General features: G+C 69.5%; 51 protein-coding genes (1 of these 51 running past the window's edge). 17 read left to right on the top strand and 34 right to left on the bottom strand.

What is annotated here, in order from left to right:
* A protein-coding gene (locus IFT82_RS06665; RefSeq protein ID WP_192125567.1) for a TonB-dependent siderophore receptor crosses the window boundary here: on the top strand, nt 1-23 show its final stretch. Its footprint begins 2,140 nt before the window's first position; 23 of the gene's 2,163 nt are visible here — the last part of the coding sequence; its start codon lies beyond the left edge, outside the window; the stop codon is at nt 21-23.
* Nucleotides 24-70: 47 nt separating this feature from the next.
* On the opposite strand, the gene IFT82_RS06660 is transcribed toward IFT82_RS06665, so the two are convergent.
* From IFT82_RS06660 to IFT82_RS06650, 3 genes are all read right to left on the bottom strand, one after another.
* Nucleotides 71-3,064 carry a TonB-dependent receptor gene (locus IFT82_RS06660; RefSeq protein WP_244646559.1) on the bottom strand — a complete coding sequence of 998 codons (2,994 nt, stop codon included), beginning with the start codon at nt 3,062-3,064 and terminating at the stop codon, nt 71-73.
* Between the two features lie 255 nt (nt 3,065-3,319).
* Complete coding sequence (locus tag IFT82_RS06655) at nt 3,320-4,924, bottom strand: carboxylesterase/lipase family protein (RefSeq protein WP_192125566.1); 1,605 nt, start codon at nt 4,922-4,924, stop codon at nt 3,320-3,322.
* A 78-nt stretch (nt 4,925-5,002) separates the two neighbouring features.
* Nucleotides 5,003-6,022, bottom strand: a complete 1,020-nt coding sequence (locus IFT82_RS06650; protein ID WP_192125565.1) for a LacI family DNA-binding transcriptional regulator — start codon at nt 6,020-6,022, stop codon at nt 5,003-5,005.
* A gap of 145 nt (nt 6,023-6,167) precedes the next feature.
* On the opposite strand from IFT82_RS06650, the gene IFT82_RS06645 reads away from it, so the two are divergent.
* From IFT82_RS06645 to IFT82_RS06620, 6 genes are all read left to right on the top strand, one after another.
* The gene (locus tag IFT82_RS06645; protein ID WP_446740949.1) at nt 6,168-6,962 is read left to right on the top strand and encodes a 2-keto-4-pentenoate hydratase; all 795 of its coding nucleotides are present in this window, start codon (nt 6,168-6,170) and stop codon (nt 6,960-6,962) included.
* A gap of 44 nt (nt 6,963-7,006) precedes the next feature.
* Nucleotides 7,007-8,302, top strand: coding sequence for an MFS transporter (locus IFT82_RS06640; RefSeq protein ID WP_244646558.1), 1,296 nt, complete (start codon nt 7,007-7,009; stop codon nt 8,300-8,302).
* Entirely contained in the window at nt 8,292-12,050 is a 3,759-nt protein-coding gene (locus IFT82_RS06635) for a LamG-like jellyroll fold domain-containing protein (RefSeq protein WP_192125563.1), read from the top strand. Before IFT82_RS06640 ends, IFT82_RS06635 begins: the two co-directional genes overlap by 11 nt.
* Complete coding sequence (locus tag IFT82_RS06630; protein WP_192125562.1) at nt 12,047-13,198, top strand: DUF885 family protein; 1,152 nt, start codon at nt 12,047-12,049, stop codon at nt 13,196-13,198. Before IFT82_RS06635 ends, IFT82_RS06630 begins: the two co-directional genes overlap by 4 nt.
* 94 nt (nt 13,199-13,292) lie before the next feature.
* Nucleotides 13,293-14,297 (top strand): SDR family oxidoreductase, encoded by a 1,005-nt coding sequence (locus tag IFT82_RS06625; protein WP_192125561.1) that lies wholly within the window; start codon nt 13,293-13,295, stop codon nt 14,295-14,297.
* Nucleotides 14,294-15,313 carry a patatin-like phospholipase family protein gene (locus tag IFT82_RS06620; protein ID WP_192125560.1) on the top strand — a complete coding sequence of 340 codons (1,020 nt, stop codon included), beginning with the start codon at nt 14,294-14,296 and terminating at the stop codon, nt 15,311-15,313. The genes IFT82_RS06625 and IFT82_RS06620 overlap by 4 nt, the downstream gene beginning before the upstream one ends.
* Nucleotides 15,314-15,329: 16 nt before the next feature.
* Here IFT82_RS06620 and IFT82_RS06615 read toward each other — a convergent pair whose 3' ends face one another.
* A complete protein-coding gene (locus IFT82_RS06615; RefSeq protein ID WP_192125761.1) occupies nt 15,330-16,085 on the bottom strand; it encodes a competence/damage-inducible protein A in 756 nt (251 codons plus the stop codon).
* 66 nt (nt 16,086-16,151) lie between these two features.
* On the opposite strand from IFT82_RS06615, the gene map reads away from it, so the two are divergent.
* The 6 genes from map (at nt 16,152) to IFT82_RS20535 (ending at nt 22,540) form a co-directional block, all read left to right on the top strand.
* Nucleotides 16,152-16,979, top strand: coding sequence for a type I methionyl aminopeptidase (gene map / locus IFT82_RS06610; RefSeq protein WP_192125559.1), 828 nt, complete (start codon nt 16,152-16,154; stop codon nt 16,977-16,979).
* A 210-nt stretch (nt 16,980-17,189) separates the two neighbouring features.
* Nucleotides 17,190-19,421, top strand: coding sequence for a phosphoribosylformylglycinamidine synthase subunit PurL (gene purL, locus IFT82_RS06605; RefSeq protein ID WP_192125558.1), 2,232 nt, complete (start codon nt 17,190-17,192; stop codon nt 19,419-19,421).
* A 41-nt stretch (nt 19,422-19,462) separates the two neighbouring features.
* Nucleotides 19,463-19,594, top strand: coding sequence for a hypothetical protein (locus IFT82_RS21160; protein ID WP_274602220.1), 132 nt, complete (start codon nt 19,463-19,465; stop codon nt 19,592-19,594).
* A gap of 211 nt (nt 19,595-19,805) precedes the next feature.
* A complete protein-coding gene (locus IFT82_RS06600; RefSeq protein ID WP_192125557.1) occupies nt 19,806-20,936 on the top strand; it encodes a trypsin-like serine protease in 1,131 nt (376 codons plus the stop codon).
* Between the two features lie 93 nt (nt 20,937-21,029).
* Nucleotides 21,030-22,313 carry a DUF418 domain-containing protein gene (locus IFT82_RS06595; RefSeq protein ID WP_192125556.1) on the top strand — a complete coding sequence of 428 codons (1,284 nt, stop codon included), beginning with the start codon at nt 21,030-21,032 and terminating at the stop codon, nt 22,311-22,313.
* A gap of 71 nt (nt 22,314-22,384) precedes the next feature.
* The gene (locus IFT82_RS20535) at nt 22,385-22,540 is read left to right on the top strand and encodes a hypothetical protein (protein ID WP_207105742.1); all 156 of its coding nucleotides are present in this window, start codon (nt 22,385-22,387) and stop codon (nt 22,538-22,540) included.
* 53 nt (nt 22,541-22,593) lie between these two features.
* Here IFT82_RS20535 and IFT82_RS06590 read toward each other — a convergent pair whose 3' ends face one another.
* From IFT82_RS06590 to IFT82_RS06485, 22 genes are all read right to left on the bottom strand, one after another.
* On the bottom strand, nt 22,594-23,733 hold the full coding sequence (locus IFT82_RS06590; RefSeq protein WP_192125555.1) for an OmpA family protein: 1,140 nt from the start codon (nt 23,731-23,733) through the stop codon (nt 22,594-22,596).
* Between the two features lie 112 nt (nt 23,734-23,845).
* Complete coding sequence (locus IFT82_RS06585; protein ID WP_192125554.1) at nt 23,846-24,283, bottom strand: DUF2793 domain-containing protein; 438 nt, start codon at nt 24,281-24,283, stop codon at nt 23,846-23,848.
* An 11-nt stretch (nt 24,284-24,294) separates the two neighbouring features.
* Nucleotides 24,295-26,415 carry a phage tail protein gene (locus tag IFT82_RS06580; protein WP_192125553.1) on the bottom strand — a complete coding sequence of 707 codons (2,121 nt, stop codon included), beginning with the start codon at nt 26,413-26,415 and terminating at the stop codon, nt 24,295-24,297.
* A 23-nt stretch (nt 26,416-26,438) separates the two neighbouring features.
* Complete coding sequence (locus tag IFT82_RS06575; protein ID WP_342355066.1) at nt 26,439-26,816, bottom strand: NlpC/P60 family protein; 378 nt, start codon at nt 26,814-26,816, stop codon at nt 26,439-26,441.
* On the bottom strand, nt 26,801-27,610 hold the full coding sequence (locus IFT82_RS06570; protein ID WP_192125551.1) for a baseplate hub domain-containing protein: 810 nt from the start codon (nt 27,608-27,610) through the stop codon (nt 26,801-26,803). The genes IFT82_RS06575 and IFT82_RS06570 overlap by 16 nt, the downstream gene beginning before the upstream one ends.
* Nucleotides 27,607-29,901 (bottom strand): DUF2460 domain-containing protein, encoded by a 2,295-nt coding sequence (locus IFT82_RS06565; RefSeq protein ID WP_192125550.1) that lies wholly within the window; start codon nt 29,899-29,901, stop codon nt 27,607-27,609. The genes IFT82_RS06570 and IFT82_RS06565 overlap by 4 nt, the downstream gene beginning before the upstream one ends.
* Before the next feature lie 17 nt (nt 29,902-29,918).
* Nucleotides 29,919-30,467 carry a tail tape measure protein gene (locus tag IFT82_RS06560; protein WP_192125549.1) on the bottom strand — a complete coding sequence of 183 codons (549 nt, stop codon included), beginning with the start codon at nt 30,465-30,467 and terminating at the stop codon, nt 29,919-29,921.
* Nucleotides 30,460-30,654 (bottom strand): phage tail assembly chaperone, encoded by a 195-nt coding sequence (locus IFT82_RS06555; RefSeq protein ID WP_192125548.1) that lies wholly within the window; start codon nt 30,652-30,654, stop codon nt 30,460-30,462. Before IFT82_RS06555 ends, IFT82_RS06560 begins: the two co-directional genes overlap by 8 nt.
* A complete protein-coding gene (locus IFT82_RS06550; RefSeq protein WP_192125547.1) occupies nt 30,651-30,965 on the bottom strand; it encodes a GTA-gp10 family protein in 315 nt (104 codons plus the stop codon). The genes IFT82_RS06555 and IFT82_RS06550 overlap by 4 nt, the downstream gene beginning before the upstream one ends.
* On the bottom strand, nt 30,962-31,366 hold the full coding sequence (locus IFT82_RS06545) for a phage major tail protein, TP901-1 family (RefSeq protein ID WP_192125546.1): 405 nt from the start codon (nt 31,364-31,366) through the stop codon (nt 30,962-30,964). Before IFT82_RS06545 ends, IFT82_RS06550 begins: the two co-directional genes overlap by 4 nt.
* Entirely contained in the window at nt 31,363-31,752 is a 390-nt protein-coding gene (locus IFT82_RS06540) for a tail completion protein gp17 (RefSeq protein ID WP_192125545.1), read from the bottom strand. Before IFT82_RS06540 ends, IFT82_RS06545 begins: the two co-directional genes overlap by 4 nt.
* A complete protein-coding gene (locus tag IFT82_RS06535; protein WP_192125544.1) occupies nt 31,749-31,910 on the bottom strand; it encodes a hypothetical protein in 162 nt (53 codons plus the stop codon). The genes IFT82_RS06540 and IFT82_RS06535 overlap by 4 nt, the downstream gene beginning before the upstream one ends.
* Nucleotides 31,907-32,479 carry a head-tail connector protein gene (locus IFT82_RS06530; RefSeq protein ID WP_244646557.1) on the bottom strand — a complete coding sequence of 191 codons (573 nt, stop codon included), beginning with the start codon at nt 32,477-32,479 and terminating at the stop codon, nt 31,907-31,909. Before IFT82_RS06530 ends, IFT82_RS06535 begins: the two co-directional genes overlap by 4 nt.
* Nucleotides 32,479-33,480 (bottom strand): phage major capsid protein, encoded by a 1,002-nt coding sequence (locus IFT82_RS06525; protein ID WP_192125543.1) that lies wholly within the window; start codon nt 33,478-33,480, stop codon nt 32,479-32,481. Before IFT82_RS06525 ends, IFT82_RS06530 begins: the two co-directional genes overlap by 1 nt.
* A 38-nt stretch (nt 33,481-33,518) precedes the next feature.
* Nucleotides 33,519-33,887, bottom strand: a complete 369-nt coding sequence (locus tag IFT82_RS06520) for an HK97 family phage prohead protease (RefSeq protein ID WP_192125542.1) — start codon at nt 33,885-33,887, stop codon at nt 33,519-33,521.
* An 11-nt stretch (nt 33,888-33,898) separates the two neighbouring features.
* The gene (locus tag IFT82_RS06515) at nt 33,899-34,204 is read right to left on the bottom strand and encodes a DUF6127 family protein (protein WP_192125541.1); all 306 of its coding nucleotides are present in this window, start codon (nt 34,202-34,204) and stop codon (nt 33,899-33,901) included.
* Nucleotides 34,205-34,257: 53 nt separating this feature from the next.
* Nucleotides 34,258-35,364: a phage portal protein gene (locus IFT82_RS06510; protein ID WP_192125540.1), complete on the bottom strand. Its 1,107-nt coding sequence runs from the start codon at nt 35,362-35,364 to the stop codon at nt 34,258-34,260.
* Nucleotides 35,365-35,424: 60 nt separating this feature from the next.
* Nucleotides 35,425-36,735 carry a DNA-packaging protein gene (locus tag IFT82_RS06505; RefSeq protein ID WP_192125539.1) on the bottom strand — a complete coding sequence of 437 codons (1,311 nt, stop codon included), beginning with the start codon at nt 36,733-36,735 and terminating at the stop codon, nt 35,425-35,427.
* Between the two features lie 3 nt (nt 36,736-36,738).
* Nucleotides 36,739-37,164, bottom strand: a complete 426-nt coding sequence (locus IFT82_RS06500) for a hypothetical protein (RefSeq protein WP_192125538.1) — start codon at nt 37,162-37,164, stop codon at nt 36,739-36,741.
* Nucleotides 37,165-37,532: 368 nt separating this feature from the next.
* Nucleotides 37,533-38,780 carry an adenosylmethionine--8-amino-7-oxononanoate transaminase gene (locus tag IFT82_RS06495; protein ID WP_192125537.1) on the bottom strand — a complete coding sequence of 416 codons (1,248 nt, stop codon included), beginning with the start codon at nt 38,778-38,780 and terminating at the stop codon, nt 37,533-37,535.
* Nucleotides 38,777-39,409 carry a dethiobiotin synthase gene (gene bioD / locus IFT82_RS20780; protein WP_192125536.1) on the bottom strand — a complete coding sequence of 211 codons (633 nt, stop codon included), beginning with the start codon at nt 39,407-39,409 and terminating at the stop codon, nt 38,777-38,779. The genes IFT82_RS06495 and bioD overlap by 4 nt, the downstream gene beginning before the upstream one ends.
* Entirely contained in the window at nt 39,406-40,530 is a 1,125-nt protein-coding gene (locus tag IFT82_RS06485; RefSeq protein ID WP_192125535.1) for an 8-amino-7-oxononanoate synthase, read from the bottom strand. The genes bioD and IFT82_RS06485 overlap by 4 nt, the downstream gene beginning before the upstream one ends.
* 236 nt (nt 40,531-40,766) lie before the next feature.
* Between IFT82_RS06485 and IFT82_RS06480 the strand changes: the two genes are divergently transcribed.
* Nucleotides 40,767-41,534, top strand: a complete 768-nt coding sequence (locus IFT82_RS06480) for a hypothetical protein (protein WP_192125534.1) — start codon at nt 40,767-40,769, stop codon at nt 41,532-41,534.
* A gap of 31 nt (nt 41,535-41,565) precedes the next feature.
* On the opposite strand, the gene IFT82_RS06475 is transcribed toward IFT82_RS06480, so the two are convergent.
* Together IFT82_RS06475 and IFT82_RS06470 are read right to left on the bottom strand one after the other, a co-directional pair.
* Nucleotides 41,566-42,603 (bottom strand): acyltransferase family protein, encoded by a 1,038-nt coding sequence (locus IFT82_RS06475; protein WP_192125533.1) that lies wholly within the window; start codon nt 42,601-42,603, stop codon nt 41,566-41,568.
* Nucleotides 42,604-42,691: 88 nt separating this feature from the next.
* The gene (locus tag IFT82_RS06470) at nt 42,692-43,726 is read right to left on the bottom strand and encodes an acyltransferase family protein (protein ID WP_192125532.1); all 1,035 of its coding nucleotides are present in this window, start codon (nt 43,724-43,726) and stop codon (nt 42,692-42,694) included.
* A gap of 269 nt (nt 43,727-43,995) precedes the next feature.
* Between IFT82_RS06470 and IFT82_RS06465 the strand changes: the two genes are divergently transcribed.
* The gene (locus IFT82_RS06465; RefSeq protein ID WP_192125531.1) at nt 43,996-45,855 is read left to right on the top strand and encodes an ABC-F family ATP-binding cassette domain-containing protein; all 1,860 of its coding nucleotides are present in this window, start codon (nt 43,996-43,998) and stop codon (nt 45,853-45,855) included.
* A 162-nt stretch (nt 45,856-46,017) separates the two neighbouring features.
* Here IFT82_RS06465 and IFT82_RS06460 read toward each other — a convergent pair whose 3' ends face one another.
* From IFT82_RS06460 to IFT82_RS21290, 5 genes are all read right to left on the bottom strand, one after another.
* Nucleotides 46,018-49,083 carry a TonB-dependent receptor gene (locus tag IFT82_RS06460; protein ID WP_342355065.1) on the bottom strand — a complete coding sequence of 1,022 codons (3,066 nt, stop codon included), beginning with the start codon at nt 49,081-49,083 and terminating at the stop codon, nt 46,018-46,020.
* Nucleotides 49,084-49,356: 273 nt separating this feature from the next.
* Complete coding sequence (locus IFT82_RS06455) at nt 49,357-52,353, bottom strand: TonB-dependent receptor (protein ID WP_192125530.1); 2,997 nt, start codon at nt 52,351-52,353, stop codon at nt 49,357-49,359.
* Nucleotides 52,354-52,560: 207 nt separating this feature from the next.
* Entirely contained in the window at nt 52,561-52,851 is a 291-nt protein-coding gene (locus IFT82_RS06450) for a DUF3297 family protein (protein ID WP_192125529.1), read from the bottom strand.
* Between the two features lie 91 nt (nt 52,852-52,942).
* Nucleotides 52,943-53,323: a hypothetical protein gene (locus tag IFT82_RS20775; protein ID WP_244646556.1), complete on the bottom strand. Its 381-nt coding sequence runs from the start codon at nt 53,321-53,323 to the stop codon at nt 52,943-52,945.
* Nucleotides 53,324-53,623: 300 nt separating this feature from the next.
* Nucleotides 53,624-54,292, bottom strand: coding sequence for a TonB family protein (locus IFT82_RS21290; protein WP_192125528.1), 669 nt, complete (start codon nt 54,290-54,292; stop codon nt 53,624-53,626).
* A gap of 166 nt (nt 54,293-54,458) precedes the next feature.
* Here IFT82_RS21290 and IFT82_RS06435 point away from each other — a divergent pair, with 166 nt between their 5' ends.
* The gene (locus IFT82_RS06435; protein WP_192125527.1) at nt 54,459-54,713 is read left to right on the top strand and encodes a PepSY domain-containing protein; all 255 of its coding nucleotides are present in this window, start codon (nt 54,459-54,461) and stop codon (nt 54,711-54,713) included.
* A 20-nt stretch (nt 54,714-54,733) separates the two neighbouring features.
* Here IFT82_RS06435 and IFT82_RS06430 read toward each other — a convergent pair whose 3' ends face one another.
* Nucleotides 54,734-56,065, bottom strand: coding sequence for a glutamate--tRNA ligase (locus IFT82_RS06430; protein ID WP_192125526.1), 1,332 nt, complete (start codon nt 56,063-56,065; stop codon nt 54,734-54,736).
* A 314-nt stretch (nt 56,066-56,379) separates the two neighbouring features.
* Here IFT82_RS06430 and IFT82_RS06425 point away from each other — a divergent pair, with 314 nt between their 5' ends.
* Nucleotides 56,380-57,315 carry a ribose-phosphate pyrophosphokinase gene (locus tag IFT82_RS06425; RefSeq protein WP_192125525.1) on the top strand — a complete coding sequence of 312 codons (936 nt, stop codon included), beginning with the start codon at nt 56,380-56,382 and terminating at the stop codon, nt 57,313-57,315.
* Nucleotides 57,316-57,671: the final 356 nt, after the last annotated feature.

The raw sequence follows: 57,671 nt of genomic DNA, 5'->3' as shown, positions 1-57,671 counted from the left end.
GGACGGTCAGCGTGCGGTACTGACGAGGTGCGGCCCGGCCCATCGGCCGGGCCGCACGGTCACGATGCCCTTACAGCTTCACCCGCGCCCCGGCGAAGAAGGTGCGGCCGAAGTGGTTGTACTCGTAGTTCCGGTTGGTATCGAGATCGGTGTAGCGATCGCGATACTCGTCGGTCAGGTTGGTTCCTTCCAGCGACACTTCGAGGTTCTCGGTCACGCGGTAACGGATCGAGGCATCGACGTTGATCGTCGAGTTGTACCCTTCGAAGATGTTGCCGGTGGCGCTGTTCTGATCGACATACGGCCCGCGATAGCTGATCGACCCACGCGCGGAAAACTTGCGATCCTCATAATAGAGCGTGCCGTTATACTGCCGCTTCGACAGGCCGAACAGCGTACCCGTCCGCGTCGTCGTGACGTTCGGCCCGAATCCGCAGGCGGCGGCCGGATTGGCCGCGGGTACGCACGGGTTCACCGTCGGCCCCTGCACCGTGTACGTCGCACTGGAATCGATCAGCGTCGCGTTGGCGATCGCGCCGAAGTTCTTCAGGAAACCCGGCAGGAACCGGAACGTCGTCTGCAACGCGATCTCGACGCCCTTCAGCGAGGCACCCTGCCCGTTCACCGGTGAGGTGATCGTGTACAGTACGTCGGCATTCTGCGGCAGCGCCGCAGGGCTCGACGGCGGGATCACCGATCGCGGCAGACCGGTCGAATCGAAGGTGCCGGTGGTCGCCTGCGATACCGGGAAACTCTCGACGTTCTTCTTGAACACCGCGACCGAGAAGATCGACTGCGGCGCGAAATACCATTCGGCGGCCAGATCGAACGCGGTGGCGCGGAACGGATCGAGCTGCGGATTGCCGAAGGTGACCCGGTAGTTGAACCCGTCGACCGAACCGCCCGGCGTCAGGTTGCCGAGGGTCGGGCGGGTTAGCACCTTGGCGATCGCGCCGCGCAGGATGATCTTGTCGGTCGGGAACAGCGCGACGTTGAGCGCGGGCAGCCAGTCCGCATAATTGCGCGCGATCGTCACCGCCACGCCGTTGTTCAGCCCGGTCGACACCTGATGCGTGTGGACGTAGCGCATCCCGCCATTGGCGGCATAATCCAGCCCGAACACCGTGCCCTTCACGTCGATCTCGCCGTAACCGCCGCTCACCTCCTCGCTCACGCTGCGGACCTGCCCGGCATCGACGACCAGCGGTCGGCCATAAAGACCGGTATAGGCCGCGGAAGCGGCGATGTTGGGGACGTAGAACTCGTTGGTGTTGCCGGCTGGCTGACCGGCGCCGCCGATGTTGAACGTCTCGCCCAGCCCGGTCGCCGGAAAGCCGTAGATCGCGGTCGGGCCGAACAGCGACGGTGCCGAACAGGTGATGGCCCCCAGCACCACGTCGCGCCCCGCCGCCGGACATACCACCGCATCGCGGGTGAACGCTTCCGACGCGAACGAGAATTTGCGGTACAGCCCGCCCAGCTTCAGCTTGTACCCCTCCGCCAGGTCGTATTCGGTGCGCAGTTGCACTGTGCGGAACTTGTTGACCGTGCTCGACGGACGATCGCGGATTTCGGCCAGCTGGAAGTTGGCCGGATCGGTCACGCTGGTGCCGAACGTCAGCAGCGGACTGCGCGAGTCGCGATAGTCATAGCTGTACCCCTGCGCATCGCGGTCGTCGAAGACGAACGTCGTCTCGACCGGGATCGTCGCGTCGGACTGCGAGATGCCGCCCAGCAGCGTGAAGCGCAGCTTGTCGGTCACGTCCTGATCCCAGCTGCCGCCGACCTGATAGAATTCGGTCTTCGACCGGCGCAGATAATGTTCGGTCCGCACCCAGGCATCGTTCAGCGTCGCGGCGATCAGGTTGTTGTTGCTGTCGTAGACCGGATTGACGACGTCGATCGACCGTTCGTTGGAGCGCAGCAGCACCTCGCCATATTTCTCCTCGCGCGTCTCCTTGAAGCGGGAATAGAGCGCATCGACCGAGAATTTGCTCGATTCGCTCGGCTGCCATTGCACGCTGCCGGTCAGGCCCAGCCGCTCGCGGTCGTGCAGGATATAGCCGTAGCGCGGGATGCGCGGGTGGAAGGCGAGCGCGGCCTGGTCGCACGCCGCGTTCGGGCGGTAAAAGCCGCCCGCGTTGCTGGCGCGGACCGTGCCGGTGGCGGTGGTGGTGAAACAGGGCGTGCCGTTCACCGAATCGAACCGCGCCTGCGCCCAGCGCACCGTGTTGTTGCCCAGTTCGAGGTTCGCGGTCTTCTGATAGGCCGCCGACACCGCCGCCCCGAACGTGCCGTCGGGCGATTTCCACGACAGCAGTCCGGCCAGCCGGGGCCGGACCTTGTCCGACAGGTCGTTATAGGTCGCCACCGCCGAGCCGACGAGCGTGAAGCCGCGCTTGCCGCCCAGCGGATTGCCAGTGTTGAGATCGACCACCGCACCCAGCGACCCCTCGTCGAGCGACGCTTCGGCGGTCTTGTGGACGACGATCGAATTGAAGAGTTCGGACGCGAAGACGTTGAAATCGAACGCCCGGTCGCGGTTGGCGCTGGCGCCGTCGGTCGAGGTCGCGACCGTCTCCAGCCCGTTGACGCGCACGCGGGTGAACTGCGCGCCAAGCCCGCGCACGGTGATCGCCCGTCCCTCGCCCGCGTCGCGCTGGATCGAGATGCCGGGGATGCGCTGCAACGATTCCGCCAGATTCTGGTCGGGGAACTTGGCGATATCCTCGGCGACGATCGCATCAACCGCCGATACCGACTCGCGCTTCACGCTGAGCGCCGCGTCGAGCGATTTGCGGAAACCGGTGACGATGATGTCGGCGCCCTCCGCCGCATCGACGGCCGCGTCCTGCGCGACGGTGGCGGCCGGATCGGGGGCGGTGGTGTCGGTATTCGGCACGATCGCCGACTGGACCGGCGCAGGATCGACCTGCGCGGGCGTGCCCGGCGTGTCGGTGGCGGGAATCCGCGCGGCCTGTCCCCATGCCGTCGCCGGCATCATCATCGCCAGCGTCAGTGCCGCCACGGAGGCGCTGCCCAGCTTCGTCCCGTCGATCCGCATCCCTCAACTCCCTTGTCGGACCCCGTCGCTTGCGGGTGCCTCGTCTTCGGTGGCGGCATCGCCGGATCGGCAGATGCCGGTCCGGGCCGATGCCCGCGTGAAAGGTGGGAAGAGCCCTCGGCACAGCTGTGCGCGTGCCGCCACCCCCTCCTGCCGTCGCCGTTGTCCGGCGATCTCCCGACCCTTGCTTGTCCCAAGGTAACCGGTGTCACCATTGATGAAACCGTCGCAACGTCCTGTCAAGCCGTGGGTTCGTCAGCTACCCGGCTGGATGTAGGGCACGCGGGCGAACAGCTCGCGCTGCCAGCGGCGGGGATCGTCCTCGACCCGGGAACGGGCATCGAAGATCATCGTCGCGCGCCGCGCCGGATCGTAGCGCGGCCAGGCCGTCACGCCCGGATCGCCGGTTCGCGCGAAGGCGACGAACGCCTGCTGCATCGCCGCACTCGCCGCGCGGGCCTCCGCCCCGGTGCCGGTCAACGCGCCCTTCGCGGCCAGTGTGCCGAACACCAGCGCGATGTCGATCGAATGAAACGCCCCGCGCGCCGGCTCCGTCCGTGCGGTGAAATCGACCTGATAGACCCAGGCCGGTGCCCCGCTGCGTGCCCGCGCCTCCGCCTCGATCACCTGTCCGCGCCAGCTTCGCCCGCAGGTGGTGGCATCGTAGAACACCTCCACCGGCGACCATGCCGGGAAGCGCAGCCGGTACTCGCGCACCACCCATTCGGGCAGGATATCGATCCGCAATTCCGGTGCGAGCCGCTCGGCGAGATTGTCCCAGTTCAGCCCCGTCATCCTCGACGATCCCGGCGCGATGAAGCCCCGCGTCTCGCCCGCGGTGTTACCCAGCATCAACGGTATGCCCAGCGACTGCGGCGCGGCATCGGGCCAGAACGGGTGGCGCGGCAGCACGCGCATGTCGAGCACCGGCCCGAAATACACGCCGCCGCCCAGCACCGGATCGACCGCCGCCAGCCCCCCGACCAGCCGTGCGGTCGACATCGTCGCCAGTGGCGACAGGTCGCGCGGATCGACTCCCAGCGCGCCGAGATAGGCCCGCGTCCGCGCGGTGGCGTTGAGCGGGCCGGACGCGGTCACCTGCTGCCCGCTCATCGTTGCGGCGCGGTGGAACAGACCGGCGGCGGCGGGCGTCGCCATCAGCGTGGCGATCTTCGCGCCACCACCCGACTGGCCGAACACCATGACGCGGGCCGGGTCGCCACCGAATCCGGCAATGTTGTCGCGCACCCATTGCAGCGCCAGCATCAGGTCGAGCTGGCCGGCATTGCCGCTGTCGGCGAAGCGCGGATCGAGCCGGGCGAGATAGAGATAGCCGAACGCATTGAGCCGGTGGTTGATGGTGACGACCACGACATCGCCCGCCGCCGCCAGCGCCTGCCCGTCCTGCCGTTCGAGGTTTGCGCTGCCCGATGAATAGGCGCCGCCATGGATATAGACCATCACCGGCCGCGCGGCGCGCGCATCGGGATCGGGCGTCCAGACGTTGAGCGTCAGGCAATCCTCGGCAAAGGCCAGCCCCTCGCCGCCCGCATCGCCCACCTGCGGACAGGACGGACCGAATGCCACCGCACCCACTGCATCGCGCGCGACCGGTTCGGGACGCGGCGCCATGAAGCGCGCGGCGCGACCGTAGCGGATGCCGCGGAACGTGGCGACGCCGCCCGTCCGCTCGCCGATGAAGACCCCCGCCCCGCAGGTCGCGCGCGCCGCACCATCCTGACCGCGCACCGGCCCCGCGATCGCCAGCGCAAGTCCGCCGGCGAGCAGGGTACGGCGGCTCGTCACGGGCGACGGGTCGGCGGGCCGTCCGGCCCATGGCCATGAATGATGCACCGTCATGTCATCCTCCTCCCCGTTCGCGCCTTTGGCTGCGATGGAGATTTGGTAACCGGTGTCAGCACATCAGGTCAATCGGCGTCAGCCATGGGGCGCCATCACCGAGGCGCGACGGATCAGGGTCGACAGGAACAGCGACGGCTCCTCCACCTCCGGATGGCTGTCGGCGATCAGCTTCAGCGTGGCGGAGCGGGCCATCGATGCGATCGGCCAGCGCACCGTCGTCAGCGGGGGCCAGACATGCGCGGCGATCGGGGTGTCGTCGAACCCGACGATCGACAGGTCGCGCGGCACGTCCAGCCCGCGCATCCGCGCGGCATGGATGACACCCGCCGCCATTTCGTCGTTGCTGGAAAAGATCGCGGTCGGGCGCGGCATCAGGTCGAGCAACCGTTCCGCCGCGGTCACCCCCGACTCGAACGTGTAGTTGCCATCGGCGATGAAACTGCGCGGCAGCGTGATGCCGGCACCGGCCAGTGCGTCTTCGAACCCCGAACGGCGTTCGCGGGCGGACCGGAAGCCGTGCGGCCCGCCGATCAGCCCGATCCGGCGATGCCCCTGCGCGATCAGGTGGTCGACCGCACCGCGCACCGCCTCCCGGTCGTTGGACGCGACCATGTGTTCGGCCTCGTCCAGCATCGCCGATCCCATGCGGACGTATCGGCACCCGATCTCCCGACAGGCGCGCGCGACCAGATCGTTCTCGCTGATCGGCGGCATCAGCAGCACGCCATACGGGCGCTGCCGTTCGAGGAAATGACGCAGGTCGGCCAGCATCGTCGCCGATCCGCGATCGACCGGGCGCACCACCATCTCGAACTCGGTATCGTGCAGCGCCTCCAGCATCCCCTGCTGCACGTTCATTACCGTCTGCGCATTGGGATTGTCGTGGACCAGGCCGATCAGGAAGTTGCGGCGCAGCGCCAGTGCGCGCGCCTGCGGATTGGGGATGTAGCCCAGTTCGTCGATCACCGCCTGCACCCGGGCGCGGGTATCGTCACCCAGCAGCGGCGACCGGTTGATGACGCGGCTGACCGTCTTCTTCGATACCGCGGCGACGCGGGCGACATCGTTGATCGTGGGTTGGCCGGTCTTGCGCATCGTCCACCGGCATAGCCGCGCGCTGCCGCCGCCGCCACCGTTCCAGGCAGCATGGCGCGCGAAATCCGTGCATCACCAGCGCTTGCCTATGACACCGGTTTCCCATAATCCTGGGGCAACGATAACGGAGGGATGCGTGACGGCAATCGACGACGGAACGGGTTCCGACGGGGCGGGCGCCATCGCCCGCGCCTTCGTGACGGCACGGTACGACGGATCGGCATTGCCCGATTTCCCCGGCGCGATCCCGGCCACCCTGGCCGATGCCTACCGGGTGCAGGACGCCGCGATCCGCCTGGCCGATGGCCGCATCGCCGGATGGAAGGTCGGCAAGATCGCCCCGCCGGTCGACGGCATCGACCGGCTGGCCGGCCCGATCTTCGCCGATTCGATCGTGACGGCGGGCGACACGCCCCCGGCGATGCCGGTGTTCGGCGACGGCTTCGCCGCGGCGGAGGCGGAGTTCCTGCTGCGGATCGGCACCACGCCCGATCCCGCCAAGACGGATTACACGATCGAAGAGGCGACCGCGCTGATCGACGCGGTGCATGTCGGGATCGAGGTCGCGAGTTCGCCCTTCCCCGGCATCAACAGCCATGGGCCGACCGCGACGGTATCGGATTTCGGCAACAACAACGGCCTCGTCATCGGGCCGGCGGCGGACGGGTGGCGGACGGCGGACGTCGACGCCTGGCCGGTGACGCTGACGATCAACGGCGAGGAGATCGGCCGCGCGACGACCGCGACGATGCTCGACGGCCCGTTCGGCGCGGCGCGTTTCCTGCTCGAACATCTCGCCCGGCGTGGTATCGCGATGGAGGCGGGGCAGTGGATATCGAGTGGCGCGGTCACCGGCGTCCACCCGGTATCACCCGGCGATACGGTGGTCGCCGGGTTCGACGGCCGCTGGACCGTCGCCTGCACCATGCAGGCCCGCTGACCACCCACTAACGGCCCATCAAAGAGGCCGATCAGGAAGAGGATATGATGGGCACCATCGCCACGGATCAGGGACCTGACGGCGCGGTCGCCCGCGTCGGCCGCTATCGCTGGGTCATCTGCGCGCTGCTGTTCGCGGCGACCGCGATCAATTACGTCGACCGGCAGATGATCGGCGTGCTGAAGCCGACGCTGAAGGCCGAGTTCGGCTGGTCGGAAAGCGACTTCGCCACCATCATCTTCTGGTTCCAGCTCGCCTATGCGATCGGCTATGTCGGGTTCGGGCGGATCGTCGACGTGCTGGGCGCGCGCGCCGGATATGTGATCGCGATCCTGATCTGGACGGTCAGCCACATGGCGCATGGCCTTGCCACCAGCATCACCACCTTCGCGATGGCGCGGTTCGGGCTGGGCGTCGGCGAATCCGGCAATTTCCCCGCCGGGATCAAGGCGGTGACCGAGTGGTTCCCGCAACGCGAGCGGGCCTATGCGATCGGGTTGTTCAATGCCGGCGCCAATATCGGCGCGATCGTCACGCCGCTGCTCGTCCCCTTCCTCGTCCTGACCTTCGACTGGCGGGTCGCCTTCTACGTGACCGGCGTGTTCGGCGTGGTGTGGCTGATCGCGTGGCTGGCGCTGTACCGCCATCCCGACCGGCACCCGCATGTCTCGGCGGCGGAGCTCGCCTATATCCGGCAGGATCCGGCCGATCCGGTCGAGCCGCTGCCATGGGCACGCGTCGCCACCTATCGTGAGACCTGGGCATTCGCGCTCGGCAAGTTCTGCATCGATCCGATCTGGTGGTTCTTCCTGTTCTGGCTGCCGGGTTACCTGTTCGAGCGGTACGACATGGACCTGAAGACGTTCGGGCTGCCGCTGGCGGCGATCTACCTGATCTCCGATTTCGGCAGCATCGCCGGCGGCTGGCTGTCGTCGAAGCTGATCGCGCAGGGAAAGACGCCCAATTTCGCGCGCAAGATCACGATGCTGATCTGCGCCTTCTGCGTGCTGCCGGTCTTCTTCGCGCAGAACATCGCCAGCGTCTGGGGCGCGGTGGCGGTGATCGGGCTGGCGACCGCGGCGCATCAGGCCTTTTCCGCCAACCTCTATGCGCTGCCTTCCGACATGTTCCCGCGCGGCGCGGTCGGTTCGGTGATCGGGATCGGCGGCATGATCGGCGCGGTCGGCGGCATGGGGATGGCGCTGTTCACCGGCTACATCCTCGATGCCACCGGCAATAACTATTCGGTGTTGTTCGGGATCGCCGGCAGCGCCTATTTCGTGGCGCTGCTGCTCGTCCACCTGCTGTCGCCACGGCTGGCGCGGATCGATGCGCGCTAGGCTGGCGATCGCCGCATCACTGGCGGCGCTGGCTATTCCGGCGCACGCCCATGACGCGGCACCGGACGGGCTGCTGTTCCGCGCCTCCGCCGACCGCGACCTGACCGCCGAGGTCGCCGGTGGCGATGCGGTACCCAATTTCCGCAGCGGCGTGACCGTGGCGCCGGACGGCGCGATCGGCGGCGCGGCGCGCTGGGCGGACGATGGCTATGTCGCGTGGCGCGCGCCGGGCAACATCCAGGCGCAGCGCGGGACGCTGGCGTTCTTCTGGCGACCCCGCACGGCCGTCGGCATCGCGCCGTTCAACATCTTCCGCGTCGGCTTCGCGGACCACAGCAGCTGGGACATGGCGTTCCTGCGGATCGACTGGAACGGCCACGGCTTCGACGGCTTCGTCACCGACGCCAATCTGTCGCGGGTGCGGGTGTCGTGGCGGATGCCCGCGACACCCGCGCCGGACGCATGGCACCACATCGCTTTCGGCTGGGACGAAACCACGGGGGTGCGCCTGTTCGTGGATGGGCAGGAGGTGGCGCGCAAGGACCAGCGCGCTGACCTCGACGCCGGGCTCGACCAGTTCGGCATGGCCGGGCGCGTGCTGTCGCCGCATCAGGTGCAGAGCCGCTATAATTTCATGCGCGGTTCCGACCTCGACGAGATCCGCGTCTACGACCGATTGCTGGACGGGGCCGCGGTCGCGGCCCTTGCCGCGAAGCAGGAGTCGGCACCCACCCCTGTCGTCGCTGCCCCCGTCATTGCCGCCGCGCGCCGCGCCGCCTGGCTGCACCGCTATGGCTGGGACACCGGCGCGCCGCCGCTGCTCGACACCGCCGTCACCCGCGTGCGCAAGGTCGAGTTCGCCGATGCGAAGGACCTGAAGGCGTGGATGTGGAAGGGCGTCGACGGCATCGCCGAGACGACCTGGCCCGGCGTGTACAACCGTTCCGCCCTGCCTGGCCGCCACGATTATTTCGAGCTGCCCGACTGGAACACCTATGTCGAGGGCGGTCGCGCCTACGACCTGACACTGCCCGCGACCGAACGGTTCAACCAGATCGAGATTCGCGGCGCCGCCTACGGGACGCTCGACTGGAACGGCGAACGGCTGGGCGAACGGCCGCAGGGCGTGGTGCGGAGCGTGATGCGCCTGCCCACGCATACCGGCGGCGCGCTGCGCTTCGTCAACCGCATGGCCGAACAGCCGATCCAGGAACTCTGGGCCTACGACATCACACCCGGCGCAGAGCCGGCCGGCACGATGAAGCTCGACTATACGATCCGTGCCGATGCCGCGCCGACGCTGGCCGCGCTCGCCCCGCTCAACGCCTTCATCGCCGGCCGGTTCGCGCCCGACGAGCGGACGACGGTGCTCGCCATGCCGACCTCGGGGGTGAAGGCGGCGGTCGGCGCCGGCGCGGCCGGGGGCAGCGGCAACGTCGTCCGCATGGCGGGCGCGCAGCCGATCGTCCACATCCTCGTCCCCGCCAGCTTCGGCGATGCCGCCGCCGACCAGCCGGTCGCGCGCGCCTGGGACTATGGCTGGCAGAACATCCATGACGGGCTGGACGGGATCGCGATCGACCTGCCGGCGATGACACTGGCCGCCGATGCGCGCGGGCTGGTGCCGCTCAACATCCGGGTGAAGGACCCGGTCTGGCCCGGCCGCGACCTGATCGACCTGTCCGTCTCGGTCCGTCCGAACGAGGCGCGCACGCTGTGGCTCGACCTGCGCGACCGCATCCTGCCGCATGACAGCCTGTACCTGACCATCGCCAGCGCCGCGCCCGATTTCGGGGCACGCAGCCTCGACGGCGCCCGCCTCCGCCTGATCTTCAAGCCGCGCGCCGAGGCGACCCGTGAGCATGTTGCCGACCGCTTCAATCAGGTAAAGGACAATTGGGGCTTCCTGGTCGAGGAGCATACCGCCTCGAAGCGCGCCGGCCTCTATGCGCGGTTGTTCGCCGACGCGACCGATCTGTTGCGCGTCGATCCCGACCATGTCGAGGGCCGCGCCTATTGGGCCGACATCAACTACCGGCCCGAAAACCTGCCGACGGTCGCGCTGGCGCCGGTGCCCGCCGGCGTGCCGGGCTGGGCGCATCGCCAGTTGCAGGATCTGGTCGAGGTGCGTCGTTTCGTCGAATGGTGGATCGACCATCGGCAGGTGCCGTACGGCGATTTCGGCGGCGGCCTGTCCGACGACAGCGATCTCGTCCAGCAATGGCCCGGCGCGGCGCTGATGGGGCTGATCCCCGACAGGATCACCGCCTCGCTGAATGCGGTGTCCGACGCGGTCTACCGGAACGGGATGATCACCGACGGGCTCGGCACGATCACCACCGACGAACTCCACGCCTATGAGGAAGGGCTCAACAGCAACGCCGCGCGCCTGTACCTCAACTGGGGCGAGCCGCGCGCGGTGGAGCGGCTGATGGCCAATACCCGCGCGCTTGGCCGGGTGATCCTGCCCAATCCCGCCGGTCATCTCCACTTCGCGTCGTCATGGTATGGCGCCCGGACGATCTACCGCGACGATGCCTGGGCGTGGCAGAAGCCCTATGCCTTCACCGTGCTGCACGGCCCGACGCTGCTGGGCCTCTACAATGGCAACCCGGCGGCGCGCGGGCTGGTGACCGGCACCGTCGACGGCTGGCTGGCGCATGGCAAACAAGGGCCGGACGGCCTCTGGTCCTTTCCCAACGAGATCAACTGGGGGTCGGACAAGGAACGGGCGGGCGATGGCGGCGGCGCAACCCTGCCGTTGCAGGCCGCATGGGCGGCGTGGCACTGGACCGGCGATACGCGCTATCTCCGCCCGCTGGAGGGCCGGGTGGCCAAGGTCGGGCCGGGCGCGCTGACCGAGATCAACGACGACGTGTTCGGCCTGCTCCCCGCCGGCCCCGGCTGGCGTGCTGCGCTGGCCGCCGGCAAGGGGGACGACCCCTTCGCCCGTTATGCCCGCTGGCACGCGACCGGCGACACCGCCCCACTCGCCGCGCTTCACGACAGCGCCGCGCGCGACAAGGCCGCGCGCCGCTATATGCAGACCGAGGGACATTGGTGGTCCGACCGGGTCGAGGCGCCGAGCGAATGGTTGCAGCGCGAGCGGCTGGGCGGCATCGCGCTGCGCCGCAACCAGAGCTGGCCCGCCAATGCGGTAAGCTGGCGCTTCGCCGAACCCGGCGCGGCGGAGCGGGTGGCGCTGCTGGTCCGCGCCACCCCGAACCGGATACGCATCACCGGCTTCAACACCGCCGCGACCGCGCAGCGGGCCGAACTGTCGACGTGGAACATCGCGGCGGGCGAATGGCGGATCACCACCGCCGGCGGTGCGACGGCGGTATCGCTGGAACGCGGTGCCACCACCACCGTCACCTTCGCGCCGGGCGAAAGCGCGATCGACCTCGAACTGGTCCGCGCCAGCGATCCGGTCGACCGGCGCCCCGATCTGGGGATCGGGGTGGACGACGTGGCGGTGAAGGGCCGGCGTGTGACGCTGACGATCCACAGCCTCGGCGCGCAGGCGACGACGGGGGGCACCGCCGCGCTGATGGCGGACGGACGCGTCCTCGCCACCGCCGCCATCGCGCCGCTGGCGGCCCCGGTCGACCTGCTGCCGCGCACCACCCGCGTCACGCTGACGCTGCCCGCCGGGATCGACCCGCGCATCGTGGCGGCAACGGTGGCGCTGCCCGGCGACGCGCCGGAGGTCACGCGGCGCAATAACCGCGTCGCGCTGGTCCGGTGATCGACCGGCGTGCCCTGCTCGCCGGTTTCGCGGCGACTGCCCTGCCCGCCTTCACCGACAGCGACGACGGGTCCGTCCGCCTTGCCCTCGACGCCGCCGCGAGGGCCGCCCCGGCGGAGGGCCTCGCGATGCTGGCCGGGTTTGATCCGCGCGCGCTGTCCCCCGCCCGCCGGCTCGACCTGCTGACCGCGCGGGCCGGGCTGGCGATCGATGCCGGGCTGGCGACCCGGCCGGGTGACTATGCGCTGCGCCTCCGCCGCACGCTGGGCGATGCGGACCCGCTCGCCGCCCGCCACCGGCTCGACCATGCGCTGGCCGATCTGCACGCCCGCGCCGCGCCGCTGTTCGACCGGATCGGCATCGCCGGTGACACGATCGGCGCACGATATGTCAGGTTGTTCGCCGAAACCGACGGCCATTACCCGGAAGACGACGCCGGCCGGCAACAGGCGGTCGCCGACATGAACCGCGATCTCGCCGCCCGCCGCGCCGCCGTGGCGCGCACGATCGCCGACGTGCCGCCCTACTGCCTCGACGTGGCCGTCCGCACCCTGACCCCGGCGGAGATCGCGGCGGGCCGGCAGGGCTATCGCGCCGCCCCCGCCCCCGGCCGACCCGGCGCCTATATCGTCGACCTCGCCGATATCCGCCGCCGCCCCGCCTGGTCATTGCCGAGCGTGGTCGCGCACGAACTGCTGCCCGGCCACATGATCCAGCTCGGCATCGAGGAAACCGGCCCGCCGCATCCGCTGCGTGCCACCTATGCCGCCGCGTTCGTCGAGGGCTGGGCGACCTATGCCGAAACGCTCGCCGCGCCCGGTTTCCGCGACCCGCGCACGATGCTCGGCCATCTCCACTGGCTGATCTTCCGCGCCGCGCGCGGCCGGATCGATCTGGGCATCCATAGCGAGGGCTGGTCCCCGGCGGAGGCGCGCACGCGACTGGCGGCATGGCAGGGCGTGCCCGTCTATTTCGCCGCGTTCGACACCGATCTCGCGCGCATCGTCAAGGAACCGGGCACGCGCGCCGCCGAGGCGCTGGCCTGGCTCGCGCTGGCCGACCGCGCGCCTCGCGCTGCCGCCGCCCGTCGCCACTGGCATGCCGCCGTGCTGGCGAATGGCCGCAAGCGGCTGGACGCGCTGCTATAAGGTCTTAATTACTGACGTTATTTCCGGATCGATCCCGGCCATGCGCCGTTCCCAACGGGGTCGCCACCACCCGGCGGCATGGTGGGACACGGGCATGCCGATCGCATTGAAACCTCTGGGCCAACAGGTGATCGTCGTCACCGGCGCCACCAGCGGCAACGGCCTCGCGATCGTGGAACGCGCGGTGAAGGCGGGCGCAGCGGTCGTCGCGGTGGCGCGGAACGAGGCGGCGCTGGCGGCGCTGCGCACCCGGCTGGCGGCGGCGGGCGCGCGGATCGCGGTCTGTGTCGCGGATGTCGCCGATCCGGTGGCGGTGGAACGCATCGCCGGGGTGGCGACCGGCGCATTCGGCGGGTTCGACAGCTGGATCAACAATGCCGGCACGGGCACCTACGGCACGCTGGAACAGGTGCCGGTGGCGGATCATCGCCGCGTGTTCGACGTCAATTATTTCGGGGTGCTGCACGGCTCGCTGGTCGCCGCACGGCATCTGCGCCGGCGCGGCGGCGGCGCGATCGTCAATATCGGCTCGATCCTGGGGGATCGCGCGATCCTGCAACAGGGGCCGTACAGTGCGACCAAGCACGCGGTGCAGGCGCTGACCGATACGCTGCGCATGGAGGTGGAGGGCGACGGCATCTCCGTCACCCTTATCAAGCCGGGGCCGATCGACACGCCCTTTCCCGAACATGCGCGCAATTACATGGGCCAGCCGCCGCGCCTGCCGCAGCCACTCTACACCCCGGCGGTGGTGGCCGACGCGGCGCTGTTCGCCTGCGCGCATCCGCGCCGCACGCTGTATGCCGGCGGCGGCGGCCTGTTGTCTTCGATACTTGCGCAGGCCGCGCCGCGTGTCGCCGACCTCATCATGAAGGCTGCCGGCACCCGCGCGCAGCAGCAGCCGGGCGACGCCGGCGACCCCGCCCGCCACGACAATCTCCACCGCCCCCGCGCCGATGGCCTGCGCGGCAGTCGACCCGTCCATGCCCGCCGATCGAGCATCGCGTTGCAGGTGCAGAAGCGACCGGGGACGGTGCTGATCGCCAGCCTGATCGGCATCGCGGTGATGGCGGCACGGCGCGGCGGGGCGCGGCGATGACGGAAACCCGTGACTTCGATCTGGTGCTGGTGCTGGGGGGCGGCAACGCGCTCGGCGCGTTCGAAGCGGGGGTCTATCATGCGCTGCACGATGCCGACCTGCTGCCCGACTGGATCGTCGGCACCTCGATCGGCGCGATCAACGGCGCGATCATCGCCGGCACCGCCCCGTCGCGCCGGATCGATGGCTTGCGCGCCTTGTGGCGGCCGGACGGCACGCCGGCGGACTGGCCCGTCTTCGGCCTGCACCATGAGTCGGCCTGGCCGGAGACGGCCCGCCGCACCGCCGCGGTGACGTGGACGCTGGCGGCGGGGCGGCCCGGCATGTTCGGGCCGCTGCTGTCGTCGCTCGCCCCCTGGACCGATCATCACCCCTCGCTGTTCGAGACGGACCAGCTGGCCGCGATGCTGGCGCGGCTGGTCGATGCGGACGAACTGAACGCCGGCCATTGCCGTTTCACCGCGACCGCGCTCGATCTGGAATCGGGGCTCGACATGGTGTTCGACAGCCGCGACACCCGGATCGAGGCGCAGCATATCCGTGCCAGCGCGGCGTTGCCGGTCGCCTATCCGGCGGTCGAGATCGAGGGGCGATGGCTGGTCGATGGCGGGCTGTCCGCCAACCTGCCGCTCGATCCGGTGCTGGCGGCGCCATCGGCGCGGCCGATGCTGTGCGTGGCGGTCGACCTGCTGCCGCTGGCGCAACCGTTGCCGCGCACGCTGGGCGACACCGCGACGCGGATGCAGGACCTGATCTTCGCCGCCCAGTCGCGCCGCACCATCGCACGCTGGCAAGCGGTCCACGCCGGGCGCGACGACATCGCCGTCACGCTGGCCCCGGTCATCTATACCGACCAGCGGGTTGAGGTGGCGGGCAAGGCGATGGATTTCTCCGGCCCTTCGATCGCGCGCCGCTGGGCCGCAGGCCGCGCCGCCGCAGAACGCCTGATCGCGGACCTCGCCGCCGGATCGCTGCCGATCGGCCGGCCGGGCCTGCACGTGGTCGGCACCGGCTGATCCCGGCGCCCGCCGCTCAGATACCCTCGGCGATCACCGTCCGCCCCGTCGCGGTGAGCGCGGCGGCCAGATCGGCGACGCAGGTGTCGGCCAGCGCCGCATCGGGGCTGCGCACCACGAAATTGGCACCGGTCCGCCCCTCGCGGAAGAACGGGTAGCTGCCGATCGACACGCCCGCATGCGTTTTCTCCGTGTCGCGCAGCAGGTCGGCGACCTCGCTTTCGGCGACCCAGCAGCCGATCGTCCGCGACACCACCGGGCGTCCGCCCTCCAGCGTCCCGGTCAGCATGTCAAGCATTCCGGCGGTGATGTGTGGCACCCCGGCCATGATGAAGATGTTGGCGACATGGATGCCCGGCGCACCCGACACACGGTTCTCGATCAGCCCTGCGCCTGCCGGCACCCGCGCCATCCGTGCCCGCGCCTCGGTCAGCCCGCCGCGCGTCGCGTAATAGGCCTCCAGCGTCGCCATCGCGTCCGGGTGGTGCTCCACCCCCACGCCCAGCGCCACGGCGATCGCATCGACGGTAATGTCGTCATGTGTCGGGCCGATGCCGCCGGTGGTGAACAGATAATCGTTGCGTGCGCGCAAGGTGTTCACCGCCTCCACGATCGCGTCCTCGCGGTCGGCGACGACGCGGACCTCGGCCAGCCGGATGCCCTGCACGTTCAGCCACGTCGCCAGTTGCGCGACGTTGCGGTCCTGCGTCCGCCCGGACAATATCTCGTCGCCGATCACCACCAGCGCGGCGGTCCAGATGCGTTCGCCCATATCGTCGCTGTCCATGCATCCGGCCTTAGCCTCGCCAAAGCGCGGCCGCCACGCTATATTACGGGCATGACCGACTATGTCACCGTAACCTCCGACTCCCCCGGCGGCCGCACCGGCGCGATCAAGCTGCACGGCCCCGCCGCCTTTGCCGGGATGCACAAGGCGGGGCGCCTCGCTGCCGAAGCGCTGGACATGATCGCCCCGCACATGGTGCCCGGCGTCGCCACCGGCGAGATCGACCGGATGATCTATGATTTTGTGATGGCGAACGGCGGCGTGCCCGCCACGCTGGGCTATCGCGGCTATACCCATAGCAGCTGCATCTCGATCAACCACGTCGTCTGCCACGGCATCCCGTCGGACAAAACGCTGAAATCCGGCGATATCGTCAATGTCGACGTGACGCCGATCGTCGATGGCTGGCACGGCGATTCCAGCCGGATGTACCTGATCGGCGATGTGCCGCTGAAGGCGCGCCGGCTGGTCGAGGTGACGTATGAATGCCTGATGATCGGGATCGAACAGGCAAGGCCCGGCAACCGCATGGGCGACGTGGCCAATGCGATCCAGCGCCATGCCGAGGCGCATCGTTACGGCGTGGTCCGCGATTTCTGCGGCCATGGCGTCGGTCGCCTGTTCCACGACGCGCCGGAAGTGGTCCATGTCGGCCGCCCCGGCACCGGCCCCGAACTGCGGCCCGGCATGATCTTCACGATCGAACCGATGATCAACATCGGCCGTCCCGACGTGAAGCTGCTCGACGATGGCTGGACGGCGGTGACGCGCGATCGCTCGCTGTCCGCGCAGTTCGAACATTCCATCGGCATCACCGAGGATGGCTGCGAGATCTTCACCGCCAGCCCGGCCGGCTTCACCCAACCGCCTTACGGCTGACAAACCCCTTACAACTGACAAACCAAAGGCGGCGTCCGGTTCGAACGCCGCCCCTGGCCCCGTAGTGACACGGAATGACAACTGCCAAGATCGGCAGCCGTTGCCTGTCTAATCGCAAAACGTCGAAAAATTATGACCATCCTGCCACAATGCGCGCCTCGATGACGCTGCCGGGGTGACGGACGGACGGCGCGCCGCTATCTGCACGCCATGACCCAGACCATCGCCGCGATCACCCCCGACGTCGTTGCCGAGCACGGCCTGTCCCCCGAGGAATATGATCGCGTGCTGCACGCGCTGGGGCGGGAGCCGAACCTCGTCGAACTCGGCATCTTCTCCGTGATGTGGTCGGAACATTGCAGCTATAAATCCAGCCGCATCCATCTGAAGAAGCTGCCGACCACCGGCCCGCAGGTGATCTGCGGCCCCGGCGAGAACGCCGGCGTGGTCGATATCGGGGACAATCAGGCGGCGATCTTCAAGATGGAATCGCACAACCACCCCTCCTACATCGAACCCTATCAGGGCGCGGCGACCGGGGTCGGCGGCATCCTGCGCGACGTGTTCACGATGGGCGCGCGGCCGATCGCCAACATGAACGCGCTCCGGTTCGGCCGGCCCGATCATCCGAAGATGCGCCACCTGATCTCGGGCGTCGTGTCGGGCATCGGCGGCTACGGCAACTGCGTCGGCGTGCCCACCGTGGGTGGCGAGGTCAATTTCCACAAGGCGTATGACGGCAACATCCTGGTCAACGCGATGACGGTCGGCATCGCCGATCAGGACAAGATCTTCTATTCCGCCGCCAGCGGCATCGGCAATCCGATCGTCTATGTCGGGTCGAAGACCGGGCGCGACGGCATCCACGGCGCGACGATGGCGTCGGCCGATTTCGGCGAGGATGCCGATGCCAAGCGCCCCACCGTGCAGGTCGGCGACCCCTTCACCGAGAAACTGCTGATCGAGGCGTGCCTCGAACTGATGGCGACCGACGTGATCGTCGCGATCCAGGACATGGGCGCCGCCGGCCTCACGTCCTCCAGCGTCGAGATGGCCTCGAAGGGCGGCGTCGGCATCGAACTGGTGATGGACGACGTGCCCCAGCGCGAGGAGGGCATGACCGCCTACGAGATGATGCTCTCCGAATCGCAGGAGCGCATGTTGATGGTGCTGAAGCCCGGCCGCGAGGCGGAGGCGGAGGCGATCTTCCGCAAATGGGAACTCGACTTCGCGGTGATCGGCCATGTCACCGATACCGGCCGCATGGTGCTGCGCCATCACGGCGAGGTGGTGTGCGACATTCCGCTCGGCCCGCTGGCCGACGACGCGCCGCTCTACGACCGGCCGCACGTGCCGACCCCGCCGGCCAAGGCATTGGTCGACGTGCCCGAAAGCCGCGATATCGGTGCCGATCTGCTGACCCTGATGGGCTCGCCCGACATCGCCAGCCGCCGCTGGATCTGGGAACAGTACGACCACATGGTCGGCGCCGACACCGTGCAGCGCCCCGGCGGCGACGCCGCGGTGGTCCGCGTCCACGGCACCGACAAGGCGCTGGCGATCACCACCGACTGCACGCCGCGTTATTGCTTCGCCGACCCGGTCGAGGGTGGCAAGCAGGCGGTGGCGGAGGCATGGCGCAACCTGACCGCGGTCGGCGCGACGCCACTGGCGATCACCAACTGCCTGAATTTCGCCAACCCGCAGCGGCCCGAGATCATGGGCCAGATCGTGGGCTGCCTGGAGGGCATGTCGGACGCATGCCGCGCGCTCGACTTCCCGATCGTGTCGGGCAACGTCTCGCTCTACAATGAGTCCAAGGCGACCGGCGGCGGCTCCGCGATCCTGCCGACCCCGGCGATCGGTGCGATCGGCCTGCTGGCGGACTGGCAGAAGAACGCGACGATCGCCTTCAAGGGCATCGGCGACATCATCCTCGTCATCGGCACCCGCCGCGGCGATCTGGGCCAGAGCCTGTGGCTGCGCGAATGCCATGGCCGCGAGGAAGGGCCGCCACCGCGCGTTGATCTCGACGCCGAACGCCGCGCCGGCGACCTGATCCGCACCGCGATCGCGGCGGGCCAGCTCACCGCCGTCCACGACGTATCCGATGGCGGCATCGCGGTGACGATCGCGGAAATGGCGCTGGCCGGCAATATCGGCGCGATGATCGACCGCAAGCAACCCTATGACTGCGCGCACAGCTTCTTTGCGGAGGATCAGGGCGTCTACATCGTCACGGTCGACGATGCCGCGCTGCTCGATTTCCTCGGCGCCGCCCATGCCGCCGGCGTGGAGGCGGAACCGATGGGTCGCACCGGCGGCAAGCGCCTGATCTTCGAACGACCGAACCGCGACGACGTCGTCACGCTGGATGCGCTGCGGACCGCGCACGAGGGGTTCTTCCCCGCGCTGATGGGGGCGGACGCCGCCTTGGCCTGAAATCCCGTGCGGGGAGCGGGGTGATCCCCGCTCTCGTGCCCATGCCCGTGCCGCGCGATCTAACGGCGATCCATTTCCATGGCAGGCCGAATCCGGATCATCCCGTGCCCGACACCGGTTCGACCGGGTTTCAGGCCGACTGGATTACCGGCGTGATGCTGCCGGTACCGTAACCCCGTAGCTGCGGGCCGATGCTGGCGGGCGTCGGCATGACCGGCAGTGCCGCGTTCCCTTCCCCCGCTTGCCTGATCTTTCGCTATCTGTTTAAAAAGAGACATTAAAACTCGTTTACTATCCCAAAAGCCGTGATAGCTTTCCGCAGCGCACCAAAACCGACCGATGCAAAATGCAGGGGGTAAGCGGGCGTGAAACGGGGAAACTTTCATGAAGCAAATGTTCTACCGCACCCTGACGGCTGCACTGTTCATGGGCGCCGCGATGCCGGCCACCGCGGCGACGATAACCGGTACGCATAACGGCCTGACTTTCACCGCCACCAACAGCATCGTCGGCACCACCTCGACGGCGACCGTCGCGGGCGGCGGCAATCCTGCATTCTTCGCCAATGCATCGCGCTACAACGGCACCGTCGCGCTCATCATGGCCTATAGCAACGGCGACCGATTCATCTGTTCGGGTTCGCTGATGGCCGATCGCCAGTCGATCCTGACCGCCGGGCACTGCGTCAGCGGCGGCGCGGGCACCGCCAATCCGGTGTCGACGACCGCCTATTTCTACAACGGCACCGATCCCGACTATGTCATCACCGGTGCCCAATCCACCGCGATCGCGGTCAGCGATTATTTCGTCAATGCCGGTTACAGAGGCGAAGTGATCGATCAGAACGACATCGCCGTGCTGCGCCTGTCGCAGGCGGCGCCGCTGTTCGCCACCAGCTACGAACTCTATACCGGGAATGCCAGCGGCCAGAATTTCAACGTGACGGGCGTCGGCGCCCGGTCCGATGGCGGTGGACTGGTCGGGGACAATCTCGGCACCGGTCGCAAGCGGCAGGGCGACAACCTGTTCGATTTCGCGCTGGGTGACGAAGGGATCGACGGCGGGCTCGACTTTCTGGGCGAAAACGGCGCGGAGATCGACAACGTCCTGCTGTCCGACTTCGATAACGGTCTGGATGACAACGACGCGTCCTGCATCATCACGGGCGCGGTCGGCGTGACCTCGACGCGTTATTGCAATCTCGGGCGTGGCGCGATGGAGGCGATGACGGCGGGTGGCGACTCCGGCGGGGCCAGCTTCATCGACGGCAAGGTCGCGGCGATTACCTCGTTCGGGTTGAGCTTCGGCTCCGGCTTCGGCGATATCGACGACGATCTGAACTCCACGTTCGGCGAGTTCGGCGGCTATGTGTCGACCGCCTACCACGCCAACTGGATCAACAGCGTCCTCGCGGTGCCGGAACCCGGCACCTGGGCGCTGATGCTGACCGGGTTCGGCATGACCGGCATCGCGCTGCGCCGCAGCCGGCGCCGCGTGCGGGTCGTCTTCGCCTGATCCAGCGGCAGGGCGGTTCCCATCCGGGGGCCGCCCTGCCGTCACCATGCTCGCGCTTGTCGGGGCGAACGGTGCAGGGCAAGGGGCGACGCCATGGCCCCCGCCGATCCCGCTGCCGATCCGGCCGCCGCCCCTATCGATGCCGCCTCCCCTATCGACGCCGGTCGACCGGCGGACCGGATCGTCTCGCTCGATGTGATCCGCGGGGTGGCGGTGATGGGCATCCTCGTCGCCAACCTGCCCGCCTTCGCGCTGCCGGGCGCGGCGTATTTCTCGCCGGTCGCGGCGGGTGGCACGGGTCCGGCCGATATCGCGGCCTGGTTCGCCAACTTCGTCCTCGTCGAAGGGCGGATGCGCGGGCTGTTTTCGTTCCTGTTCGGCGCATCGATGCTGATCGTCGCGGATCGGGCCGGTCTGGCGGGGGACGATCCGAGCGGGGTCCATATCGCCCGGATGGCGGCCCTGTTCGCGATCGGCTGCGTGCATCTGTGGCTGGTCTGGTGGGGCGATATCCTCAGCCATTATGCGCTGGTCGGGCTGATCGCCTGGCCCTTCAGGCGCCTGTCCCCCCGCCCGCTGATCGCGATCGGGATCGCCGTCACGGTATTGGGGCTGGCGATGTCGGCAGGCGGACTGGCCGCACTGATCGCCGCCGCCGCGCGCGATACGCCACAGGCGATCGCGACCTGGAACGGCTATGCGGCGGTGTTCGGCACGCCACCCGCCGCGACGATCGTTGCGGAGGTCGCGGCACAGAATGGCGGCTGGCTGACCGGTGTCGCCTGGCGCTGGCATCATGCGACCAGTCCGCTGATCGGCCTGCTGGTGGTCGGCCCACAGACGCTGGGGGCGATCCTGCTCGGCATGGCGGCGTATCGCACCGGTTTCCTGACCGGCGCATGGCCGCGCACCCGCTACCGCCGCTGGGCGGTGACGTGCCTCGGCCTGTCGCTGACCGGCTATGCGGCGCTCGCCCTGCTCGTCCTGCACCACCGCTTCGCCCTTCCCTGGGTGTACGGCGCGTCGCTGGTCGGGGCGGAGCCGCTGCGGATGGCGGGCGCGGTCGGTTATGCGGCGCTGATCCTGCTGCTGATCCGGCCCGGTGGCCGCTGGAGCGCATGGTTCGCCGCCACCGGCCGGACCGCGTTCAGCAACTATCTGATGACCAGCATCGCCCTGACCTGCCTGTTCGGCTGGGGGTTCGGGCAGTTCGGCGAATGGCGTCGGGCCGCGCTCTATGGGCTGGTGCCGGTCGCCTGGGGGCTGATGCTCGGCTGGTCGACGCCATGGCTGCGTCGCTATCGTTACGGTCCGCTCGAATGGCTATGGCGCAGCATCGCGCGGCTGGAATGGCAACCCTTATGCCGATCGGCCTGACGGCCTGACGCTCTGACGCTCTGACACCTTGTCGGGCATCGGATCGGATATGACGGATCGCATCCGATGCCATGGTCCGGCACGATGGCGGTGGCGTGATGGACATGACGGTCGGTGCCCCCCGCCGCCACGCCGTTGCCGGATCGATCGGTGGCCGGTGCCGTCGCTGGGGCGACGTCCGCCACCATCCCCGTGCCGCCGCCACGACGATCCACGACGGACAATAAAAAAGGGAGGCCGGCTCGCGCCGACCTCCCCTCTTTGACGTAGAGCGTAAGCCTTACTGGCCTGCACCCTGACCGTACGTGATTTCCACGCGACGGTTCTGCACTTCGCGGACGCCATCGGCGGTCTGCACGCGCAGGTTGGTTTCGCCGAACGCGCTGGTCGTGATGACGCTGTCCGGGATCGAGCGCGAGCTCATGTACGCCTTCACCGCGTCTGCGCGACGCTGCGACAGGCCCTGGTTGTAGGACGCTGCGCCCGAGGTGTCGGTGTAACCCGCCAGCTGGACCTGCGCACTGCCGCAGCTCTGATACTGCGTCACGGCGTTGTCGAGGATCGACGCGGCTTCCGGGGTGATGTCCGACTTGTTCCACTCGAAGAACACGATGAACGGACCCGGCGAGCAGGGAACCGCTTCCGGCACCGGAGCGGGCGGCGGGGGCGGCGGCGGCGGCACGTCCGCGGGGGGCGGCGGCGGCGGCGGCGGCGGGGTCGGCGAACCGAAGTTGTACGTCAGGCCACCCAGCACGCTGTGCGAGCGGAACCGGCCGTCCAGCGTACGGTTGGCGACGTCGACCAGCTTGACGTTCTCGGCGTTGAAGAAACGATACTTCAGCGTCGCGTCGATGTTCTCGGTCAGCGGTGCGCGGATACCCGCCAGCGCCTGCCATGCGAACACGGTGTCGCTGTCGTCGACGAAGTCGCGCTGCGTGTTCAGGGCATAGTTGACCGCAACACGGGCAACGCCCACGCCGCCGCCGACAAAGCCCTGGATCGCATCGTCTTCACCGAAGTCGAGCAGGCCGTTCAGCATGAAGCTGAGCGCCGAGCTGCGACCGCCGGCAACGCCGTACGTACCCGCGGCCGCATCGCTGCGAACGCCGGCTGCATTGAAGCGCGGGGTGGTGGTGGTCGACGAGTAACCGTCGACGGTGGCGCGACGATAGCCGACTTCGGTTTCCAGACGGAAACCACCGAAGTCATAACCGACCACGCCATCGACATCGAAGCCGTAATTGTGATCGACCGTACCGGTGCCGGTAGCAGCAGCGGTGGCGCCGGTGATATCATAATCGATATCCTCGACGATCATCGCGCCGCCTTCCACGCCTACGTACCACGACTTGTCGCGGGCGAGGGCGGGAGCAGCAATCGCTGTGGAGGCAAGTGCCAGAACAATGGCAACCTTCCGCATCATAATCCCCTTTCTTGAGTGTCACTACGGAGTGCGCAAACCCACTATCGAACGGATGGTTTCACGGCAAGGCGACAAACTTTCGCGACTGTTGCCCTGGCGCCACAGGTTTTCACGCGACCAGACCATGCCCGCGCAGCACCTCGATCACCGCCGCCAGCATCTGGCGCGCGCCCTCGTCGATCGTCGCGCCACCGGTCGCGGTCGGGATTGTGTTTCCGCGCAACCACATACCCGAACGATGCCGCCACAGGCATCCCGTCGCCCGGTCCCATACCGCCATTCCCTCAGGCGGATTCAGAAATCGCCAGCCGCCCGCCGTCCACATCGCCACTTTCTCGCCATGACCCGCCCATGCCCCGACCGGCGCGGGGCCGATCACCCAGCAATCGCCCGCCGCCGGATCGGGCGGGGGCGGTTCCGTGCCGACCGCGACCACGCCCGCCTGCACGGCCGCGTCGATCAGCAGCAGCGATTCGTTGTGGAACAGTTCCTTTTGCGCCTGCCCCGGCTCGATCAGCGGCAGGCCCCATCGTGGTGTCGTCGTCATCGTCATCCCCCTCACCCGTCCCATCGCAGCGATACCGGGGCGGATTCCGCCCAGGTGCCGCGTTGCCGTACCGCCACGGTCGCGCCCGCCATCGCCGGGATCGCCAGCCACGGCCGGTCGGTCGCGACGTCGCTCACCACGTCGCCACCAGCCACGTCGCCAGCGGTCACCGTCACCCGGTACGCTTCCGTCTCCTCGACCAGCGGCGCCTCCACGCCGTCGCTCCAGCGCCATCCGGCCCGGCTCCGCCGCGTCCAGTGCAGCACGCCGTCCGCATGGTGGAGGTGCACCGGGGCGGGCGGGCGCACCGATGCACCGGTCAGCCAGGTCCGCACCTCGACCGGATCGGCATCGCCGACGCCGATCGCCAGCACCCGGATTTCCGCGCCGATCGCCGCCAGTGGCAGGTCGATCGTCCGCACCGCCGCCGGCTCGATCAGCGCGAAGCGACCCCCCGCCGCCCCGGCATCGCTGCCGCGCCGCGCCCGCAACAGACGTGTCAGCCGCCAGCGCCGGTCGCCCAGCGGTTCCGCGTGGCCGAACTGCACCAGTTCGCCGCCGATCACCGCCAGATTGGCACCATCGACCATTCCCGCGTCATCGGCATCGTCCAGCATCATGTCGGCGCGCGCCAGCCGCACCACGATCGCCCCCGCCCCGTCCCAGACAGCGGTGGTGGCGACCGGCGCGATCGCCTCGACCGTGCCGATCACGGCGGCGGCACCGGTCGCCCCCGCCGCGGTCCAGCTGACACCGCCGTCCACGCTCCACAACAGCGCCGCCTGTCGCCAGCCCGCGCCCGCGCCGCCCGCCAGCACGGTCAGCCGCGGCGCGGCGAGCAGCGTATCGTCCAGGGGCGGCAGTTCGGCGACATGCAGCAGCGTCGCGCCGATCGGCGCATCCACCGCCGCCGCCACCCGGCCACCGCTGGCCCGCGTCGCCGGCAGCATCGTCGGCGCGACCGGCGCCAGCGTCAGCCGCGTCGCCATGCCCGTCACCGTCGCGTCCAGCGTCCGCCAGCGCCCGGTTTCCCCCGCGATCGTCACCATCATGCCCGGCACGACTGCCATGCCCGCAAGCCCCAGCGTCATCGTCCGCCGCGTCCGGTCCGCCTCGGCGCGGGCCAGCATCCGGTCCGCCAGCGTCTTGGCGGCGGACGCGGTCAGCACCGCCGGCATCTCGGTACGCTGCGTCGCGCGGCCCGGCCCCGGCCGCACCGCGCGTTGCAACCCCGCCTGGTAATCGCGCGCCGCCTCGTAATGGCCGATCTCGATCGTGCGCGGCACCTGGTCGAGCGGCGCGATCGACCGCCCCCGTGCCGGGCCCTCCAGCCCCGCCACCCCGACGGCGGCATCATCGACCGACCGCACGTCGTCGCCGGCCGTCGCCAGCCGCAACCCCGCGCCGGCCGGCATCCACCAGCCATCCTCCAGCCCGGTCAGCACCGCCAGCACCCCGCGCACGCTGCCGCTGGCTGCGAAGCCCGTCACCGTCGCCGCGCCCCCGGCCGCCCCTGCCACCATCGCCGCCGCCACCGTGGCGGTCGATACCGGCGCATCGTCCGCCACCACCTCGACCGTCAGCGACGGCAGGCGGTTGCCGAATTCCGCGAGCGGCAGGTCCTCCCACACCAGATAGGCCATGCCGCGATAGGCGGGCGCCGCCCCTTCCGCGCTGGCGATCAGGGGATCGACCGGCTGATCCTCGCCGCCGGTATGGACGCGCAAGGTCGCCTTCACCTTCAGGTCCCCGGCCGCACCCCGGATCAGCCGCCCGTCCGCCCAGATCCGCCCCACCCGCCGGATCGCCCGCGCCGACAACAGCACCGCGAATGACGCCGAATAGCTGTAGGTCGTCGTCGCCGGCTGCCCCTTGCCGCCGCCACCACCGCCCCGCGTCTCCTTCAGGTCGGTCGCCCAGATCACCGTGCCAGCGACCCGGATCGTCCCGAACAGTTGCGGGATCGGCGTGCCATAGGACGAGGTCTGCACCGCCAGTTCGGTCAGCCTTGGTCCCTCGCCTGCCGTGCCCAGCACCCGCCGGTCGACTAGATTGCCCAGCACGCCGCCGATCGCGCCCCCGATCGGCCCGCCCACCGCCGTGCCCAGCGCCGTCAACACCAGCGTCGCCATCGCTTATTTCCCCCGTTTTCGCCCTAAGCCTGTCGCCACGCCCCGATCACCGGCCAGGGCGGCATCCCCGGCCGCTCCACCACCCGGCCCAGGCCGGCATCGGCATGGATCATCCCGTCACCCGTCCAGATCGCGCAGTGCAGCTGCCCAGGGCCGGAGCGGACCAGCAGCAGATCGCCCGCCGCCCACGCCGCCACCCGCACCAGCCGCGCGTCGAGCCACGCCGCCGCCACCGCCGGATCGCCCCCCCGCAGCCGATACCCGCCCGGCACCCCCCGCAATCCCAGCGCCAGCGCCGCCAGCCCCAGACAATCCAGCCCGTCCCCGTCCCGCCCCTGCCACCGGAACCGCACCCCCAGCAGCGCCCTGGCGCGCGCCACCGCGCTCAATTGCCGGGCCACCGCGTCAGCAGGTCGATCCCCGGCAGGTGCGGCTCGCCCCGGAAATTCGCGGCGTTGCCGAACCGGGTCGCGCAGGTCGCCAGCGACTTGTCGCACCCCTCCGCCACTTCCACGAGCACCCCCGCCGCCACCGCGAACACCGGTGGCGAGCGCAGCGTCACCACCGCCCCCGCCGACCGGGCGACGGCGCTCTCCAGCCCGCCATTCGCGCCGCCGAACCAGCGCAGCGTGCCGCCGCCCCAGCCATCCGCGACCGGTTCTGCGGCATCCAGCACCAGCGTCGCGTCGTCCGCCGACACCACCCGCGCGAACCGCCGCCGCGCCGCCATCGCCACCCGGCATCGCCGGTCGCCCAGCGTGGCGCGACATTCGGGCGAGGTGTCCTCCACCGCCGGCCGGTCCAGCGCCGCGCCCGGCCCGGTCAGTTCGGCGGAGAAGCGGCCGTCCGCCATCTCCACCGCCCCGATCACCCCCTCGCCCAGATCGACCCTGCCTGCACCCCCGGTCCAGTCGACCGCGAACACCGCCACCCGCGCGCCGTCCCAGCGCCCCGCCAGCAGGTCGCGCCCGTCGATCGCCGCGCGGTCCAGCGCGCCGGCCACCTCCATCGTGTCCGCCTCCAGCCCGACCTCGCGGCGGACGGCGGAGGGCACCATGCCGGGCGCGGCGTGGTGGATCAGCCCGTCGACATCCAGATCGCGGTCGTGCGCGGTCAGTCCGATCGCCACCCCGTCGCGCCGCTCGATCCGCCAGCACAGCGCCACCGTCGCCAGTTCCGCGTCCAGCCAGTTCACGCGGCCACCTCGCGCAGTTCGATCAGCGGCACCGACGCGGCCATGCCCGCCCGGAAGGTCGCGCGGCTCACCGTCAGCCGGTCCTCGGCGAAGCGCACCGGCACGTCGAAGCGGAACGACGCGGTCACCACCGCCCCCGCCGCCGGCGGCATGTCCAGCACCACCCATCCCCCCGCCTGCATCGCGAAGCCGGTCGCGATCCCATCCACCTGCACCGCGACGCTGCCCGCCTCCGGCCGGGTGATCCGCCGCACGCTGTCGCCGTAGCGCTTCACCAGCGCGAACCGCCGCCCCGCGCCATCGCCCGTGCCGATCGGCACGCCCGCCGCCTGCCAGTCGAACGGGTCGCGCAGGCGAAACCCGCGCGCCGGCCCCATCCGCGCCCGGTAGAAGCCGAGCAGCGCGGCGATATCCGCCTCCGATCGCAGCCCCGGCCCGACATCGTAGGTTGCCCGCGCCTCCGCCCAGGCCGCGTTGCGCTGTTCCGCGCCGCCGCCCGCGGTCATCACCTGCGTCGAAAAGGTCGGCGCCACCTCCGCCTCGCGCCCCAGCGCCAGCGGAAACGCCACGTCGTCGAATGCCTGCACCGCGTCCTCCCCCGATGTGTCGAAATGGACGAAGCCGTCGCGCATCACCTGCGGCAGCGCCCACAGCACCGTCATCGCCACGCCCCGCGTCCGCGCCGTCTCCGCCGCCGCATCGATCGCCCGCCACTGCGCGGACTGGTCCGGCCGCAACACGAAGCCCGACAGGTAATGCTGGCGGTCGGCCGGATAGCCCAGCCGCGCTTCTGCCGCCGCAATGCCGCGCGCGGTCGACACCGCATCGCCCACCGCCGCCCAGTCGTAATCCTCCAGTTGCAGCACGTCGAAGGCGGGGCTTGCCCAGCCGACCGGCATGTTCGCGCGCTTCGCCTCGGGCGCGGCGGGATCCAGCACGGTCGGCAGATAGGTCAGCAGATGGCTGACGCAGCCGCCACCGCCCGCATCGATCACAGCGTTTTTCGCCGCCGCCACCATCGCCGCGGTCGATGCCGCCAGGCACGCCCCCGCCCGGTCCAGCGTCTCGCGCTGCGCCGCCGTCATCGCCCCTCGCATCGACGCGATCGGCACCGGCGCGAACGCCGCCACCGCCGCCGCGTCGTACAGGCAGGGTCGGTGCCCGTCCGGCTGCACCCACCACCACGGCTCGCCGACCTGAAACTTCGGCGGCAGTCCCGCCGCCACCGCGATCGCCATGAACGCCGCCGCCACGGCCCGCAGATACGCCATCGCCCCGTCATGCGCGGGGCTGAGCAGCGTCGACGGCGGTTCCCAGCCGGTCAGCGCCGGCGATCCGTCCGCCGCCCGCTGCTTCCAGTCCTGCCAGCAATGCGCATCGAACAGTTCGTATGACAGCGACCAGATCACGTCATAGCCCAGCGCCCGCGCCCGGCCCGCGAAGTCGCGATGCCAAGCCGCGCACGGCCCGTTCAGCACACCATCCGCCAGACTGACGTAAAAGCCGTCACCCTGCCGTTCGAGCCGGAAATAATGGCTCATCCCGACATAATGGACGATCGCCCCGCGATACCCCAGGTGCAACGCATTGCGCAGCAGCCGGGCCGGCGTCAGGTCGTAACTGTCGTCATAGCCGCTGGCGATCGCCAGCCCGTGTTCGGGCACCACCGCCGCGCCGATCGCCAGCACCGATCCCGGCCCCTCGCATACCATGTCGCTCAGGTCCGCCCAGCCTTCCGCCGGCATCGCCAGCGGTTCGGCCGCGCCGGTATAGTCCGGCGGCACCAGCGACACGAACATCCGGTCGATGTCCCCCGCCCAGACCGGATCGGCCTCCTGCGGGTGCAGGAACCCGCCGGCAACGTTGGCGAAATCGATCGCCACCGCCGCATCCTCGGGCGTCCCGGTCGCATAGTTCCACAGTCGCACATACCACGCCCGCGCCACGCCCTGCTCGTCACGCCCCTCGATCGTCAGCACCGGACCGTTCACCGCGTCCAGCGGCATGATCCCGCCCGACCGCCACCGGAACCGCAGGCGGCAGTCGCGGAAATCGCGCGCCGTCTCGTACCGCAGCAGGACATGGTCGACCTGGTCCGCCGATGCCCAGATCAGCCCCGCCAGATCGTCCGCGCGGTGGAACACCGTCTCCACCCGCAACGCATCCGGCGCGGTCGTGACGACCGACGCCATCATCGGCCGGGGGAAGTTCACCGTCCAGAACCGCGGATCGAACCGCGCGATCACATCCTCCGCCTGCACCGTCCGTGCCCGCGCCAGCCAATGCCCCATATCGCCCCCTCGCCCCTTCAGCGTTCCGCCAGCGCCGCCCGCACCGCGCGCGCCACCTGCCGGCTGGACTGCATCAGCACCCCCGCCGCCGCCCCCGCGGCAGCATTGACGGTGATCGCCACCCGCACCTCGCGCGGGGACGCCGCCGCGATCGGCTCGATCCGTCCGGACCCCGTGGGCACGAACAGTTCCGGCCCCCGCTCGCCGACCGTATAGGCGCGGCCCGCCGTCACCGGCCCGCCCGTCGCCCGCCCCGGTGCGCCCAGCAGCCCGGCCAGCGCCGATCCCAAGCCACCACCACCCCCCAGCAGCGCCTGCACGCCGCCGCGCAGCGCCGCACCGGCGATATCGTCCAGCGCGCGCAACGCCGTGGCGCGCAGATCGTCGAACCCCAGCTTGCCGCCGCGCACCGCCCGCAGCAGCGATCCCTCGATCAGCCGCCCCGCCCGCTCCGCGCCCTCGCCCAGCCCGCCGCCCAGCTCGCCGCGCATCTGCGCCACATCGCGGGCGAAGCCGGCGGTGTCCGCGCGCACCGCGATCACCAGCCGCTCGATTTCCTCATCCATCCGGAAACGCCTCCCTCAATCGTGCGATCGTCGCGGTGTCGGGCGGGCTCGCCGTCTCGCCGGCCAGCGCCGCGACCACCGCCGCCACCTCCGCCGGCGTCGCGGCCCAGAATGCGGCGGGCGACCAGCCCAGCACCGCCCCCGCCTGTCCCGCCAGCCGCCCGGCGGTATGCGCGAAGGTCGTCATCGCCCCGCCAGTATCTGCCCCAGCAGCACCCGCAGCGGCGGCGTCGCCGCCGCCAGCCCGCCCGCCGCCACCGCCTCGCCCAGCACCGCGCGCGTCAGCCAGCCGGGCCGGTCGACGACGCAGTGCCAGAACAGCGCCACCGTCTCACCCAGCGACAGCCCGCCCGCCGCCGCCCGTTCAACCAGCGCGAACAGCGGCCCCAGTTCGCCCTCCGCCGCCACCAGCGCCGCGAAGGACGGGCGCAGCACCACCGCTTCGCCGTTCACCCGCAGGTCCGCCTCGCCCCGCACCGGGTTCGCCGCCGCGCTCACGCCGCCACCACCGCGCCGGAACTCTCCAGCGACAGCGTGTACGAACGCTCGCCGTTGAAATCCCCGGCATAGTCCAGCCGCGTCACCAGGAACTGCCCGGTCATCGTCTCGCCCCCCTCGAAGCTCAGCCGGTAATCGTCCAGTACGCCCGACAGCGCATGGCCGCGCAGCCGCGCCTCCGCCGCCGATCCGGTGAACACCCCCGCGCCCGACACGCTGACCGATCGCACCCCCGCGCCCGACAGCAATTGCCGCCAGCCGCCCGAATCCTTGTTGGTCACCACCACCGCCTCGCCGTTGACCGACAGCTGCGTCGTGCGCAGCCCCGCCACCGTCGCGAAGGCGGGGGGCGTCGCCCCGTCGCCCACCTTCAGCAGGAACGCGCTGCCCTTCTCGATCATCGTGCCGTCTCCCCCATCCTGACCATGAACTCCGCGGTGCCCGTCCACCGCTCCCCCGATCGCACCATCCGGCTGCGCAGGAAGCGCAGCTGCACCAGCCGCCATCCCGCCCCCAGATCGGGCGGCATGTCCGGCAGCCAGTCCTCGACCGCCGCCAGCAGCCCGCGCAGCCGCACCGGCCGTTCGCCGCCATCGACCAACGTCACCGCCAGCCGCCCCTCCCGCCCGCGCCAGTCCTTGGTGCCCCAGTCCGCCAGCACCGGTTCCTCGACCAGCGCATGGGGCAGGGCGGCCCGCACCGGCGGCGCATCGAACACCGCCACCTCCCGCAGCGCCGGCGCGGCGCGCAGCCGGGCGACCACCCCCGCGATCAGCAGCGCCCTCACCGCAGCGCCCCCGCCGGCCAGCGCAGCATCGATCGCGGCGCCTGCAGCACCAGATCGTCGCCCCGCTCCGTCACCGGCAGCGCCGCGATCAGCCGTGCCCGCACCCGCGCCACCGCCACCGCACCGATCCGCGCCGCGATCCGCTCGACCGCGCTCATGCCCCGATCCCCAGCCGCCGGTACGGCCGCCACAGCGCCGCCACCGCCGCCGGCGGCGCGGCATCGCCACCGCGATGGTCCCACAGATGCATCGCCAGCATCACCACGCCCTGCGCCACCGGCCCCGGCACCGCGCCCCACCGCGCCGCCGTGCCCGCGACGTAGCGCACCGTCGCGGTCGCGCCGGCGGGCAGCATCACCCGGCCGCGCCCGGCCGCATCGATGTCGATCGCGTGATCCGCCAGCCCGACGCCGGTGACTTCGTTGATCGCCGTCACCGGCCGCTGCCGCAGCACCTGCCAGCCGCCGGTGCCGGTCAGCACCTCCGCGCACGGCCGCGCCACCAGCGCCGCGCCGCACCAGATCTCCGCCGCCTCCAGCGCGGTGCGGACCAGCCCGGTCAGCACCGCGTCCTCGCCATGCCCCTCCAGCCGCAGCATCCCCCGCGCCGCCGCGACCGCCCCCGCGATCGTGGCCGCCGGCACTCCCGTATCGCCCACCCCCGTATCGGCCATGCCCGTCTCCCCCGGTCCTCCCCGCGCCACCGGCGCGGGGAAGACGTTCGTCATCAGTTCGCGGCGAACTTCAGCAGCTTGATCGCCTCCGCGTTCATCACGCAGCCGCCGATCCGCTTGGTCGCGTAGAAGCTGACGAACGGCTTGTTCGAATAGGGATCGCGCAGGATCGCGGTCTCGCCCCGCTCCGCGATCAGATATCCCGCGCGGAAATTGCCGAACGCGACCGATGGCGTACCCGCGCCGATATCGGGCATCTCCTCCGCCTCGACTACCGGATAGCCGAGCAGCGTCGCGGGTTGCCCCGCGCTCAGCGACGGTTGCCACACGAACGCGCCATCGTTGGTCTTGAACTTGCGGATGCGCGCCAGCGTGCCGGCGTTCATCACGAAGCACGCCCCCTGCCGGTAGGGCGCGCGCAACAACTGGACGAGGTCGATCAGCCGGTCCTGGGGGTTGGCGCCGAAATCGCCCGCCGTCCCGCTGATCAAATGCTGGATCGTCCCGAACGGCCGCACCCCGTCCCCCGCCGGCGAGGTCGGCCCGGTCAGGAACCCCTTCGGCTGGTTCACGCCATTGCCGTTGACGAACGCCGCGCCCTCGGCCCGGCCGAACTCGGTCGCGATCTCCCCGGCCAGCCATTCCTCCACGTCGAACGCGGCATCGTCCAGCATCGCCTGACTGGCGCTGGGATTGGCATAGAGTTCGCCCGATGGCGGCGCGATCTCCTGGAACACCGGCGTCGCGGTGCCCGGCCGCGCCGCCACCTCCGATGCCCAGCCGGACGGCGTGCCCCCCGTCGTCACCAGCTTGCGATACCCGGCCGAGCCGACCTTCACCACGTTGGCGATCTGCCGGATCGGCGATGCCGCCACCAGCGCGCGGTCGATCGTCGCATCGATCTCACGCGGGACCGCATAACCGCCCGCATCCCCCGATACGCCGGTGAACGCCTTCATCTCGATCGTCGCGCCCGTCCGCACGAACCCCGCGAACGCCGCACCTGCCTCATTCACCCGTGCGCCATCCAGCGCCGGCCTGTCGACCACGTCCATGTCATTCCCCCTTGATGAAACCAAAAACCGTGAAACCGTCAGAAAACCCGTGAAATCCGCGCGTGCGGCTGCATCGGCACCGCGACCAGACTCACCTCGACCAGCGTCACGCGCAGCAGTTCGCGCCGTGCGCCCTGCCGCACCGCCAGCGGCCGGTATCCCACCGACAGCCCCGCCACCGCCCCCCGCCGCACCAGCAGCGCCAGGTCGGGATCGTCGATCCGCCCCGTCACGCGCAGGCCATCCGCATCCTCGCCGATCGCCTCGATCGCCCCCACCGGCGCACCGCGATGCGCCAGCAGCAGCGGCACCGGCTCGACCGGACCAAAGGCGCCGGCCCGCATCACGTCGCCCGCCCGGTCCACCCGGTCGAACCGCGCGGCATAGCCCTCGAACCGCACGCTCACGCCAGCCCCGCTCACTTCAGCCACGCCGCGAAACCCAGCCGCATCGCGAGGCCCGCCAGCAGCAGCGCCATCATCAGCCGCATCGCCCAGCCCAGCACCGCCTTCCACGCCGATTTCTTGGCGTCGCGCCACGTGCCCAGCAGTTCGCGCAGTTCCGCCAGATCGGCCCGCGCCTTCTCGTCGGCCAGCCCCAGCCGCGTCATCGCGCGCGTCGCGCCCAGTTCGCCCGCCTCCTCCGCGATCGCGCGCAGCGACAGCAGGTCGCCCCCCTCGCGCGTCACCTGCGCCATCAGTTCCGCCAGCACCGCCCCGGTCATGTCCCGCCCCTCCCTTTAGTGTGTCACGCTCCCTACTTCCCCGGCGATCCCCCTCACGACAGGCCCAGAAGCGCCCGCTTCTCCTCCCCGGTCAGGAAATCGGCGCCCGACACCGCGCGCCACTGCGTCTCGCGGTCCTCCGCCAGCGCCGGCACCCGGTCCATGTCGACCGCCAGCCGCGCCTCGTCGAACCAGCCCGCCAGCCCCTGCGCCAGCCCGTCGAGGATCGTCGCCGCCAGCGGCAGCACCGCCAGCCGCCACAGCGCGCGGTTCGCCTCGCGGTAATTGGCGTGGGTCGAATCCCCGGCCAGCCCCAGCAGCATCGGCGGCACCCCGAACGCCAGCGCGATCTCCCGCGCCGCCGCCGCCTTGGTCCCCGCGAAATCCATCTCGGCGGGCGACAGGCTCATCGCCTGCCAGCGCAAGCCTCCTTCCAGCAGCATCGGCCGCCCGGCATTGCCCGCGCCGCTGAACGCATCCATCTCGCCCTTCAGCCGGTCGTACTGTTCCGCCGACAGCGCGCTGCCGTCGCCCGGATCGTAGACCAGCGCGCCCGACGGCCGCGCCGCATTGTCCAGCAGCGCCTTGGCCCAGCGGGTGGCGGCGTTGTGGATCGCCACCGCCCCCGCCGCCGCGCCCAGGCACCCCTGCCCGTAATGATCGTCGAGCGGGTTGAACCGCTTCAGGTGGATCACTTCCGGCCGCACCGGGTCCGCCGACAGCCGCGCCGTGCGCTCGCCCACCCGGTACCGGTACGCCGCCGGCCAGCCGCCCGCATCCGTCTCCACCGTCACCCGCTCGGGCCGCAGCGCATAGAGTTCGGCCGCCTGCCCCTCCGCATCGCGCAGCACCTGGATATAGGCGTTGCCGTGCAGCAGCAGTTGCGCCGATACCGTCTCCAGCAGCGCCTGCCCGCCCGACCGCGCCGTCGCCAGCGCGACCAGCCCCGGATCGGACCCGGTCAGCGGTGCCGCGCCCACGCCCTCCGCCACCAGCCGCACCGCGCGCTGCGCCACCGCATTGCCGGCATAGGCGTCGCGCAACTGCGCCTCGTAACTGCGCGGCCACTCCCCCATGATCGGCACCCCCGACCGCGAGACGGACCCCGATAACGCCGGACGCGACTCCCCGCGCCCGGCCTTGCGACCGAACAGTCTCATGTCTTCGTCCTTTCCATCTTCACGCCCCTCCCCCTGACGGGGTGGGGAGCAGCAACGTCGTCAGAGTTCCCGCACCGACGCCACGGCCTTTGGCGGCTCCATCAGGAACCATGCTGCCCATACCAGCGCATCCGCGCGGTCGGGCGATCGCCCCGGCCCGTCATAGCCCGCCGGGCTCAACCCGCAGAGTTCGTCCTCCAGCTCGGGCCATTGCCCGCAATGCCGGATGCGCCCCGACGGATACAGCGCCGACACAGGTTCGGCGCGCGCGCCCTTGCCCTGATGCGCAAAGGCCAGCTTCACCGGCATGTCGGGCCAGACGGAGCGCAGCACGCTTTCCACCATCGCCCCGCCCTGGTTCGATTCCGCCACCACCCGGTCGGCGCCGTGCCGCGCCGCGCAGGCCGCCACCGCGCGCGCCCAGCCCTCCGGCGTCATCCCGCGCACGCTGGCATCCTCCAGCACGTAACTGATCCCGGCTTCGCACCGGCCGATCGCCACGATCCCGCAGGCATCGCCCTTCGTCCCCGCCGGCGGGTCGACGCCCACCACCACCCGTACCAGCGGCGGCGGCGCGACCACGCGGTGCGCGTCCAGCAGGTCGCGGGTCCAGAACGCGTCCGCCACTTCTTCCACCAGATCGCCCTCCAGTTCCTGCCGGCCCAGCCGCGTGCCCGCATATTGCGCGTGGAACGTCGCCTGCACGGTATCGGACAGGTTGGTGTTGTCGCTGGTCCGCCCCCGCGTCTCGATCAGCCCCGGCATCGCCATGATCCGCCGCATCAGCCGCGTCGGGCGCGGCGTCGTCGTCACCACCGTCTGCGGCCGGTCGCCGATCCGCAGGCCGAGCATCAGATTGTCCCATGTCGCCTCCGCATGTCGCCATTTCGCCAGTTCGTCGCACCACGCGACATCGTGTTCGGGGCCGCGCAGCTTCTCCGGCGCCTCCGCCGAATAGACGAAGGCGCGGGCGCCCGACGCGAAGGTGAATTCGCCGGTGCCGCTGCGCCATTCATGGTGTTCGCCGTGCCGGCACAGCGCGATCAGCCCGCTCGCCCCCTCCACCATCACCGCGCGCACCTCGTCCATCGTCGCGCCGACCAGCGCGATCCGTGCCTCGGGCCGCGCCCGCGCCATCGCACTCACCCACTCCGCGCCGGCGCGCGTCTTGCCGAAGCCGCGCCCCGCCCGGATCAACCACACCGTCCAGTCGTCGCCGGCCGGCAACTGCCCGTCATGCGCCCAGATCGGCCAGTGATCGTCGAGCACGCGCCGCTCGTCCTCGCTCAATTTCTTCAACGCGCCCGGCCATTCCTCGCGCGGGTACGCCGCCAGTTGCCCGACCAGCGCGCGCAGCATCGCCCCCCTCATGCCTCACCCCTCCTTCCCCCGCTGCCGTCGCCGGTCGAGCGCGTCCAGCTTGCGCAGCAGCGACCGTTCCACCGTCTCGATCGCCACCTGCCGCCCGCGCACCGTCGCGGGCGCGCCCTTCCCCCGCGCCTCGCGCCGCGCCAGCATCTCCAGCACCTGCTTGCGGTCGACCCCCGGCGCCAGCGGTTCGCCCAGCGCCGCGGCCAGCAGCATCGCCTCGACCTGCCGGCAGCCCTCCTCCAGCGCGGCATCCCACGCGGTGCGGAACGCGTCGTCGCCCAACCGCAAGCGATAGAAGCAGCGGGTGCCCATCCCGGCCTCGCGGGCGGCGCGGGTGACGTTCGCCGTCATCCCCAGCACTTCCAGAAAGCGCCGCCGCACCGCCCTGCCCGGCAACCGCTCGGTCGCCGCCCCCGTTTCCCCACCCATGCACCCGCTCCCCCGAGCCGCCGAGGTGGCGGGCGGATACCGGAACCCCCCGTTCCGCCCTCCGCACCGCCATTCCTCAGCGTTCCCGTTATGTACCCAAACAGCCGGTCGATGTCAAGAGAAATGTACCAATATGGTTAGCTATCCGTCATGGCGCGGCCTGCGCACGATAAGAAGGACGGGTTCACGCGGAGACGCGGAGCAGAAGAAAAGTCGCGGCGCTACGCGCGCCCTATCCGACGCCGCAGGCGTCCCATCATCATCATCGCCGGACCACGCCGCCCCATCCACGGGCCCGACCCTCGCCACCCCTTCTTCTCCGCGTCTCCGCGCCTCCGCGCGAACAACCCTTCTTCGACCCCGCCCCCTTACAGCGCGTCACAAGCCTCGAAAATCGCCGCGTAAATCCGGTCCAGATCATCCTCGCCGATGCAATAGGGCGGCATCACATACACCGTGTTCCCCAGCGGCCGCAGCAACAGGTCCCGCTCGCGGAAGAACGCCAGCAGGCGCGGTCCCAGCGCCGCGAGATATCCGTCCCCGCCGCCGCCGATCTCCAGCGCCGCGATCGTGCCCAGCGTCCGCACCCCCGTCACCCGTGGATGGTCCGCCAGCGCCGCCACCCGCACCGCCTGCCGCGCCGCCAGCGTCGCGATCCGTTCCCGCACCGGTTCCTCGCGCCAGATGGCCAGATTCGCCACCGCCGCCGCGCAGGCCAGCGGGTTGGCGGTGTAGCTGGACGAGTGGAAGAACATCCGCGCCCGGTCCGCATCGAAATGCGCGTCCCACACCGCCTCGCTCGCCATCGTCACCGCCAGCGGCACCGCACCCCCGGTCAGCCCCTTGGACAGGCACAATATGTCGGGCACGATCCCCGCCTGCTCGCCCGCCAGCAGCGTGCCCGTCCGGCCCCAGCCGGTCATCACCTCGTCGCTGATGAACAGCAAGCCGGCGTCCGCGCAGATCGCCCGCATCGCCGCCAGCACCGCCGGCGGGTACATCAGCATCCCGCCCGCCCCCAGCACCAGCGGCTCGACGATGAACGCCGCCGCGTGCGGGTCCGCACAGGCCCGCGCCAGCGCATCCAGCGTCGCCTGCTCGCGTCCCCCGGCCGGGAACGGGATCGTCGCGACGTCGAACAGCAGCGGCGCATAGGCGCGGTTGAACACGCCGCGCTGCCCCACCGACATCGCGCCGATCGTGTCGCCGTGATAGCCATGTTCCAGCACCAGGATGCGGTGCCGCGCCTCGCCCCGTGCCTGCCAGTATCCCAGCGCCATCTTCAACGCGACCTCGACCGCGGTCGATCCCGAATCGGAATAGAATACCCGCGTCAGCGCGTCGGGCATGATCGCCCGCAAACCCCGCGCCAGTTCCTCGGCGGGTTCGTGGGTCCAGCCGGCGAAGATGATCTGGTCCAGCCGTTCCGCCTGCTCGCGCATCGCCGCGACGATGCGGGGGTGGCGGTGCCCGTGCGTCGTCACCCACCAGGACGAGATCGCATCGACGATCCGCCGCCCGTCTACCGTAAAGATCGCCGCCCCCTCGGCATGGCTCACCAGCGGGATTGGTTCGCCCAGCCCGTGCTGCGTGAACGGATGCCAGACCGCGCTCACCGGAAATCCTCCACGTCGAAATGCGCCGCGAACGCCGCCGCCAGCGTCCCCGCGTCCAGCCGGTCGAGCCGCGGCAACCGCCCCAGCCGCTTCACCCCGCCGATCGCCGCGATCGTCGCCTCGCTGTCCTCTACCGCCTCGCCGACGAACGCGATCCCGCGCACCGTCAGCCCGCGCGCGCGCAACGCCTCGATCGACAACAGGCTGTGGCTGATCGTGCCCAGCCCGGTCCGCGCCACCAGCACGACGGGTGCGCCCCAGCGCGCGAACAGGTCCGCGAACAACAGGTCCCGCGTCACCGGCACCAGCACTCCGCCCGCGCCCTCCACCACCAGCGGCCCGGCCACCATGGACCCCTCCACCACCGGCAACGCCAGCCGCGCCGGATCGATCGTCACCCCGTCGATCTCGGCAGCGCGGTGCGGCGAACACGGCGTCCGCAACCGGTACGCCTCGGGCAGCACCCGTGCCGCCGGCACTCCCAGCCGCACCACCGTGCCGGCGTCGGTGCCGTCTTCAAGGCCCGCCTGCACCGGCTTCCAGTAATGTGCGCCCAGCGCCACCGTCAGCGCGGCGGCGAACACCGTCTTGCCGACATCGGTGTCGGTTCCCGTCACCACGATCGTCATGCCCGCACCTCCCGCAGGATATCGGCCAGTCCCGCGATATCCGGTTCCTCCACGTTCAGCGTCAGCGAAATCCGCAGCCGTGCGGTTCCCGCCGGCACCGTCGGCGGCCTGATCCCGCGCACGTCGTATCCCGCCGCCTGCACCGCCGCCGCGATGGCCATCGCCGCACCGTCATCCCCCACCGGCAGCGTCATGATCTGCGATCCCGTCACCGCCACGCCCACCGGCGCCAGCAGCGCGTCCGCCGCCGCCACCCGCGCCCACAGCCGCGCGCGCCGGTCCGGCTCGTCCGCCACGATCCGCAACGCCGCCTCGACCGCGCAGGCCATCAGCGGCGACGGCGCGGTGGAGAAGATGAATCCCCGCCCCCGGTTGACCAGGAAATCGCACGCCACCGCCGGCCCGCACACCAGCGCGCCCTCGCACCCCAGCGCCTTGCCACAGGTGCGCAGGGTGATGACGTTGTCGCGCCCGTCCAGCCCCGCCGCCAGCCCGCGCCCGTCCGGCCCGAAAACGCCCGTCGCATGCGCCTCGTCGATCAGCAGCACCGCGTCGTGCCGGTCGGCCACCTCGGCCAGCGCCGCCAGCGGCGCGCGGTCGCCGTCCATGCTGTACAGGCTCTCGACCGCGATCCACGCCGTCCCCGTGCCGCCGTCCCGCCGCCAGCGGACGATCGCATCCTCGACCGCACCGGCGTCGTTATGCGCCGCCGCCACGCACGCCGCGCGGCCCAGCCGCATCCCCTCATGCGCGCTGGCATGGATCAGCGCGTCATGGACGATCAGGTCGCCCCGCTGCGGCAGCGTCGCGAACAGCGCGGCATTGGCGGCGAAACCGCTGGCGAAGAACAGCGCCGCCGCCGTCCCGAAGAAGCGCGCCGCCGCCGCCTCCAGCGCCTCGTGCTCGGGGGCATTGCCGCGCAGCAATCGCGACCCGCCCGATCCCACCGCCACGCCGCGATCGAGCGCCGCCGCCACCGCCCCGCGCAACCGCGCCGATCCGGCCAGCCCCAGATAATCGTTGGACGAGAAATCCACCCCCCGCCGCGGCGCCAGCGCGCGGCGGCGGTCCTGCTGCGACAGGCGGGCGAGATCGGCGTGCAGGGCGGCCAGCGGTGACATGGGGTGATGGCCCTTTTGCGGATGGATGGCGACGCGGGCCTGGTGAACGTTGCCGGGCGTCCTTGCACCCGGAAATGTACCATACCGGCACATCTGCCGGCGTGACAAATGCCCGCTTCGTGACGGATAAACTACACTTATGTTACAGACCGGAGACAGCCTCATTGATATGCAAGGGTTAAATAATACAAGACCATGGGGACGTCATGATCCGCACCAATCAACAGCGGGTTGTCATGCCCATCGCCACATCGAGCGTGTTCAGAGGGCATCTGACGATCATCGCCACCTTGATCGCTGCCCATGTCATCTTGCAGATCGCGCTGTATGGCAGCGGCTATACTGACTATAATGATCTTCGGTCAGTATTCGATCTCGACCGCGAACATTCGCTGCCGAACCTGCTGTCCGCCTTTGCCATCGCGGTGACGGCGGCCGCGGCGGCATTTGCAGCGCGCACCGCCGACAGCCGATTGATGAAGCGCGGGTGGATATTCGCGGCTTGCGTCATGCTGTTCCTGGCGCTCGACGAGGGCGCGGGCCTGCATGACGCCTTGTCCGGGAAGGTCGGCAGGGTCCTCTCGGCAGGCGGAGCGCATGGGGTGCTGTTCAGCGCGTGGGTGATTCCCTACTCGATCGCCTTCGTCGCGACCGCCGCCATTCTTGCGCGGTTCGCGCTCGCCTTGCCGAAGGAAACGCGATGGGGGCTGCTGATCGCGGGATGGGTCTATGCGCTGGCGGCGATCGGGCTCGAACTGCCGGAAGGGTATGTCGCGGATCATGCCATGGCATCGGGCCTGGCGCTCGATGCGATCGACAATCTGCCCGTCATGGTCATGATGCATACGGTCGAGGAAACGGGCGAGATGCTCGCCTTCGCCCTGGCGCTGCGGACGATCCTGCAACACATCGTGCGCCATACGATCGTACCGGCCATCCTGCTCGTCGATCGTCGCCCCCACGCCGTCCATCGGATCGATGCCGGCCTCGTACCGGCGGAATGACCCCGGATCGCGTCGGCAAACGGGAACCGCGCTAGACGGCGGGTCGCACCCACTGCGCCGCCAGCCTCGGCAGCTGCTCCATCATGTGCCGCGCCGCGACCGCACTCGCCCAGCCCGGTCGCGCATAGAGCCAGCCCGCGCCCGCCGCGATCGCGATCCGTTCCACCATCAGGCTGCCGGCGATACTCAGGATCGCCAGCACCACGGGGGCGATCACCCCGCCCAATCCGGGCAGCACCATCCTGGCCATCAGCAGCACCGGCAGATGCGCGACGAACACCGGCAGCGTCTTCTGCCCCAGCCGGGCGATCGGCGCGGCGACCGGCAGGCGGTACAGCAGCTGCACCCCGTGCAGGGCGATCGCGCACAGCAGGAACCGCTCGGGCACGCCCAGTATCTGCCAGCCCTCGCCCGCGCGCAGCGCCTGCCCCGCGACATGCAGCGGGATCAGGCCGGCCACCAGCGCCGCCATCAGCTTCCACGAGAACCGCATCGTCACCAGCCGCATCACCTCCGCCCGGTACAGGGCGCCGACGAAGAACAGCCCGGCATAGCGCAGCAGGTTGCCGTGCGAGAACACTGGCAGTTCGACGGCATAGCCGACGATCGACAGCAGGATCGCCACCCCCGCGACCGTGGCGCGCGGCACCCGGCGCGTCGCGAACAGCACGACGGTATAGATCGCCAGCACCCAGACGAACCACATCACCGTCATCGGCCGGATGCATTCGCCGATCAGCGTGTCCACGCCGATCCGCATCGGCACCGGATTCAGGCAGGTGACGGTGAACAGCAGCACGACGGGCATCCAGATCGCATAGGTCCAGCCGAAATGGCCGAGCCGTGCCCGCAATCGCGCGGCGTCCGCCCGCAACAGGCCATGCGCCAGCGTACCGCTGATCAGCACCAGCACCGGCATCCGCACCCCGGTCAGCGCCCAGCCCAGCGCCTGATACGGCGCGAACATCGCCCCGTAATCGCCCCAGCTGACGCAGTGGCCGAACACCATCAGCATCACGGCGAGGCCGCGCAACATGTCCAGCCCGACGATCCGGTCCCTCGTGTCCATCCTGTTCCGCCCCGCCCGATCCAATGTCGGCACGGGGGTTAGCGAATCATGGTTAAGGACGGATAAACCACGCGTAACGGCGCCGGATTTACCGGGCGATCGACCCACCCGGGATCGGCAGATACCCGGCGATGCGCCGCGCGGTGCCCTTGTTGATCCATTGCGGCCGCGCATAGAACCACGGCACGCCCACGGCGATGGCGATGCGCTCCACCGCCAGACTGCCGGCGACGACGATGACCGTGAGCATCAGGGGCACCAGGATATCCGTCGCCGCGCCCAGCGGCGGGATCATCGTGCGGGCCATGAGCAGGATCGGCAGATGCCCGACATAGATCGGCAAGGTCTTGCGGCCCAGCTGGCAGAGCAGCGACGAGATCGAGAGCATGGGCAGCACACAGGCCGCCTGAAGGATGATCGCGCAGATCACGAACCGCTCGGGCACCGCCAGCACCTTCCACCCCAGCGCCGCCTCCATCGGGGACGCGGCCAGATGCACCAGCACCAGCAGGCCGGTCAGGATGCCGGCAAGCCGCCACGAGAAGGAACCCGTGACGAAGGCGATCACCCGGTCGCGGCACAGCGCACCGACGAAGAAGAAACCGGCATAGCGGAAGAAGTTTTCGTAGGAGAAGGGCTGCAACGCGATCGCATACCCCGCGAACGACACGCCCACCGCACCCGCCACGATCCATCTACCGGGCAACTCCCGCGAGACGTAGAGGATGATCGAATAGAGCGCGAGCGACCAGATGAACCACATCACCGTCTGCGGCCGGACGAACTCCGCGGCCAGCCGCACGATGCCGATCGACATCCCGTCGTCCGGTTCCAGCACCGCGCCCAGCAGCACGATCACCGATACCCAGATGGCATAGACCCAGCACAGGTTGACGATTCGTCTGCCGACGACGGTCCAGTTCTTCTCCCGCAGGCTCGCGGCCAGCAACCCGCTGATGATGAACAGGATCGGCATGCGGACGGCCGTCAAGGCACCCGACATGATACCATAAGGCGCCCATATCTCGCCGTACCGGCCCCATACCAGGCAATGGCCGAACACCATCAACACCACGGCCAGCCCGCGCAGCATGTCCAGACTCGTGATCCGGCCGTCGTGCATGATCGATCCCCGTCATCGCGGGATGGTGCGCTGCAACGATCATCTGGCCGCCGCGGAATGCCATTCCGTCATGTGCGGCGATGGTCCCTCATCGCTGCGGGGTAGATCCAATGCACACAGATTTCCCGTTAACCAAATGTTTTCAAATCCATTTTTAGGGAAAATCGAACCTGTTCGGGTCGATCGGGCCATGATCGCTGCGGCGGTATCGCGAAGCAGTTCCCGCCCCCGCTCGCGCCCGCAGCGTAAATCTGCTATCAGCCCTGCCCATGCTCAACCTGAACGGCATCACCGTGCGCCTCGGCGGCCGCACGATCCTCGACGGCGCGTCGGCGGCGCTTCCTCCCGGCAGCCGGGTCGGCCTGATCGGCCGCAACGGCGCGGGCAAGTCGACCATGGTCCGCGTCATCGCCGGGCTGCTCGAACCCGACGAGGGCACGGCGGAAATGCCGCGCGGCAGCCGCCTCGGCTACATCGCGCAGGAGGCACCGGCCGGTCAGGAGACGCCGTTCGACACGGTGCTGGCCGCCGACAAGGAACGCGCCGCGCTGATGATCGAGAGCGAGACGTGCGAGGACCCCGATCGCCTCGGCGACGTGTACGAGCGGCTGATCGCGATCGACGCCTATACCGCCCCCGCCCGCGCCGCGCAGATCCTGCTCGGCCTCGGCTTCGACGAGGGGATGCAGGCGCAGCCGCTCGACAGTTTCTCGGGCGGCTGGAAGATGCGCGTCGCGCTCGCCGCGCTGCTGTTCTCGCAGCCCGATGTGCTGCTGCTCGACGAACCGTCGAACCACCTCGATCTCGAAGCCGTCATGTGGCTGGAGGATTTCCTGAAATCCTATCAGGCGACGATCGTCGTCGTCAGCCACGAACGCGATTTCCTCAACAACGTCGTCGATCACATCCTCCACCTCCAGGGCGGCAAGATCACGCTCTATCCCGGCGGCTACGACGCGTTCGAGCGTCAGCGGGCCGAGCGGATGGCGCAGCTCGCCGCGGCCAAGGCCAATCAGGACGTGCAGCGCGCCAAGCTGCAGGATTACGTCGCGCGCAACTCCGCCCGCGCCTCCACCGCCAAACAGGCGCAGAGCCGGCAGAAAATGCTGGCCAAGATGCAGCCGATCGCCGAACTCGCCAACGATCCCTCGCTGTCGTTCGACTTCCCCGATCCCAGCGAACTGCGCCCGCCGCTCATCACGCTCGACATGGCGTCGGTCGGTTACACCGAAACCCCGATCCTCAAGCGGCTCAACATGCGTCTCGACCCCGACGACCGCGTCGCGCTGCTCGGCCGCAACGGCAACGGCAAGACCACGCTGGCCCGCCTGCTCGCCGCGCAGCTGACGCCGATCGATGGCGAGATGAATGCGTCGGGCAAGATGAAGGTCGGCTATTTCACCCAGTATCAGGTCGAGGAACTGGACTCCGACGATACCCCGCTCGAACACATGACCCGCATCATGAAGGGGGCCAGCCCCGCCGCGGTGCGCAGCCAGCTCGGGCGTTTCGGCTTTTCGGGCGACAAGGCGATCGGCAAGGTCGGCAAGATGTCCGGCGGCGAGAAGGCGCGGCTCGCGCTGGCGCTCATCACCCGCGACGCGCCGCACCTGCTGATCCTCGACGAGCCGACCAACCACCTGGATGTCGACGCGCGCGAGGCGCTGGTGCAGGCGCTCAACGCCTATACCGGCGCCGTCGTGCTGGTCAGCCACGATCGCCACATGCTGGAACTGACCGCCGACCGCCTCGTGCTGGTCGACAACGGCACCGCCAAGGAATTCGACGGCAGCCTCGACGATTACATCGCCTTCGTCCTCAAGGGCGATGCCCCCGCGGCGGGCGCGACCAAGGCGGATCGCAAGGCCAACAAGAAGGCGGTGGCCGACGCTCGCGACCGCGAGACCGCGCTGCGCAAGACGATCCGCGATCTGGAGGCCGACACCGCCCGCCTGACCACGGAGCGGAACGCGATCGACCGCGCGATGTTCGACCCCGCCGGCGCCGAACCCCGGTTCGCGAAGCTGGGGATGGGCGACCTGAACAAGCGCCGCGCCGAGGTGCAGGCCAAGATCGACGTGGTCGAGGCGAAATGGCTGGAAGCGACCGAGGCGCTGGAGGCGGCGTAACCGCCCTGCCCCCGCCCGGTCGGTCCCGCCCGATCCGTCCCCCCGATCCGTCATTGCGAGGAGCGCAGCGACGCGGCAATCCAGCGGCCCCGCGCCCGCCACGCCGGATTGCGTCGCTACGCGCGCAACGACGGATCGGGTCGGACCTGTCCCGTCAGTTCCTCAGAACTTCCCCCGCACCCCGAACGAGATCGTGGTGCCGTTGAAGAACGAATTGTCCCGCCGCGTCTTGCCGTTGCCGTTCGGCTGATCGGGATTGTCGTAATAGGTGTAGACGTTGGTGTTGGTGATGTTCAGCGCATCGACCCGGAACTCGATATAGTCGTTCAGGCGGAAACTGGCGGTCGCATCCAGGAACCCCTGCGGCGCGGTGTAGGGGATCTGGTCGTTGCCCTGGTTGACGTCGGTCTGCCCGGTCTTCGCGCGGTAGTTGTACGATCCGCGCAGCGAGAACGGCCCCTTCTCGTAGAAACCGGTGATGCTGTACGAATAATCGGGCACGCCGGCCTGGATGCCCACCCGCTTGCCCGACGACGAGACGAAGTCGGTGCCGGTCTGGTCGATCAGCGTGAAGCTGCTGGTCACGCCCAGCCCGTCGAACGGCTTGGGCAGGAAGGTGAAGTTCTGCTGGTACGCGACTTCCAGCCCCTTCAGCGACAACTGGTTCTGGTTGACGATGATCGTGCGGCGCACGAGGAAATCGGCAGGAATTTCCCCGCTCGGGAAGCCCAGCGACACCGCGTTGAACACCGTCGCCGGTACGCCCAGCGAGCCGAACGTCACGAAATCCTGCACCGCGAACGGCCGGTCGGTGATGTCCTTCTTGAACACGCCGACGCTGAACAAGGCGCCCGGCGCGAAATACCATTCCGCCACCGCGTCGTATTGCGAGGCCAGCTGCGGGCGCAGGTTCGGGTTGCCCTGCGTCACGTCGGCGTTGAACGGATTGGGGATGAGCGTGCTGCCCGCGATCGTCGACAGCGCGTTGCGGGTGATCGTCTGCCCCGCCGAGGCGCGCAGCGTCAGGTTCTCGCGCAGGTCGAACGCCACGCTGGCGGACGGCAGGAAATTGTCATAGCCGCCGCGCCGGGTATCGGGGCTGAAACCGCCGCGCCCGTTCGCGACGAAATTGTCGACCACGGTCTTCGTATCCGAATATCGCAGGCCGGCATTGCCGCGCAGCTCGCTGCCCAGCAGCGGCATCTTGAAATCCACCTCGAAGAAGCCGGTCGCCACCTGCTCCTCCGCCCGGAACGCGCCGTTCAACTGCACCGGCGACGCGATGTTTGCTCCGTGCGCGTCCAGCGTCCCTTCGATGAAGTTGCGCGGGAAGGTGGCGAATTGCGACGGGAAACCGCTGTTGCCGCCGTTGCGCAAGGGGCCGATCGGGATCGTCGGGTTCATGTTGGCGAACACGTCGATCGTGCGGAACGTGCCGCCGCCCGGCAGGGTGCGGGCCTGCGCGATGGCGCTGCCGTCGCGCCGCTCGATCTGCTTGATCGTGGAGACGTAGCTGCCGCCCAGCCGCAGCGTGAACAGCCGCTCGTTGTCGTCGACCAGCCGCCAGTCGGCCATCGCCCGCGCGGTGCGCTGCTTGTCCAGTTCGTCGTCGCGGCCGAAGCCCAGCGTCGGCACCACATAGTTGCGCGGGTTGGTCGGATCGATCGTGGAGGTGATCGTCGGATAGGTGACGTTGCCGGTCGGATCGAACGTCGTCGTCGCGCCGTAGATGTTGCTCGCGATCCGGTTGCCTTCCTTATAGGCGCGGCTGTCGCTCAGATTCCCCTGCGCGGATACCTTCAACCGGTCGGTCACGTCATAGGCGGCGCGGACGATGCCGTAACGGAATTTGGTCTCGCTGGTGCGGTACAGGCTTTCGGTGACGATGTTGGTGTTGCCGAACGTGCCGTACAGGTTGTTGTACTCGTCCAGCTTCACGTCCAGCGGGATGATGCCCGAATTGGTGCCGCGCCCCGGCAGGTCGGTGGTGGTCGCGGTGGTGCGGCTGTTCCGCACCGCCACGCCCCAGGTATATTCGTCGCCGATATCCTTCAGCTGCGAATAGATGCCGTCAAAGCTGACATCCAGCCGGTCGGTCTTGTACTGGAGCGAGCCGACCAGCCCCAGCCGCTCGCGATCGTTGTCCGATGCGAACACGCGGTAGAAGCGCGGCAGCAGCCCGTTATTGACCTGCGCGGCGGTCAGCCCGCCCAGATTGGCGCGCGGATTGTTAGTATCCAGCTGGAACTCGAACGGGCCGACCAGCGGCCGCGCCTGCCCGGCGGGGGTGCGATAGCCGCGCGACCCGATCTCCGACGAGTTGTAGCCGCCGGTCGACTGGAAGCCCGACCGCTCGTTGATCGTCTTGGAATAGGCGACGCCCAGCAGCGCACCGAAATTGCCGATCGTGTCGCTCAGCAACAGCGAGCCGCGCGGCCCCCATTTCTTCGACTGGGTGTTGTAGTTCGCCTGGGCCGTATAGCGGATCACCCGCCCCTTGCTGTCGAACGGGCGCGGCGTCTGCAGATCGACATTGCCGCCGATCCCGCCCTCTTCCAGATTGGCGAGCGGCGTCTTGTACACGTCGACGCGGCCGAACAGTTCGGACGGGAACACGTCGTAGTTGAAGTTGCGCGACGATCCGCCCGCGTCGAGCGAGGAGGTGGAGCGCACCGGCGCCATGTTGATCGTCGTCACCACGAAGTCGGAAGGCAGGCCGCGGATGCTGATCCGCTGCCCCTCGTTGGACGCGCCGTCGCGGCTCAGGATCACGCCGGGGATGCGTTGCAGCGAATCGGCGACGTTCGCCTCGGGGAACTTGCCGATATCCTCCGCGACGATCGAATCGCGCACGCCGACCGCCTCGCGCTTCAACGCCAGCCCTTCGGCCAGACTGCGGCGGAAACCGGTGACGACGATATCCTCGCCCCCCTCCGCCGCCTGATCCGCGCCGTCGGTCGCCGTGGGACCGGGCGAGGGGCCGGTGGCGGTCGGCACATCGGCCGCCTGCGCCGGGGCCGCGCTGTTGTCGGGGGTGACGCCGGGGGGCACCGCGCCTTGCGGTGAGGATGTCGTCGGCTGGGTCGCGGGCTGGGCCGCCGTTTGGGCCGTCTGGTCCGCTGCCTGACCCGCGGGCTCGCCGGTCGTCCGGGCCGCGGCGCCCGTCGCCGTCAGCATGACCGCCATCGCACCGGATGCGACGGCGCCCTTCAGAATCGACTTCCTCACAACCATCCCCTCTTGCCTGCCTGTTACCGGCCTGCGGATAGTTGTCATACATATCGGCGATGCGTCAACCGTGCTTACACAAGCCCGGGAAATCCCCGACCGGCTGTGGCCAACCGGTGACACCCCGGCCCCCGCATGGCGGCGCGCCCGACCGGAACGACAAGGCCCGGATGCCACCGGCGAGGTGGCATCCGGGCCATGCGGCCTCATCCTATGTCCGGCCTCGCCAAAGCCGGGGGCGGATACACCCCCCACCGGCCCCGGCTGCGACGATCAGAACCGGAAGCGGGCACCCAGTCCATAATACCGCCCCTCGTCGCGCACGTCGCGCGGATAGGAACGGTCTTCGCCATATTGCGCGAAGTTGCGGAACGGCTGCGCCAGAATATTCGCCACGTCGAACGTCAGCGTGATCTGCTTGATCGGCGTATAGTTGAACGAATAATCCAGCCGCGTGATCTTCTCGGTACCTTCACCGAAATACACGCCGTTGCGTATGGTGTTGCCGTTCAGGAAACGCGAGCGGCCGTTGTACGACAACCGGGTCGATACCGTACCCTTTTCATAGAACAGCGCGGCGTTGTAGCTCCACTTCGACAGGCCCGGGATGCTGATGAAGGGCGGGGTCGTATTGGCCGGGCTCAGATCGACCGGGAACCGCTGCTTGCCGTCGAGATAGGTGACGTTGGCCTGCACGCCGAACCCGCTCAGCAGTCCGGGCAGGAAATCGAGGAACGTCTGCCCCCCGACCTCGATCCCCTTGATCTTGCCCGCGCCGGCATTGGCGTCGGCGTCGATCTGGAGCAGGCCGAACACCGGATCGCGGAACCGCTGCGTGTACCGCGACAGGAAGCCGGACAGTTCGCGATAGAAGAACGCCGCCGTGATCGACCCGTTGTTCGAGAAGTAATATTCGATCGTCGCGTCGTAGTTGGTCGATGTCAGCGGCACCAGATTGGGGTTGCCGCCGCTGCCGGTATAGTCGGGCCGTCCCTGCAGATCGGCGGCGAAGCGCGGATCGTCGGGGATGATGACCGGCGAACCGTCGGGATTGGTCAGCGGCGACTGGTTCGGCGTGATCTGCACCGCGGGGTTCAGCGCCCCGAAACTGGGCCGGGTGCGCGTTTCGGTGAAGCCGAAACGAATCTGCAGCTTGTCGGTCGGCCGGATGCGCAGGCTGGCATTGGGCAGGATGTCGAGATAGTTGGACCGGGTCGTGATCGTCTGTCCGGCCAGCACGGGGATGCCGTTCGCATCGCGCTGGATTACGCCGTTCACCACCACCGGGGTCTGCCCCCGGCCGCTATATTCGCCCACCGTGTTCACCACGCGCGCGCCAATCAGGCCGTCGATCCCGACCGATCCGATATCGAACTGGTACTTGGCCTGTCCGTAGAACGCGTAGCTCTGTTCCTTGGCCGAGAAGCCCTGAAACGGATCGAGTTCGAGCGTCGGCTGCGAAAACCGGGTCAGCGCATCGCGATAACCGCCATCGGTAGGGTTGGCGGCAACGATCTGCTGCAACGCCTGGACGGAGAAGACGCGCAACGCCTCCGCATTGCCGGCGATGCCGCTGCGCGTCGGCATCAGCCAGCTGGTCCAGCCCTGCGCATCGCCCCGGAACGCGTTGGGGGTCAGTTCCAGCGTGCCCGCCGGGGTGTTCGCCAGCGGGATGTTCAGCGTTTCGGTATAGGCATAACGGTTGCCGCGCTCCTGCGAGGCATCGCGATCGGTGGCGCGGGCGCCGAACTGGAACTTGGGCAGGAAGTCGATATCGGTGTCGAGATCGATATCGCCCCGCCACTGCCAGCCGGACCCCTTCACCAGATACTTGCTCTCGTAATAGCCGCGCCATTTGTAATTGGCCGGATTGGCATTGTCATAGCCCGGCAGGCTGAACGCCGATCCGCCATCGATGAAGAAATTGACGTCCATCGTCGGTGCGGTGGTCAGCGCGGCGTCGAAGCTGTACTCGTTCGCGTCATACTGGCTGCGGGTATAGGCGAAGTCGGTCGACAGGTGCGCCCGGCCCGTATCCCATTTCGCGCCGCCCGCGGCCTGATAGGTATCGGTGTTGTTGACGTTGGTGCTGCGATACATCTGGGCGCGCTCGCCGCCCGTCTTGGTCAGCGTCTGCACCTGATCGGGCTTGCCGTCGCGCAGCACGACGTTGCTCAGCGTCGGGTTGTTGTTCAGCAGCGATGCCTCGAACAGGTCGTTGGCACCACGCCCGCGATATCCCTGATAGAGGAAGTCGTAATAGAGTTCGAGATTCGACGCCGGCTTCCACTGGACGCTGGCGTTGAATGCCGGGCGCGATCGCGTCCCGCTGTCGTTATAGACGCCGACCCGCTCGGGAATGCGGAACGCGCGCCCGACCGAGGCGGGCAGGACCACCTGTCCGTCGTTCAGCCGCTCGGGCACGTTGGCGACCGCGAAGCGCACCGCGTTACGATATTTGGTCCGGATATACGATGCGTTCAGCAGCACGCCGATCTCGCCGATCGGGGTATCCTGCCGCGCGCTGACGAGCACGTTGCCCTGCGGGTCGTACTTGTTGCTCTGGTCGTTGTAGGAACCGCGGATACCGCCGGCGACGACCAGCTTTTCGCTGAAGTCGAACGGCCGGCGCGACCGGACGTTGATCAGGCCCGCCAGTCCCGGTTCCAGCAGGTCGGCGGTGCCGGATTTATAGACTTCCAGTCCCGCCAGCGCGCCGGCGGGAAAATCCTGCAACGCGACGCCGCGCCCTTCGGCGGTGAACAGTTCGCGGCCGTTGAAGGTCGTGGTCAGGTCGGGCAGGCCACGGACCAGCACCTGATTCACCTCGTCGCCCGATCGGCCGACCTGGATACCGGTGATGCGCGCCAGCGACTCGGCGGCGGTATTGTCGGGCAACTTGCCGATGTCCTGCGCGACCACCGCGTCGAGGATCGCATCGGAATTGCGCTTGATCGCCTGCGCGCTGCCCAGGCTGGCACGATAGCCGGTGACGACGATGTCGCGCACGTCGCGGTCCTCGTCGGTGGCCGGCGCGGCGGCGGCGGCGGTGTCGCCGGTCAGGTTCTCGGTCGCCGCGGTGCCGGGGCTGCGCCCCTGTGCCGCCTCGGTGGCGCGCTCCTGCGCGACGGGTGCCTGCTCGTCGACGGTGGCATCGGGAGCGGCGGCCTGCTGGCGTTCCTGCGGCGTCGGCGTGGCGACCTGCGCGCTGGCCGGCGTGATGGTCAGCGCGAACGGCGCGGCCGACATCAGCAACAGGTGACGTGTCATTTCTATCCCCTCCATGATCGCCGGCTCCTACCGGTGCAATCGATGACGGACATTCTTGTCCGACTATTGGAGGGTGTCAAGGTATAGGTAACCGAAACGGTCCTGTTTCGGTCCGACTGTCGTTATCCTGCCACTATGGTCCCGGCAGGCGCCTGGCCGGGCATCCGGGCAGGCCGCCCGGCCCCGCCGCGTGGCGGGGCGCGGGGATCACGCCGCGGGCTGATCGTCCGTGGCATCCGGCGCGGTGTCGCCACCCGCCGCCGGGCGTTCGAACCATGCCTCGACCTCGCCGTTCAGCTTCACCGTCAGCGCGCGACCCTTGCGGTCGACCTTCTTGCCCAGCGCGACGCGGATCCAGCTCTCGGAGATGCAATATTCCTCGACATCCTTGCGCTCGGCACCCTTGAAGCGGATGCCGATGCCGCGCTCCAGCAGCGGCTGGTCGAAATAGGGGCTGTCGGCATTGATCGAGAGGCGATCGGGAGGCGTGTCGGTCATGTCCGCCGCTTAGCCCCGCCGCCCGCGCCCGGCCACAAAAAACGGCGCGGGGGTCGTGCCCCCGCGCCGTTCCCTGCGCGGCCGATCGTCGTCAGTAACCGTAACCGTAGCCATAACCCCGGTCGCCATAGCCGCGCCCGTAATAACCCGGCGCCTCGTAATAGCGCTCGCGGACCACCACCGGCGGGGGCGGCGGCGCATAATAACGGTCGCGATAGACCACGCGCGGCGGCGGCGCGTCGTAATAATAGTCGCGCCGGTCGTAATAGCGGTCGCGGTTGCCCGAGGCGATCGCCGCACCCACGCCCAGTCCCAGGATACCGCCGAGCAGCGCGCCCGTCGCCACGCCGTTGCCACCACCCCGGTGGCCGCGATAACCGCGCCACCGCTGCGCATCCGCCGGGGCCGCCGCACTCAACGCCGTGGCGCCCAGCACCAGACCCAGCGTCGCCTTCTTCATCCATCCGTTCATCACGAACCTCCTGCACGCCAACATCGATCCGCCGCCCGCGCCTGTCGCACGGATGGCCGACCTTATCCGGGTCAATGCACGATTCGCGCTGAACGATCCCGGAACGGCCCGTTTCGCCGCCGTTCAGGCAGGATCGCCGCGCATCGGTCGCTATCCGGAGAGGCGAACGGATCGAATAGCCGCCCCTCCCTTCGCCACCCCGGGTCCAGCCGGGCCGCGCCATCGCACCGATGGTCCACGGCTTCGTCCGGCACCGCAAGCCGGGATCGGCGGATGGCCGCATCACCCGTGCCTCCCGCCTCAGTCCTGCATCACGAACGTCACGCTCATCGTCCGCCATGCCGCCTGCGGCACGCCGTCGCGCGTGCCGGGGCGGAAACGCCAGCGGCGCAGCGCCTGATCGCGGGTGGCCCGGAAAAAGGCGTCGCTGGTGGCGGATACCGGCTCCACCTCCTTCACCCGGCCATCGGCACCGATCAGGACGCGCACCGTCACCTTGCCCGGATTGCCCATCCGCCGTTCGGCGGCGGGATAATCGGGCTGGAGATCGGCGGCATGGCGCGGGTCGAGACCGGGGGCGACGATGACGGGTGCGGGCGGCGCGGGCGGATCGATCGCGAAGCCAGTGCCCTCGCCCATCCCGGTCGCGATGCCGGTGGGGCCGGGCAAGGTGGGCAGCGGATCGGCGACCACGATCGGGCCATCGTCGGCGGGGCGGGGCACCACCGGCGGCACCGTCTCGATCCGGTCGGGCCGGGCGGCGGCGGTGCGCGGCTGCGGCTCGGGCTCCGGCGGCGGAGGCGGCGACGCGATCGGGATGCTGGTGATCTCCAGCGGATCGTCGAACGTCCGCGTGACGTGCGGCGCGGCGATCATCAGCGCGGCGACCACACCGGCGTTGATCCCCACCGCCGCGAGTAGCCCGGCGGGGTTGAACCGGCGTCCGCCGGCAAAGCGATCTGCATACACGTGCTGTCTCCTTGATCGTCTCCTGTGGGACGCGAGTCGGCCGTTCGCAGATCGGAAGGTGACAGTATATCGTTACTACCGCAAGCGGGGTAATCAGGGTGCGACAGGAACGATGTCGGAAGGCGATCGTCCTGACCCGACAGGACCGTCATCGGAAAGGATCACCATGCGTCGCCTCGCCCTCGCCGCCGCCGCCACTATCGTCGTCACCGCCACCCCCGCCCTGGCGGATCGGCCCGGGCGCGGCTGGATCAGTGCCGAACGGGCCAGCGGCATCCTCGCCAAGCGGGGCTACAAGGTCACCAAGATCGAGGCCGACGACGGCCATTGGGAAGGCGAGGCACGGCGCGGGCGCGTGCAGTATGAATTCCATGTCGACCCCCGCACCGGCGCGGTCACCAAGCTCGAACGCGACCGGTAGCCCTTTCGGCGCAGGCCGGGTCAGCCGGCGCGGTCCAGCCGCGCCAGCGTCCGCGCCCGCCCGATCAGCGGCAGCAGCGCCGCCATGTCGGGGCCGTGGTCCAGCCCGGTCAGCGCCCGGCGCAGCGGCAGGAACAGCGCCTTGCCGCTCCGCCCGCTCGACGCCTTCAGCGCGGTGGTCAGCCGCGACCAGATATCGGCCGCCGACCAGTTCAGCGTGGCCGCCACCTGCGCCGCCTGTGCCAGATAATCGCGATCCGCCTCGGCGGGCGTCGTATCGATCGGCCCCTCGATCACCCGCCACCAGTCCGCCGCCTCCGTCACGCGCGACAGATTGGGGCGCACCGCCTGCCATTCCGCCGCGCCCATGCCGGCCGGCAGCCGGTCGGCAACCGCGTCATGATCCAGCTGGTGGACGATGCGGGCGTTGACCTGTTGCAGTTCCACCTCGTCGAAGCGGGCGGGCGCGCGGCCGAACCGGGCGAAATCGAGGCCCGCGATCAGCGGCGCCGGATCGACCACCGGCTCCACGGCATCGCTGGTGCCCAGCCGCGCCAGCAACGAGCGGACGGCGGCAGGCTCGATCCCCTCCTCGCGGAAATGATCGACCCCCAGCGAGCCGAGCCGCTTCGACAATTTCCCCTCCGCCCCGGTCAGCAGCGCGGTATGCGCGAAGGCGGGCGGCGCCGCGTCCATCGCGGCGAACATCTGGAGCTGCAACGCGGTGTTCGACACATGGTCCTCGCCACGCACGACATGGCTGATGCCCAGATCGATATCGTCGATCGCCGATGGCAGCATGTACAGCCACGATCCGTCCGCGCGGCGCACCACCGGATCGCTCATGGTGGCGGGATCGAACGACTGCGGCCCCCGGATCAGGTCGTCCCATGCCAGCGGCGCGTCGTGATCGAGGCGGAAGCGCCAGTGCGGGCGCACCCCCTCCGCCGCCAGCCGCCCCCGATCCGCGTCGGTCAGCGCCAGCGCGGCGCGATCGTAGACCGGCGGCAATCCCCGCCCCAGCAGGATCTTGCGCTTCAGGTCCAGTTCCTGCGCGCTTTCATAGGCGGGATAGATCCGCCCGGCGGCGACCAGCGCATCGAAGCGGCGCTGGTACAGTGCGAACCGTTCGGACTGGCGGACCTGCACGTCCGGGGTCAGGCCCAGCCAGTCGAGATCGGCCCGGATCGCCTCGACGAAGCGTTCCTCGCTGCGGTCGGCATCGGTATCATCGATCCGCAGCACGAACCGCCCGCCATGCCGCCGCGCCCACATCCAGTTATGCAGCGCGGCGCGGATGTTGCCGACATGGAGCCGGCCGGTGGGCGAGGGAGCGAAGCGGGTCACGATCATCCGCCCGCATTAGGACGGATCGGCAGCGGGTGCGACCGCGGGAATAGAAAATTGGTTCGCGCGGAGGCGCGGAGGACGCGGAGGTGTGGCGTTCGCCGCACATCGATCGAACGCCCACTCGGCCCGCCTGTCGGAACAGACGTCGTATGAATGGCTGGTTGCGCCATGCTCACCCCCTCTGCGTCCTCCGCGCCTCCGCGCGAGGCGACTTCTTCCCGGTCGTATCGCTGGCGGGCGCCTGAACGGCGCGGTCCGGCACCCCCTTCCGCTTCCCGGCCATGCCCCCTAAAGGCGACACTCGAAGGGGCCACCACATGAAACTCATCACCGGAAACTCGAACCTGCCGCTGGCGAACGCGATCGCCGCCTATTGCGAGATTCCGCTGACCGAGGCGCATGTCCGTCGCTTCGCCGACGAGGAGGTCTTCGTCGAGATCATGGAGAACGTGCGCGGCGAGGACGTGTTCGTGCTCCAGTCGACCGGCTATCCCGCCAACGACAATCTGATGGAACTGCTCATCATCATCGACGCGCTGAAGCGCGCGTCGGCGAAGCGGATCACCGCGGTCGTCCCCTATATGGGCTATGCCCGGCAGGACCGGAAACCGGGGCCGCGCACGCCGATCTCCGCCAAGCTGGTCGCCAACCTCATCACCGTCGCGGGCGCGGACCGGGTGTTGTCGGTCGATCTGCACGCCGGGCAGATCCAGGGCTTCTTCGATATCCCCACCGACAACCTCTATGCCGCGCCGGTGATGTCGGCGGATATCCTGGCGCGTTTCCGCTCGAAGAACCTGATGGTGGTGAGCCCGGACGTCGGCGGCGTGGTGCGCGCGCGCGTGCTCGCCAAGCGGCTCGACAACGCCCCCCTCGCGATCGTCGACAAACGCCGCGAGCGCGCGGGCGAATCCGAGGTGATGAACATCATCGGCGAGGTCGAGGGCCGGTTCTGCATCCTGATCGACGATATCGTCGATTCGGCGGGCACGCTGTGCAACGCCGCGGCGGCCCTGCGCGAGGCGGGGGCGGAGGACGTGGTCGCCTATGTCACGCACGGCGTGCTGTCGGGCGGGGCGGTGGCGCGGGTAGACGGCTCGGCGTTGCGCGAACTGGTCATCACCGATTCGATCGGCAACCACGACACCATCGCCTCCACCGGCAAGATCCGCCACCTGCCGATCGCCCCCCTGCTCGGCGAGGCGATCAAGCGCATCGCCGACGAGACGAGCGTGTCCAGCCTGTTCGACTGACCAAAGATCGGTCGAACAGGCTGGACCGGCCGGCGGGGCGGCAACAGCCGTACCCGTCCGACGGCGGCTTCGCCGTCACCCTGTCCGTTTGATCCCGCAGACCACCCCGACGCGGGCGAAACCTCCGGAAAAGACCGCATCATCCAGCCAATATCCCCTCCCCGGCGAAGGCCGGGGCCCAGTTGGGGAAGGCCATAGTACGTCACGGCAAACGTCCCCCAACTGGACCCCGGCCTCCGCCGGGGAAGCAGAAGGGGCCGCCCCGAGCGATGATGGCGTGAGCCCCTCCCCGTCATTGCGAGCGTTAGAGCGGATTCCATTCAGTCCGGATCATAGCCGCAGGAGCTGAAGTAGTT

The sequence above is a fragment of the Sphingomonas sp. CFBP 8760 genome (genome assembly GCF_014841615.1).
Classification (GTDB): domain Bacteria; phylum Pseudomonadota; class Alphaproteobacteria; order Sphingomonadales; family Sphingomonadaceae; genus Sphingomonas.
Note: the sequence above shows the minus strand (reverse complement) of the source record. Positions and strands in the feature narration are given on the sequence as shown.

Coding starts and splice junctions, on each gene's coding strand:
- IFT82_RS21160 (WP_274602220.1), top strand. CDS start 19,463: ATGCCCGTGCCGCGCGATCTAACGGCGATCCATTTCCATGGCAGGCCG.
- IFT82_RS06465 (WP_192125531.1), top strand. CDS start 43,996: ATGCTCAACCTGAACGGCATCACCGTGCGCCTCGGCGGCCGCACGATC.
- IFT82_RS06565 (WP_192125550.1), bottom strand. CDS start 29,901: ATGGGGCATTGGCTGGCGCGGGCACGGACGGTGCAGGCGGAGGATGTG.
- IFT82_RS06505 (WP_192125539.1), bottom strand. CDS start 36,735: ATGAGGGGGGCGATGCTGCGCGCGCTGGTCGGGCAACTGGCGGCGTAC.
- IFT82_RS06545 (WP_192125546.1), bottom strand. CDS start 31,366: ATGATCGAGAAGGGCAGCGCGTTCCTGCTGAAGGTGGGCGACGGGGCG.
- IFT82_RS06620 (WP_192125560.1), top strand. CDS start 14,294: ATGACGGAAACCCGTGACTTCGATCTGGTGCTGGTGCTGGGGGGCGGC.
- IFT82_RS06425 (WP_192125525.1), top strand. CDS start 56,380: ATGAAACTCATCACCGGAAACTCGAACCTGCCGCTGGCGAACGCGATC.
- IFT82_RS06500 (WP_192125538.1), bottom strand. CDS start 37,164: ATGGGTGGGGAAACGGGGGCGGCGACCGAGCGGTTGCCGGGCAGGGCG.
- IFT82_RS06530 (WP_244646557.1), bottom strand. CDS start 32,479: ATGACGAACGTCTTCCCCGCGCCGGTGGCGCGGGGAGGACCGGGGGAG.
- IFT82_RS06560 (WP_192125549.1), bottom strand. CDS start 30,467: ATGGATGAGGAAATCGAGCGGCTGGTGATCGCGGTGCGCGCGGACACC.
- IFT82_RS06625 (WP_192125561.1), top strand. CDS start 13,293: ATGCCGATCGCATTGAAACCTCTGGGCCAACAGGTGATCGTCGTCACC.
- IFT82_RS06435 (WP_192125527.1), top strand. CDS start 54,459: ATGCGTCGCCTCGCCCTCGCCGCCGCCGCCACTATCGTCGTCACCGCC.
- IFT82_RS06430 (WP_192125526.1), bottom strand. CDS start 56,065: ATGATCGTGACCCGCTTCGCTCCCTCGCCCACCGGCCGGCTCCATGTC.
- IFT82_RS06535 (WP_192125544.1), bottom strand. CDS start 31,910: ATGAGCGCGGTCGAGCGGATCGCGGCGCGGATCGGTGCGGTGGCGGTG.
- IFT82_RS06660 (WP_244646559.1), bottom strand. CDS start 3,064: ATGCGGATCGACGGGACGAAGCTGGGCAGCGCCTCCGTGGCGGCACTG.
- IFT82_RS06510 (WP_192125540.1), bottom strand. CDS start 35,364: ATGAGACTGTTCGGTCGCAAGGCCGGGCGCGGGGAGTCGCGTCCGGCG.
- bioD (WP_192125536.1), bottom strand. CDS start 39,409: ATGACGATCGTGGTGACGGGAACCGACACCGATGTCGGCAAGACGGTG.
- IFT82_RS06525 (WP_192125543.1), bottom strand. CDS start 33,480: ATGGACGTGGTCGACAGGCCGGCGCTGGATGGCGCACGGGTGAATGAG.
- IFT82_RS20535 (WP_207105742.1), top strand. CDS start 22,385: ATGGTCCGGCACGATGGCGGTGGCGTGATGGACATGACGGTCGGTGCC.
- IFT82_RS06600 (WP_192125557.1), top strand. CDS start 19,806: ATGAAGCAAATGTTCTACCGCACCCTGACGGCTGCACTGTTCATGGGC.
- map (WP_192125559.1), top strand. CDS start 16,152: ATGACCGACTATGTCACCGTAACCTCCGACTCCCCCGGCGGCCGCACC.
- IFT82_RS06650 (WP_192125565.1), bottom strand. CDS start 6,022: ATGCGCAAGACCGGCCAACCCACGATCAACGATGTCGCCCGCGTCGCC.
- purL (WP_192125558.1), top strand. CDS start 17,190: ATGACCCAGACCATCGCCGCGATCACCCCCGACGTCGTTGCCGAGCAC.
- IFT82_RS06595 (WP_192125556.1), top strand. CDS start 21,030: ATGGCCCCCGCCGATCCCGCTGCCGATCCGGCCGCCGCCCCTATCGAT.
- IFT82_RS06555 (WP_192125548.1), bottom strand. CDS start 30,654: ATGACGACCTTCGCGCATACCGCCGGGCGGCTGGCGGGACAGGCGGGG.
- IFT82_RS06485 (WP_192125535.1), bottom strand. CDS start 40,530: ATGTCACCGCTGGCCGCCCTGCACGCCGATCTCGCCCGCCTGTCGCAG.
- IFT82_RS20775 (WP_244646556.1), bottom strand. CDS start 53,323: ATGAACGGATGGATGAAGAAGGCGACGCTGGGTCTGGTGCTGGGCGCC.
- IFT82_RS06580 (WP_192125553.1), bottom strand. CDS start 26,415: ATGGCGACGCTGGTGTTGACGGCGCTGGGCACGGCGGTGGGCGGGCCG.
- IFT82_RS06585 (WP_192125554.1), bottom strand. CDS start 24,283: ATGACGACGACACCACGATGGGGCCTGCCGCTGATCGAGCCGGGGCAG.
- IFT82_RS06640 (WP_244646558.1), top strand. CDS start 7,007: ATGATGGGCACCATCGCCACGGATCAGGGACCTGACGGCGCGGTCGCC.
- IFT82_RS06515 (WP_192125541.1), bottom strand. CDS start 34,204: ATGACCGGGGCGGTGCTGGCGGAACTGATGGCGCAGGTGACGCGCGAG.
- IFT82_RS06635 (WP_192125563.1), top strand. CDS start 8,292: ATGCGCGCTAGGCTGGCGATCGCCGCATCACTGGCGGCGCTGGCTATT.
- IFT82_RS06450 (WP_192125529.1), bottom strand. CDS start 52,851: ATGACCGACACGCCTCCCGATCGCCTCTCGATCAATGCCGACAGCCCC.
- IFT82_RS06590 (WP_192125555.1), bottom strand. CDS start 23,733: ATGCGGAAGGTTGCCATTGTTCTGGCACTTGCCTCCACAGCGATTGCT.
- IFT82_RS06655 (WP_192125566.1), bottom strand. CDS start 4,924: ATGACGGTGCATCATTCATGGCCATGGGCCGGACGGCCCGCCGACCCG.
- IFT82_RS06455 (WP_192125530.1), bottom strand. CDS start 52,353: ATGACACGTCACCTGTTGCTGATGTCGGCCGCGCCGTTCGCGCTGACC.
- IFT82_RS06615 (WP_192125761.1), bottom strand. CDS start 16,085: ATGGGCGAACGCATCTGGACCGCCGCGCTGGTGGTGATCGGCGACGAG.
- IFT82_RS06475 (WP_192125533.1), bottom strand. CDS start 42,603: ATGGACACGAGGGACCGGATCGTCGGGCTGGACATGTTGCGCGGCCTC.
- IFT82_RS06470 (WP_192125532.1), bottom strand. CDS start 43,726: ATGCACGACGGCCGGATCACGAGTCTGGACATGCTGCGCGGGCTGGCC.
- IFT82_RS06480 (WP_192125534.1), top strand. CDS start 40,767: ATGCCCATCGCCACATCGAGCGTGTTCAGAGGGCATCTGACGATCATC.